This is a genomic window from Pseudomonas fjordensis, assembly GCF_976987115.1.
The window spans coordinates 4,032,259-4,089,929 of record NZ_OZ336860.1 but is presented as its reverse complement, the minus strand read 5'-3'; the positions used below and the strand labels follow the sequence as shown (position 1 = coordinate 4,089,929).

Below are 57,671 nucleotides of genomic sequence, written 5' to 3'. Positions count from 1 at the left end.
TGTGTTCCTCACTCATCAGGGCATACCTCCATTCTTTAGTGATGGAGTGCATTAACTTTATGCCTGTTTCGAGCGCTGCGCTTGTTGCCAATGCCGTTGTCTTGACCTCGGTCAGTAGGCCTGCGGCATTTCCCCGCGGGCCAGGCGCTGGTTGATGTCGCTGATGACCCGTGGCAGGTCGGTAATGGTGTCGATCAGATAATGCGGGCGCGACCCTTCGAACATCGCTTCGATGCGCTGGCGCTCGCTGGCCAGGGTGCTGCTGTCCAGGGCGCGGAACTGTTCGTAGGTCAGGCCCAGCGCGTTGCCCGAGCAGGTCAGGGCCACGGTCCACATGCCGGCACGTCGGCCTTCGAGAATGCCCGGCACGGTGTCGTCGACCTTCACGCAGGCCGCCACATCATCGATGCCCAGGGCGATCACGTTGGCCAGCGCCTGGGCCGGCCATGGTCGGCCGTTGGGCACTTCGTCAGTGGCCACGACGTGGTCGGCGACGTAGCCGTTGGTGGCAGCCAGGGCCACGACCTTGTCCATCACCTGCTTGGGATAGCCGGAGCAGGAACCGATCTTGATGCCTTGGCCGCGCAGGGCGGCGAGGGTGTCGAGGGCGCCAGGGATCAGGGCCGAATGCTCGGCGATCTTTTCGATCTGCAGCGGCATGAAGCGCTGGTAGATGGCGGTCACGTCGTCGTCGGTGGGCGTGCGGCCGAACGCTTGGCGGTAGCGTTCGGCAACCTGTGGCTGGTCGCAGAGGGTGCGGATATGGTCCCACTTGCCCATACCCATCGGGCCACGGGCCTCCTCGATAGACACCTGCACGTCGAACTCGGCGAAGGCCTCGACAAAGATCTGCGTGGGGGCAAAGGAGCCGAAATCGACCACGGTGCCAGCCCAGTCGAGGATAACGGCCTGGAGGGTATTGGGGTTTTGATAGTTCATGGTTCAGATCCTGTGGGGTAATAACATTCATCTATGTAGGAGCGAGCTTGCTCGCGAAAAACATCCAGGCACCGCGTTAACTCAGGACGCCCGCGTTATCGTTAACACTCTTCGCGAGCAAGCTCGCTCCTACACATTTCGTGCAGCACCTCGGCGATGGCCTTGACCGCTGCGCGCATGCCGGCCGCGTCGACATGGCCGATGCAGCCCACGCGGAAGGTTTCTACCTGGGTCAATTTTCCCGGGTACAGGATGAAACCCTTGGCCTTGACCCGTTCGTAGAACGTTTTGAACTGGTAGCGCGGGTCGCTTGGGGCGTGGAAGGTGGCGATGATCGGCGCCTGGATCGCCGCCGGGAGAAAGCTGCGCAGGCCCAGTTCGGCCATGCCGTCCAGCAATGCCTGGCAGTTATCCGCATAGCGCCGGTGACGGGCGGGCAGACCGCCTTCCTCGGCGTATTGCAACAGTGCTTCATGCAGGGCGGCGACCACGTGGGTGGGCGGAGTGAAGCGCCACTGGCCGGTCTTGACCATGTAGCTGTGCTGGTCGAACAGGTCCATCGCCAGGGAGTGGCAGTTGCCTTGGGCGGCGGCCAGCGCGGCTTTTTCGGCAAAGACAAAGCCCATCCCCGGTACGCCTTCCAGGCATTTGCCAGAGGCGGCGATCAGCGCGTCGAAGGGGACTTCGCGGGCATCAATCGGCAGTGCACCGAAGGAACTCATGGCGTCGATGATCAGGCGCTTGCCGTGGCGTTTGACCACCTCGGCAATCTGCGCCAACGGGTTGAGAATGCCGGTGCTGGTTTCGCAATGAATCAGCGCGACGTGGGTGATGGCGCTGTCGGCGTGTAACAGGCGATCCACATCGGCGGCAGTGGTGGGCTCGTCTTCGGCGGTTTCAAAGGTGCTGAATTCGCGGCCAAGCACCTCGCAGATTTTCGCCAGGCGCTTGCCGTAGGCGCCGTTGATCAACACCAGCACCTTGCCATTACGGGGGACCAAGGTGCCGATCGCCGCTTCGACGGCGAAGGTGCCGCTGCCTTGCAATGGCACGCAGTGGTGGCTTTCGGCGCCGTTGAGGATTGCCAGCAACTGCGTGCACACACTGGCGGTGAGCTGGTTGAAGCGGTCGTCCCATGAGCCCCAGTCCACCATCATCGCCTGGCGGGTACGGTTCGATGTGGTCAGGGGGCCGGGGGTCAACAGGATCGGCGCGGCAGGGGTCATGTCAAATCCTCGCAAGGTGTCGGGGGTCAAGCTACGGCGCCTAAATTGCAGTTTGGCTTGTTATCAATCAAATTGTTTGTTGTTATGCGAGCTATCAGTGAGGCCGATAGCTATGAACCTGTTTCAACTGCGTGCATTCGATGCCGTGGCCCGTGAGGGCAGTTTTACCCGTGCGGCGGCTCGGCTGTTTATCAGCCAGCCGGCGGTGACCGGGCATATCAAGGCGCTTGAGGAGCACTACCAGATCCCGCTGTTGCGTCGCACCGCACGCCGGGTGGAGCTGACCGAGGAGGGCGCGCGCCTGGCGGCTATCACCCGGGCGATCTTCGGTTTGGTCGACGAGGCGCAAACCATGCTGGAGGCCAACCGCCAGTTGCTCACCGGGCGCCTGGAAGTGGCGGCGGATGGGCCCCACTTGGTCATGCCGATGATCGCCAGCCTGCGCGCGCGCTACCCCGGCATTACCGTGAACCTGCGTTTGGGCAATGCCCAGGAAACCCTGGCGGCGCTGCTGTCCGAACATGCCGATGTGGCGGTGCTCACCGAGGTGGAGCCGCGCAATGGTCTGCACGTGCAACCCCTGGACGAGTCACGGATTTGCGCCTTGGTGCCGGCTGCGCATCCGTGGGCCAAGCAGCCCGACGGTATTGAGCTGGCGCAGTTGCATGAGGTGATCATGGTGCTGCGCGAGCCCAGTTCCATCACCCGACGCACCTTTGATGACGCCTGCCTGGCGGCGAATGTGCAACCCAAAGTGCTGTTGGAACTCGACAGTCGTGAAGCCGTGACCGAAGCGGTGGCGGCAGAGTTGGGCGTGGGCGTGGTGTCGTCGATGGAGGTCAGCCCGGACCCGCGTGTACAGGCAGTACCGATCCTCGGCGATGGCCTGCTGAACCGGCATATGCTCGGCTGCATGGAGCGCCGCCGCTCGTTGCGCTTGATTCAGGCGTTTTTCGAGTTGGCGTGAAGGCTTTCACGTACGATCTCCAGGAAGGTCGCGACCACGCGGCGTGAACTCTGTTCTTTCAGGCACACCAGGGTTTCTTTCATGCGTTGGGTGCAATCGCGGATGGGCATGGCGTACACCCGCGCGTCGGCGCCGAACTCTGCCGCCGACACCACGCCGACGCCAATCCCGACCACCACAGCTTCGCGGGCGGCCTCGCGGCCTTCGACCTGGATGGCCGGGCGAATGCGCAGGCCGGCCTGGCGCATTTCCTGCTCCAGGGTCTGGCGGGTGACCGAGCCGGTTTCCCGCAGTACCAGCGGGGTGTCATCCAGGTCGGCCAGGCAGATTGATTCGCGCCCGGCCCAGGCATGATCCCGTGCGACAAAAGCCAACAGTTGATCGTCGGGCAGCGGCACTGACAACAGGCGCGCATCATCGACATCGCGCCCCAACAGCGCCAGGTCGGCCTGATAGTTGTAAAGACGCGACAGCGACTCGTCGGTATTGCCGGTTTCGATTTTCACGCTGATCCCAGGGTAGCGTTGGCAGAAGCGTGCAATCTGCGGCAATACGTGCACGGGCGCATCCACCGCCAGGGTGAGAGTTCCGGTGAGCAGGGCCCGCGAATCCTGCAGCAATTCTTCGGCTTCGGCCTCGATCACAAACAGGCGTTGGGTAATGGCCAGCAGGCGTTCACCCAGATCGGTCAGGCGCACCGAACGCTTGTTGCGGTGAAACAGCAATACGCCGAAGCGCTCTTCAAGTTTGCGCACCTGGTCGGAAATCGCAGGTTGGGTCAGGAACAGGCGTTCGGCGGCCCCGGTAAAACTGCCGTGAATGGCCACCGCATGGAAGGCTTTGAGCTGGGCATGGGAAACCGACATGGCACATCCTCTTAAAAGCTGAACTTATATTTGAAATACGATAAATCGATTTTACCTATGAGTCAGCCATTGCTTTGATGCTCCTCAGTCGCCGTAGGTTGAGTCCTACAACCACGGCGATCATGGGCGCAGGCACACCGCACCCATCTGACCAATGCCGCGCTATTCAAGGCCCGGTATTGCAGTGCTCAACCATAAAAACAACAGGCGTTTTCTTTCGATTCTGCCGGCACACTCACACCTGAGGTCAGAACCACCATGAATATCCCTATGGGTAGCATCAAGCGTTGGCGCGTGCAGATTTTCGCGATTACCTGGCTGGCGTACGCCGCTTTCTATTTCACCCGCAAAGCCTTTTCGGTGGCAAAGCTGGGGATTGGCGACGACCCGAGTTTTACCCTCGACAAAATGACGATGGCCAACCTGGATGGCCTCTACCTCGCCGCGTATGCCGTGGGCCAGTTCACCTGGGGCATGCTTGCCGACCGCTTCGGGCCACGGGTGGTGGTGCTCGGTGGCTTGCTGATTTCTGCGGCTGCGGCGCTGGTGATGGGCACCTTTGCCACATTGCCGATCTTTGTCACCTGCATGTTGATACAGGGCTTGGCCCAGTCCACTGGCTGGTCGGGGTTGTGCAAGAACCTCGGCAGTTTCTTCCCGGCCCAGCAGCGGGGACGGGTGCTGGGGCTGTGGAGTTCGTGTTATGCGTTTGGCGGGTTGGTTGCGTCACCGTTTGCCGGTTGGTGGGCTTATACGCTGATCGGCAGCTGGCATGCGGCATTTATTTCCAGTGCCGCAGTGGTGGCAGTGGTGGCCGTGCTGTTCTTTATGTTCCAGCGCAATACTCCACAGGATGTGGGTTTGCCGGCAGTCGAACCCGAGCCGGTGTTGAGTGCCGAGCAGTTGGCCGCCGAGCAGCGCGTCAGCGTACTCGAACCCCTGCGCGCGATCCTGCGCAATCGCACGGTATTGACCCTGGGACTGGCGTACTTCCTGCTCAAGCCGGCGCGCTATGCGATTCTGTTGTGGGGCCCGGTGATCGTCTACGAGCAGATGCCGTCGGTGGGCAAGGTCGGGGCCGCCATCGTGCCCACCGCGTTTGAGCTGGCCGGTTTACTGGGGCCGGTGTTGATCGGCCTGGCCTCCGACAAGTTGTTCGGTGCTCGGCGCATGCCCGCCTGCGTGCTGAGCCTGTTGGCGCTGACGGTTGCCCTGGCGTTGTTCATGGGCGCGCTGCACACCGGCAGTGTGGTGCTGGTGATGACGTTGCTGTTTGTCATGGGCCTGACGCTGTATGGGCCGGACTCGATGATCAGTAGCACGGCGGCCATCGACTTTGGCACCGCCAAGGCCGGCGCTACCGCAGCGGGCTTTGTCAACGGCTGCGGTTCGGTGGGCGCGATCCTGGGTGGTTTGCTGCCAGGCTATTTCGATACCGTCACGGTATTTATCGTGTTTGCCGGCGCGGCGCTGTTTTCTTCGCTGGTGCTGATGCCCTACTGGAATGCCAGGCCCGCCGTACTGGCCCAGGCCGGGGATTTTGTGCCGGACCGCAATGCAGTGATTAAACCCTTGCGCACCTGAGGGTCTTGGCCGGTTTTTTGGTGGAACGAAGCGTTCTCGCGCTATAAACTCTGCCCCCAAAGCGCCGGCCAGTAGACGTTTGGGCGCGATGGAAATAAGAGAGTGAGTCATGGGCGCACAGTGGAAAGTCAAACATAAAGAAGCGGCAGCCAATGCCAAGGGCAAGATTTTCGGCAAGCTGGTGAAAGAAATCACCATTGCCGCCCGCAACGGCGCCGATACCGCGACCAACGCGCACCTGCGCCTGGTGGTGGAGCAGGCCAAAAAGGCCTCGATGCCCAAGGAAACCCTGGACCGCGCGATCAAGAAGGGCGCCGGTCTGCTCGGTGAAACCGTGCAATACCACCGCGTGACCTACGAAGGTTTCGCGCCGCACCAGGTACCTTTGATCGTCGAGTGCGTGACCGACAACATCAACCGCACCGTGGCGGAAATCCGCGTGGCGTTCCGCAAGGGCCAACTGGGCGCGTCCGGTTCGGTGGCCTGGGATTTCAACCATGTGGGCCTGATCGAAGCATCGCCGGACACCCCGGACGCCGATCCGGAAATGGCCGCCATCGAAGCAGGCGCCCAGGACTTTGAAGAGGGTGAAGAAGGCGCCACCTTGTTCATCACCGAAACCACCGACCTGGATGCCGTGCAGAAGGCCTTGCCGGAGCAGGGCTTCACCGTGTTGTCGGCCAAGCTGGGTTATATCTCCAAGAACCCGGTCAGTGGTTTGACCGATGAGCAGATGGCTGAAGTCGAGGCGTTCCTGGAAGGCCTGGACAACCATGATGATGTGCAGGATATGTTTGTCGGCCTGGCGGGCTGATTTCTATCTGAGTACAAGCGGTCAAATTGCCTTGTAGGAGCGAGCTTGCTCGCGAAAAACTCACCGGCGCTGCGTTTATTCAGGACGCACGCGTTATCGTTGACGTTTTTCGTGAGCAAGCTCGCTCCTACAATTAGATAGCCTGCAGCAAGGCTTCGATCTCTTCAAAGCTCGGTCGCGCCAGCACATCCGGCTGGCAGCAGCGTTGTTGCAGTGCCTGCAAGCTTTCGTCACGGGCCTCAGCCCGCTCCAACAATTCCCCCAGCAACACTCCGAACGCGCGCACTTCAATACGCTGCAGCGCACGGGTTTGCAGCGTGTCCGCCGTGGCATGGAAGGACGCCGCGCCAAAGTCCCCCAGCAAGCAATCACCCGCTGCGTTCCACAAAATATTGTGGCCATACAGGTCGCCATGGGTAATGCCGTGCCGATGCAAGTGCGCCGCCACCGAAGCGATGCCCCGTGCCATGCGCAGTGCCACGTCCAGGCTGAAACGGGTGGCGGGTGCGTAGACATCCCGCGTGCACGACGCCAGGCTCGGCAGGGCCGCGAGGTTGCGGTAACTCGGGTCGATCAGGTCCATCACCAGGGCGGCCTGGTTGTCGGGGTGGCCGATGACGCGTCCTTCAACCTTGATCAGGTTGGGGTGCAGCCCGGCGGCGATGCAGGCTTGCATTTCATGCAGCGGTGAACCGTCGCTGGTGATGGTGCCCTTGTACAGCTTGACCGCAACCGGCAACGCCCGGGGTTTCCACAGCGCCTTGCGAATGATCCCCGAGGCACCTTCGCCCAGGACTTCACCCATTTCCAGTTCCTGCCAGGCGATGTTCGGCGTCGCGTCATCACTGCTTACCTGCACGGCCATTTCCACCGGGTTGCCAGCGTAGGCCAGCCAGGTCAGGCTCGGCAGGGTCAGCAGCCACTGTGGCAGGTGGGTGAGGCGGTTGGAGGCGATGCGGATCAACTCCAGGTTTTGGCATTGGGCCAGGCTTGGCGGCAGGTCGGTCAACTGGTTACCGGCCAGCATCAACTTTTGCAGCAACGGGCGTTGGCCAAGCTCATCGGGCAACTGGCTGATGCAGTTATCGGTGAGGATCAGCCAGCGCAAATGCGGGGGCAGGGCGGCGGCGGGCACTTGGCTGATCTGGTTGGCCTTGAAGCCGATCATGCTGAGCTTGGCGCACTGGCCCAGGCATTGCGGCAGTTCGGTAAAGGCGTTGTCCGAACAGAACAGCACGCGCAGGTGCGTCAGGCGGTGCAGGTCGTCGGGCAGGCTGCTCAGGGCGTTGCCGGTGAGGTTGAGGATTTCCAGCGAGTCGGCCAGTTCGAAAATTTCCTGGGGGAACTGGGTCAGCCCGCAGGCCAGGTCCAGGCGCGTCGCGCCGGCCAATTGGCCAGCCTTGAGTTGGGCGAGGGTATTCATGCAGGGCGCGGTGCTCGGAAGAGGGCGTAAAAGGCGCTCATGATAGCGGCTCGGGCGCGGTTTGCGGGCACAGCGTGTGCAATTGGCGCAAGCGACTGGCGGTGCGGGCGAGGTCGATGGCCTGGCCTTCCAGGCATGTATCCAGGGGCTGGTGGCCGATCAGCGTCAGTTGCTTGTCCTGGTCGTAGAGCACGTCTACCAGGTTGATAAAGCGCTGCTGCACGGCGATGGGGCATTCGGCCAGCTGCGGCAGGCCGTCGATGATCCAGTGGTCGAAGTCCTGGCACAACAACAGGTAGTCCATGACCGCCGTGAGTTGTTCGCACAGGTCGTTGAAGGTGAACGCGATGGTTCGTGCCTGATGGCCTCGGCACTTTAACTGCCGAGTGCCGACCTTCAGGGTGTGCGCCGGGCAATCTGTGGCAGGCAGGCCCAGGCTTTCACGCTGGCCAGCCGTACCTGGCCAGACGTACTGGCCGCCTGTGAAGCGCTGTTGCGTGTGGGCCTGGGCCAGGCTGCGAAAGTCCTGGGGCGCACTGATTTCCAGCACGTCCATGCGCGCGGCGATCAGTTCTATCACCGGTTTGAAGCGCTCGTGGTACAGCGGGTTGGGCAGCAATCCTTCCGGCGGGTAGTTGGAAGTCACCAGCACCAGCACGCCGCGCAGGAACAGGGCCTTGAACAAACGGCTGATGAGCATCGCATCGCCGATATCGTGCACATGGAATTCGTCGAAACACAGCACTCGGCAGCCGACCAGCAGCTCGTCCAGCGTGACGCCCAGGGCATCGTCATGCCCGCGGTGCAGGAACATGCCCTGGTGCAGCCGGGCGAAGAAGGTGTGGAAATGCACGCGCTGCTTCTGGGCGATGGGCAGTGCCTGGAAAAATCCGTCCAGCAGCCAGCTTTTGCCGCGCCCCACCGGGCCGTGCAGGTACAGGCTGCGCGTGGGCTGGCCGTTGAGCAGGTGCTGGGCCTCGCGATTCAGGGCGGTAATCGCCCGGATTTGCCCATCACTGAGGGTATAGCCCTGTTGTTCGGCTTTTTTCTGAAAATACGTCGGAATAAGTGAGGCGTCCGAGGCGTCGGTTTTTTTACCCAGCAGGCGCTGGAGCAGGGCAAGCACGGCCAAGAATAAACACTCTGTATTACGGTGGTCGCTCACTGTAAGACGCTCGAAACCATTTGACCAATAGCGAAGGACCCCAAGCCTTGCAAACTGGCACTTTCGGGTTAACTGGCTAACCTCATACACAGTTGTTACCCCTGTATAAGGAATTGGGGCTGTGAAGGGACCGGCGGTATTGGCAGTCATGGGCACGATGCTCTGCAACACGGCTTTTGCTGCGCAACTCCAAGTAGAGGTGCGTATCGACGTGCAGCGGGGTTGCCAGTTGGTGGGCACCACCCGCAGTGCGGGCATCGAGCAACTTGGCGTATTGGATTTCGGCAGCGGCCCGCGTCTGGATGACCCGGCCGGCCCCCTGAGTGCGGCCCTGATCAGCCAGCGCCAGCCGCGCCTGGAATGTAACCCCGACACGCCTTATCAGGTGCGCGTTGACGGTGGCCTGCATGGCGGCGTCGGCGAAGTGCGTTATCTCGCCAATCCGGCACCCTCCAGCCGGCCCATTCCCTATCGAATCTATGCCGACGCCGCGCGGCTGATCCCCTTGCCGGTGGACGTGCCCGTCAGTGGCCGCGTGCCAGACACCGGCTCTGTGGACCTGCCGCTGTATGGGCGCATCGAACCGCTCAAGGACATCCCCGCCGTTGGCCGTTATTCCGACCTGCTCAAGGTCACGGTCACATGGTAAGCCGCTACCTGGCCGTGACGGCCCTGGGCGGCCTGCTGTTGCTGGCGGATGACGCGCAGGCGGCGGTGGTCAACGGCCAGGTCCACGCACGGTTGGTGATCACCGCCAGTTGCGAAGTGAGCAAGGGCGTGGAAACCGCGCCGGTCACGCCCGAAGGCGGCACCGCGCTGTTGGACTTTGGCAGCCAAGGGCCGACCTGGAACGAGACCTTGGACGCGGCGATTTCCGATGGCGACAAGGCGCCGCTGTCGGTGTCCTGCAACCCCTCGGTGGTCAGCAGTTTCACGGTGACCATCGACGGCGGCGCCAACGGCGACGGCACCACACGGCGCCTGAGCAATGGCCGCCAGACCATTCCCTATCGACTCTCGGCCGACCCCCAGGGGCGCAGTGCCTACAGCATCGGCCAGCAACGCAATTTCGTCGTGACCCAGGGCACCCAGGTACCGATCCCGGTATTCGGCTCCGTGGTGGCGAATACCAGGGCCCTACCGGCCGGCATCTACACAGACACCCTGACGGTGACTCTGGATTGGTAAACCATGAGGATGGATATCATGCATGTACTTGTATCGCGAATCGGCCTCTGTGCCCTGGGCCTGGGGCTGGCGTCCAGCCTGAACGCGGCGACCACGGTGACCGGGCAGATCAGTTCCAGCCTGACCTTGATCGCCAGTTGCCAGGTCAACGGCTCCGGCGCGGCCACCGGGCTGAATTTTGGTAGCTTGAATTTCGGCACCACCAACAGCCTGTTTACCAATGCCGACGCCCAGTTGCTCGGCGGCACCGGTACCGGCGGCGCGTTGTCGATCCTGTGTTCGGCTGGCACCGCGCCAACGATCAAGGTGCGTGCCGGCGCCCACGATGGTGCTTCCCCCGGTGGCACCCGAGCGTTGGCCGATGGCGTGGGTAACTTCGTGCCCTACGATTTTTACACCGACAGTGGGCGTTCAGCGCTGTTGGCGATTGACGGCGTGGTGACACTTGCCACCAGTACCGGCGTGGCACAGACCGTCAACCTTTACGGCCGGGCGGTGGGCAAAGCGGGGCTGCCAGCGGGCACCTACACCGACACGGTGGCCGTGGAACTGACGTTCTAACGATGTGGCCCAGGGTGTTGCTCGCCGTCGGCCTGGCGATGCCGTTGCCGCTGTCGGCGGTGGTCAACCAGAGCTTCCAGGTGAGCGCGACCATCACGCCAGGTTGCCTGATCGTGGGCGGCGGCTCCAACTACGGCACGTTGGCCTACGGCAGCTATTCGGCCTTGGCCACCAGCACGGTGACGGCGGCCCTCACTGGCGGTGTAACTCTGCAATGCACGCCGGGCGTGGCCTTGAGCATGAGCGTCGATGGCGGCCTGCACAGCAGCACCGGGCGCAACTTGCAGCTCAACAGTGGCAGCGCGCGAGTGGCATACCAGTTGTTTCGCGATGCGGCGTTCAGCCAGAGCCTGGGTATCAGCCAGAGCGTGAGTGTGACCTACAGCGATGCGAGCAACATCAGCCTACCCATTTACGGGCGGGTGGTTTTACCGGGCAATCAGCCTGGGGGGACGTACAGTGACACGCTGCAGGTGCAGCTGACGTGGTAGGGCTAACGGTTTTAAGGAGGGGTGTTATGGGGTGTGCTTTGCGACGGTTATGGACCGCGGGTTTCGCCTTGGGGGCGTTGTGTACGGCGGGGTTTGGGCAGGCGGCCAGTTCGGTGCTGATCTGGCCCATCGACCCGGTGCTGGAGGCCGACCAACAGGCCAGCGCGCTGTGGCTGGAGAACCGTGGCACCGAGACCGCCAACCTGCAGATCCGCGTGTTTGCCTGGAGTCAGAATGGCTTTGACGAGCAGTACCAGAACCAGCGCGATGTGATCGGCAGCCCGCCGGTGGCCAAAATCGAGCCGGGCCAGAAGCAACTGGTGCGCCTGACCCGCACCCGGGAAGTGCCGCCGGGGCAGGAGTTGGCCTATCGCATCATCATTGACGAAATCCCCTCGGCGCTGCAGGTGCCCACGCCGCCTGAGGGCAAGAACACAGCGGCGGCGATTCGCTTCCAGATGCGTTATTCGGTGCCGTTGTTTGCCTACGGCGCCGGCTTGTGGAGCAAGGACGACGCTACCCGCCAGCGCGACCCCAAGGGCGCGGGCAAGCCGCAGTTGAGCTGGCAAAAGGTCAACGTGGCAGGGCGCAACTACATCGAGGTGCGCAACCAGGGCGCCGTGCATGCGCGGCTTACCGATGCGTCATTCAAACAGGGCGGGCAGACCCGGCCGTTGGTGGACGGTTTGCTCGGCTATGTGCTGCCGGGCGCGAGCATGCGCTGGCCGGTGCCGGATGCCGTATCGGCCGACCAGCCGTTGCAGGTACGCGTCAACGGCGCGCCGCAACTGGAGAGCCTGGCGCCCAAGCGATAGCCGTTATGTAGCGCAACGGGCACACGCCCGGGTTTTGACAGGATGGAGATGTCCATTGAAGGACACAACGCCATGGTGAGTCGTGGTTGGGCTCGGGTTTTATGGCCGTCGGTGGCAGTAGCAAGCGGGCTGTGGGGCGTAGCGATGGCAGGCGACTTGCCGCCGCCGCCCGGCAGCATGGAGGCAGTTGCCGATGCACAGCTGTTTCTGGAACTGGTGGTCAACCAGATGGACACCGGCCGCGTCATTGCGGTCGAGCAGCGCGCCGGCCAGCTGTTTGTGCCGGCCAGTGCGTTGCAGGACGTGGGCATGAAACTGCCGGGTGAACCCGTCGGCAGCGTAGCCCTGGACCAAGTGCCGGGCCTGCACAGCGACTACGACAGCAACGGCCAGCGCCTGCTGCTGGATGTGCCGCCTTCCTGGCTGCAGGAACAGTTCATCGGCAACCGCAATACCTATCCGCGTACCCAGGCCATGAGCAGCTTCGGCGCCTTGCTCAACTATGACGTGTATTTCAATGACACCGACGACGGCGGCAGTTACCTCGCGGCGTGGAACGAAGTGCGGCTGTTCGACACCTGGGGCACCTTGTCCACCACCGGGCAACTGCGCCAGACACTCTCCGATGGAGTCAGCGGCGGCACCCTCAACAATGGTTATCGGCGTTACGACACCACCTGGCGCTTTTCCGATGATGAACGCCTGCTGACCTACGAGGCCGGCGACGTGATCAGCGGCGCGCTGCCCTGGAGTAGCTCGGTGCGCCTGGGCGGGGTGCAACTGTCGCGCGATTTTGCCGTGCGCCCCGACCTAGTCACGTACCCCTTGCCGCAGTTTGCCGGTGAGGCGGCGGTGCCGTCGTCGGTGGACCTGTTTATCAACGGCTACAAATCCGACACCGCGCAACTGCAACCCGGCCCCTACACCCTGACCAATATCCCGTTTATCAACGGCGCCGGCGAGGCCGTGGTGGTCACCACCGATGCCCTGGGCCGCCAGGTGTCGACCACGGTACCGTTCTACGTCACCAGCACCTTGCTGCAACAAGGCTTGACGGATTTTTCGCTGGCCGCCGGTACCTTGCGCCGTGACTACACCCTGCGGGATTTCGGCTACGGCCCAGGCGTGGCCAGTGGCACGTTCCGCTATGGATATTCCGATAACCTCACCCTGGAGAGCCACGCCGAAGCCTCCAGCGACCTGACCCTCGGCGGGCTCGGCGGTAACCTGCGCCTGGGCAACTTCGGCGTGCTCAATACCGCCCTCAGCCAGAGCCAGTTCGACAGCCGCACGGGCCAGCAACTGAGCCTCGGTTATCAGTACAACAGCACGCGCTACAGCTTTATGTACCAACGGGTGGAGCGCCGCGACGACTATGCCGACCTGACCCTGGTCGACACCCCTTACGCCAGCCTCAGCAAGCGCAGCGAGCAGGTGACCCTGAGCCTCAACCTTCAACGTTTCGGCAGCCTGGGCCTGGGCTATTTCGACGTGCAGGCCGCGGACGACTCGCGCACGCGCCTGCTCAACCTGAGCTGGAGCAAACCGCTGTGGCGCAACACCAGCTTTTATCTGTCAGCCAACCGCGAAATCGGCGACAGCAACTGGGCCATGCAGGCGCAACTGGTCATCCCGTTCGACCTCAACGGCAGCCTGGCCTTGAGCGCCGAGCGCAGCAAGGACGGCGCCAGTCGCCAGCGCATCAACTACAGCCGCGCGGTGCCCAGCGAAGGCGGGGTGGGCTACAACCTCGGCTATGCCCAGGGCGATGCCCCCAGCTATCGGCAGGCCGACCTGACCTGGCGCTTGCAGTCGGTGCAGTTGCAGGCCGGTGTGTACGGCAGCAGCGAGGCCATGACGCGTTGGGCGGACGCCAGCGGCTCGCTGGTATGGATGGGCGGCGAAACCTTTGCCGCCAACCGTATCAATGACGCGTTTGTGGTGGTGAGCACCCAGGGTTTCGCCGGGATTCCAGTGCGTTACGAAAACCAACTGGTGGGCCAGACTGACCGCAACGGCCATTTGCTGGTGCCGTGGAGCAGTGCCTACTACCGCGGTAAATATGAGATCGACCCGTTGAACCTGCCGGCGAATGTGCAGAGCCCCAATGTGGAACAGCGCGTGTCGGTACGCCGAGGCAGTGGTTACCTGCTGGAATTCCCGTTGCGCCGTGTGCTCGCCGCAAGCATCACCCTGGTGGACCGACAGCACCAGGAATTGCCGCTGGGCAGCCTGGTAGTGCACGAGCAAAGCAACACTCAGGCGGTGGTCGGCTGGGATGGCCTGGTGTATCTGGAAAACCTCAGCGCCCACAACACCTTGCAGGTCACTTTGGGAGAGGGCCGCACTTGCCAGGCAACCTTCGATATTGATGAGCAGCAACAGGACGTGCCCTTGATCGGGCCATTAGTGTGCCAATGAGGGATTGAACAGGGAGTGTTCAGGTGAGGGGCAGCGTAGGGTTGTATGGCGTGGGCTTGTTGTTTTGCGGGCAGGCCATGGCGGCGTGCTCGGTAGCGTCCACCGTGCCGGCCAGTTTTGGCTCGATCAGTTCGATGACGGTGCGTACCGCCGCGCAAACCAGCTCTACGACAAACTCGGGCTTGAGTTGCACCCCGGCATTGATTTCGTTGCTGGTACCCACTGACCACTTTTACGCCACGATCACCTCCACCCAAAGCGGCATGGTCGGGCCGACCGGTGATGTGATCGGCTACACGATTTACGGCAACAACAGCACCAGTTATCCCATCACCCGTGGTGCGCAGTTCGATTTCGGCGGCGCTGGCGGCATCGCCCAGAGCATTGGCCTGGTCACTGGGCCCGGCGCGAAAACCGTGCCGCTGTACCTGAGCAGCATCACCGGCAGCAACGTCGCTGCCGGGATGTACACCGAGACATTGAGCATCGCGTGGAACTGGAACTATTGCTCGGGAGTCGGCATTGGCGGCGCCTGCCTGGGACGTGACACTGGCAGCGGCACGGCGTCCCTGACCGTCAGCATGACCGTGACCAACGACTGCCAGATCACTGCCCCGAATATCAGCTTTGGCAGCGCGCCGGTGGTCAGTGGGTTTACTGCGGTGACCGGGCAGACCATCAACATCGCCTGCACCAAGGGCAGCGCCTATACCGTGGGCTTGAGCGATGGCCAGAACCCGGTGAGCGTCGGCGGCCGGCGGCGCATGATTTCCGGCAGCAACTACCTGGCCTATGACATTTTCCAAAGCGCCGGCACCACGCGTTGGGGCAGTGTCGGCGCGGCGCGGCGGGCCAGTTCCACGGCCGAGGTCAACCCTGGCAACGGCTTGGGCGTCGGTAGCCAGGTGTTCAACTACAACGCCAAGGTCTACACCGACCAGCCCACGCCACCGGCCGGCACCTATCTGGACAATGTGGTGCTGGATGTTGGTTTCTAGAACTGCGTCTGCAGCGCGGCGGCCTGATCCACCGGGCTGACCATCGCATAGTTGTAGCCCCCGCCCGACCAGTAGTCGGCCTGCAAGCCATCGGCACTGCGGCTGCCGCGAGGCAGGAAACCGTTGTTCGGGCCAGGCGGGCGGATATAGAAGCTGATGCGTCGACCTTGGGCGTCCTGGTACAGCACCATGGCTGCCGCGCCTTGGTCGGTGGTGAGCAGGCGCCCGCTGACCGGCTTGAAGCCGGCTTGGCTGAGGTCAGGCAGGCGATGGGCCTGGTTGAAATAGCGGTCGAGCCAGGCCTGCATGGTGCTGCGGTCCTGGGCCTTGTAGTCGGCGGGCATGATGCCGTCCTGGGCAAACAGGCGGTAGGCCTGCATGGCGTCGGTCATCGGCAACAGCGGCGGCTGGGTGGCTTCGCGGGCGTGCCAACCGCCAAACCCGCCGAGGCTCACCGCGATCAGCAGCACTGCCGCCGTGGCCAAGTGCCGACGGGACTGTTTCTTGATGCGCTGGCGAATCAGCGCCGGGTCCAATGCCGGGTTGTACGGCTGCTGGAGGGCGCCGCTCAACGACGCACGCAGCAACTGTGCATCCTGTTGCCAGGCCTGTACCTGGGCCGCCACTTCGGGGTGGCTGGCCAGCCAGGTTTCAAGCACACGACGGTCACTGTCCAGCAGTTGATGATCGACGTAGGCATGTAAATCGCGTTCGCTGGGGGGCAGGCTGATCATTTGAGTCTCCGCAGGGAAGGGCCGGCCATTTCGCCATCGCTGAGTTGACGCAACGCTTGGCGCGCGCGGGACAGGCGTGACATCACGGTACCGATGGGCACCTTGAGAATCTCGGCCACCTCCTTGTAGCTCAAGCCTTCGACAGACACCCACAGCAGCAGGGCGCGCTGTTCGGTGTTCAGTTGGTCGAAGGCTTGCAGGGTGGATTGGGCCAGCACCGTGCGTTCTACCGAAGGTTGCACGTCATCGCGGCCGGTGAAGAATTCGAGCATGCGCGCATAGCGGCGGTTGCGGCGGTGGGCGTCGAGGAATTGGCGGTAGAGGATTGAAAACAGCCACGCACGCAGGTCGCCCTCGATACGTTTATCGGCCCAGGCGACGATGGCGCGCTCCAGGGTCGATTGCACCAGGTCATCGGCGCTGCTGCTATTGCGCGTCAGGGACACGGCAAAACGCCGCAACCTGGGGATGAGTTCACGTAACTGTTCGTCGAGTTCATGCATGGGATGAGTCTACTCACTTGTGTTGAGGTAGACGTCGGTCTGTGTAGGTTATTCCATGAACTGTGCAAAGAAACTTCCCCAGGTATGAGTGGGAAGCTTCTGCATAGCTTGAGAGTCTGTAATCTCGTGCGGCGTCCTCTATCCACCCTTGTATCTGTCGGTATTCAGCCGGCAGGCCAACAGAGAGAGGGTGCTCATGACGTATTCACCGAGCGTTAAACAGTTTTTTTCCAACGCCTCGCTGGCTCATTTGCCTGCCGCGCAGCGAGTTCTATTTGAGCAATGGGGATGCGGCCCTTCAGCGCTGACCGCCTACGCCAACGTACACCACGCCATCGAAGCACAAGCGAAGTTGGCGCCCCACGCCACAGCGGCGGTGTGCGCGGGCCAACGAATCAGCTATGAACAGCTCAACCGACAAGCCAACCGTTTGGCTGTGCACCTGCTTGCAAAGGGTGTGAAGCCGGGTGACACGGTGGGGTTGTTCGTCGAACGTTCGATCCCCATGCTGGTCGGGCTTCTGGCGGTGTTGAAGGTGGGTGCCGCGTATGTGCCACAGGACGCCAGAATCGTGCCGACCCTGCAGTTGGGTATGGTGCTGGAGTCGTTGTCCAGTCCGGTCATTCTGACTGTGTCGAACTTGCTGGAGCACATTCCGGCAGACGCGGCCTCCCGCTGCTTGTGTCTGGACACGTTCATTGCGCAAACCCCTTGGGTGGCTGAGAACAATGATGGCGTGTCCGCCGAGGTCAATCCCGATGGCCTGTGTTTTGTGCTGTTTACTTCCGGAACCACTGGGCGTCCCAACGGCGTGTGTGTCAGCCACCGCAACGTGTGCAACATTCTGTTGACCCAACCTGGGCAGATGGGAATGGCGCCGGGTCGCACTGTTGGGCAGATTCTCAATATTGGTTTTGATATGGCTGCCTGGGAAATACTCGGTTGCCTGGCGCATGGCGCGACCTTGCTGATTCGCGGCAAAGATATCGCGCAGACAGCCGCCCAGTGCAACGTGTTGATCGCAACGCCATCGATACTGGCCACCCTGGACCCTTTGCAATGTCCCGACCTCAAGTACGTTGCGGTGGCCGGAGAGGCCTGTTCCCAAGCGCTTGCGGACCGTTGGGCCGAACACTGTACGTTCTACAACGGGTGCGGGCCCACCGAAACCACCATCGTTAACACCTTGCACCTGCACGTACCAGGCGCACCATTGACTATCGGCAGGCCAACACCGAACAACACCGTCTATGTGCTCGATTACCAGGGGCGTGCCTGCGCGATAGGCGAGATGGGTGAGATGTGGGCCGGTGGTACGGGGGTAACGGCGGGCTATCTGAACAACAAGGCATTGACGTTGGACCGGTACCGACCGGATCCCTTTCGCGGCGGCGATGCGGTGATGTTTCGTACGCGAGACCTTGGGCGCTGGGTAGCTGACGGCCGACTCGAACATTTAGGTCGTGTGGATGACCAGGTGAAGGTTCGCGGTTTTCGCGTAGAGCTGGACGCGGTGTCGGCCGCTTTGGAGGCCGGTGCGAACTGCATGCGCGCGGTCACGTTGAAGCTGGACAATCGTACGTTGGTGGCCTTTGTCTCCCCAGCCAGCGCTGACATAGAGGCTTGCCGGTTGGCCTGTCAACAGCGCCTGGCCTACTACTGCGTGCCGCAGTTCATCTACGCGGTGGAGGATTTTCCCCTGACCGCCAGGGGCAAGATCGACAAGGCACTGTTGCTGCAAGTGGCCCGAGAGTCGCAGGTGGCGGCGCAAGCGGTTTTGACCCAGGAGCCTGGTCATGATTGATGCGCTGACCCGTACCGTTGTGCCGCCCAAGCCAGCGCTTTGGCGACGCTGGGCTTCACTGCCGATGTTTTCTTATTACAACCGCCTGGCTTCAGGGGTTTTGATTGGCAACGCTGTGTTTGTGCTGTTGGCTCTGGACCTGCAAGCCATTGCGGTGCAGACGCTGTCGGACATGGTGCTGATTAACCTGTCGATCGCCATCCTGATTCGCCAGCAATACCTGATCAATGGCCTGTTTTGGCTGGCGACGCGGATACCGCGTACATGGCCGCTCGGTGTGCGGCGAAGCGCAGCCAAGGTGTACCACTTCGGCGGGCTGCACAGCGGCGCAGCCTTGGCGGCCACGGGATGGTTTGCGGGCTTGGTCGGTGTGCAGGTCACGCAGTATCTGCAGCAACCGGACAGTGTTTCGGCAGGCTCGCTCGGGGTCAGCGTTTTGCTGCTCAGCGTGTTGCTGTTCATGGTGGTTATGGCTCAACCACGTATTCGAAGCCGCTTTCACAACGGGTTTGAACGGGTTCATCGGTTTGCCGGTTGGAGCGCGTTGCTGTTGTTCTGGTGGCAAACGTTATCGACCACATCGAACCTGTTGCACAGCCTTTCGTTCTGGATGCTGGTGCTGCTGACCCTGAGCATCCTGCTGCCCTGGTTGCGGCTGCGCAAGGTTGCCGTTGAACACACGCGGCCTTCCACACATGCCGTGATTACGCGCTTGAGCCACACCTCGCCATTCGCCGGTTCATCCAGCGCAATCAGCCGCAGCCCGCTGTTGGAATGGCACTCCTTTGCCAATATTTGCGCGCCAGGCGAGGCGGGGTTTCGCCTGATCATTTCCCGCGCAGGCGATTGGACCGGGGAGTTTATCGAGGACTTGCCCCGCTATGTATGGGTCAAGGGCATTACCACCGCCGGTGTTGCCAATGTAGAAACCCTGTTCAGGTCTGTGGTGTACATCGCCACAGGCAGCGGGATTGGGCCTGTCATGCCGCATTTGCTCGCAGCGAAGGTACCTATTCAATTGATCTGGTCCACGCGTAGCCCGAGGAAGACCTACGGCGATGAACTGGTGGAGGAGATTCTGCGGGCCCAGCCACATGCAGTGATCTGGGACACCGATGAGCGCGGTAAGCCCGACCTGGTGCAGTTGGCCTATGGCGCGGTGCAAGCCTGCGGTGCCGAGGCGGTGATTTGTATTGCCAACCAGGCGTTGACTCAACGCGTGGTGCAAGAGTTGGAAGCGCGCGGAATACCCGCCCAGGGTGCCATCTGGGATTCCTGAGACAGCCTGAAGTGTGAGCGATATCAATCAAATCGTTGGAGATGCCTATGAATGTTTTAATGGAACGTCATGACCGCGTGGTCCTGATCAAGCTCAACCGCCCTGAAGCCAAGAATGCGCTGAGTTCGGCGATGATGAAGGAGTTGATCGGCCATTTGGCTGCAGTGGACCAAGACCTTGGGGTCGGGTGTGTGGTGATTACGGGAACCCGCGAGTTTTTTGCGGCAGGGGCCGATATCAAAGAAATGAGCGGCAAATCCTATCTGGACATGCTCAATGAAGACTACTTCGCCGGCTGGGAAGGTTTCACCCGTTTACGCACCCCCACGATTGCCGCAGTGACAGGCTATGCGTATGGCGGCGGCTGCGAACTGGCGATGATGTGCGACATGATATTCGCCGCTGATACCGCCACTTTTGCCCAACCAGAAATCAAGCTGGGGGTTATTCCGGGGATGGGGGCGACCCAACGTTTGACAGGGTTGATTGGCAAGGCCAAGACGATGGACCTGGTATTGACCGGGCGGCCAATGACCGCCCAGGAAGCCGAGCAGGCGGGGTTGGTGTCTCGCGTTTACCCGGCCGCGAACTTACTGGATGAAGTACTGGCAGTGGCGGCACAAATTGCCTCCTTTTCTCGAACGGCCACCCGCGCAGCACGACAGGCGGTGGAGCAATCCCTGGAGGTCGGCTTGCACGAAGGTGTGCGTCAGGAGCGTAGGTTGTTTCATGGCCTGTTCGCCACGCCTGATCAGCAAGAGGGCATGCAGGCGTTTCTTCGCAAACGACAGCCAATGTTTAACCAGCGCTAGAACGGAGTGGATCTACCAGCGCGTCTAGTACAAAAAAACTACAGTGAACGGGGAATAAGCCTACGTGAGATTCGTCTCATAACACTTTTCCCCTGCGGCCACTGGCCCTGGAGTTTTTTATGGTTGATCACTCTTTACCGCCGCGTCCGCCTCTTAGTACCGCCAGCCTGCTGGTCAGGCTGGCGTGTATTGGGGGCGTAGTGGCGGTGGTGGTAGGGGCATTTGCCTACGTCAATGGCACGCTCGACCCACAACGTCTGCGGCCAAAGACCTTGGTCAATGCCCTGGAAACCAATAACGGCGTGCATCCGGGCTTTCGCCGTAACCATGCCAAGGGCGTGTGCGTGGCGGGGTATTTCCAGAGCAGTACCGAGGCCCGTGCGTATTCCAGTGCCCAGGTGTTCAGCGAGGCCAAGACCCCGATCATTGGCCGCTTTGCCTTGCCCAGCGGCAACCCCTACGCGCCGGACAGCAGTGTGCCGATTCGCAGCTTTGCCGTGCAATTCAGCCAGGCCAACGGCCAGCAATGGCGTACAGGGATGAACAGCATGCCGGTGTTCCCGGTGGGCACGCCCGAGGCGTTCTACCAGTTGCTCAAGGCCGGCGCGCCAGACCCGGCCACGGGCAAGCCGAACCCCTCGAGCATGCCGGCGTTTTTTGCCGCGCACCCCGAGACCGCGCCGTTCCTGGCCTGGGTCAAGACCGCCAAACCATCGGCCAGTTACGCGACTGAAACCTATAACGGCATCAACGCGTTTTACCTGGTGGCTGCCGATGGTACGCGCCAGGCCGTGCGTTGGGAGGTGGTGCCCCAGAGCCAGGACGCGGCGGGTGATACCGCACCTGCGGGCAGTGACTTCTTGGAGCAGGATTTGGTACGACGCCTGGCTGCCGGGCCGTTGCGTTGGCAGTTGAACATGACCCTGGCCAACCCAGACGACCCATTGGATGACGCGAGCAAGCCCTGGAACGGCGCACACAAGGTGCTCAACGCTGGCACCCTTGTGCTGCAAAGCAGCCAGCCCCAGGCAGACGGCGATTGCCGCGATATCAACTTTGACCCGCTGATTCTGCCCAGTGGTATCCAAGCCTCCAACGACCCCTTGCTGGCCGCACGTTCGGCCGCGTATGCCAGTTCGTACCTGCGCCGGGCCGGTGAAGTCAGCCCGTTGCACAGCCCCCCTCAGGAGTCGAAGCCATGAATGCTCAACCACGGTTTTTTGCGCCCCTGGCGCGCGTGCTGCACTGGCTGATGGCGTTGATGATCATCGCCATGCTGTTTATCGGTGCGGGCTTGGCGGCGTCAGTGTCGGAGCGTCATGAGTGGCTGATCCACCTGCACAAGCCGCTGGGCATTGCGATTCTGGCGCTGGTGATCGTGCGCCTGGCGGTACGTTTTTCGACGCGCCAGCCGCCGTTGCCAGCGGATTTGCCGGTGTGGCAAAGGCTGGCAGCCAAGGCTTCCCATGTGCTGTTGTACGCCTTGATGCTGGTGTTGCCGCTGCTGGGTTGGGCGATGATTTCAGCGGCCGGTGACCCTGTGATGCTCAGCAGTAACCTGCAACTGCCCGCGCTGGTGGGGGCGAATGCGCCGTTGTTTGCGTTGTTGCGCAAGGCTCACGGTTATTTGGCCTATCTGCTGTTTCTCACTGTGCTGGTGCATCTGGCGGCCGCGTTGTTCCACGGTCTGATCCGGCGAGACGGTGTCTTGCAAAGCATGACCGGCAGCAAGGATTGACCGCTTCTGGTGGCGAGCAAGCTCGCTCGCCACCAGCGCTCGTCTCAGGCGCTAGCGCAAACGCCCGACGATATCAGCGACGCTGCTCAACACGTCCTTGCCCAACTGTTTGGAACGATCGCCTGACCAGCCAGTTCGCAGGTTGGGTGCGTCGTCGTTGTCCTTGAAGGGCATTTCCAGGGTCAGTGACAGGCAGTCGTACTTTTGCCCCACCGCGTTGCAGGCCAGGGTCATGTTGGCTTGGCCGGGCAGGTCGCGGGTGTAGCCGTGGGTGGTCTGGAAGTCTCGGGTCAGGTGGCTCAAATGGCTGCGGAAGTGTTTTTCCAGGGCTTCGATGCGCGGCGTGTAGCCGGGGTTGCCTTCGCAGCCGGCGGTGAATACGTAGGGGATTTCTTCATCGCCGTGGATGTCGAGGAACATATCCACGCCGTATTTTTCCATCTGTTGCTGGACGAACAGGACTTCGGGGCTGAGTTCCTGGCTGGCGCTTTGCCAGGCGCGGTTGAGGTCCTGGCCCATGGCGTTGGTGCGCAGGTGGCCATGGAAGGCGCCGTCCGGGTTCATGTTCGGAACCAGATACAGATCAGCGACGGCCAGCAGCTTTTTCAGTTCGTCGTCGCCGTCCTTTTGCAGGCGCTCAATCACGCCCTCCATAAACCATTCGGCCATGTGTTCGCCGGGGTGCTGCTGGGCGATGATCCACACCTTGCGCCGGCCTTCGATCCCTTTGCCACGGCGCAGCAGTTGGATATCGCGGCCTTCAGCGCTCTTGCCGGTGGCCAGCAGGGTGACCCCGGCGTACTTCAGGGCTTGCTCGATCAACCAGTCATGGCGTTCACGGCTGTAGGGTTCGAAGTAGGCAAACCAGACGTACTTTTGCCGGGTCTGGAGGGTGATGTGCAGGATCTCGCCATCAAAGCGCGTCGGTACCCGGAACCAGTTGATATGGTCGTAGGACGCCACGGCGTTGTAACCGCTCCAGGCATTTTTGTAAGACGAGCGCCCGGCGTTGCTCAAGCGAAAGGTGTGGGTGTGCCCCACGTGCATGCCTTCGGCCTTGAAGTGGAACCATTGGTAGTGATCGCTGCGGGTGTCGGGTTTGATTGCCAGCAACAACTGAAAAGCGTCGCTGGCATCCAGGACCTGGATGTTGCCGCTGTCGAAGTCGGTGCTGATCTTGATGGAGGTCAAGGCCACGGTCATAGTCTGGTTGCCTGAATATGAGTGATGTGGCGGCTATCTTACACAGGGGTTCGGTAAAACCTGGATGCAAAAATTGTTGCAGGGGGAGGGGGCGTCATCCGTGACGCTGCGCAAGCTTAGGGTCTATGAGATTGATTCTCAAGCGCTAATTCGCAGAGATAGAGGCTAGAGCACTCACGCGACTTTCTTTGAGCGATAGTCTTTTGCTACCATGCGCGCCATCAAGCAACACACAGTCTTCATTAGCCTGAAGCCACGCCAGGGAAACTGGCAAAAAAAAGACCCGGCCAAAGAGCCGGGTCAAAAACCGTGATTAGCCTGATGAGGAGATATTCCAAGAGTCCGACCTAAGGTCTCTTGGTCTATCGACTGATCTCGCGATCAGCTGAGCCCAATAATAATCATTATCATTTGCAAGTCAAATGTTTTTATCCCTGGGATAGAAATATTTTTCTTTCGTGCCTGCTACGCGTTTGCCGCCGCCCCTGGCGCCTGCAACGACCGCTCCACCATCGCCTTCGCCATATCGATCAAATACACCACCGAAAACGCCAGGTCACGCTGGTTGCCCTGATGGCTGCACGCCGATTCGTAGGCGGTAGCCGCTGCACTGCGCAACAGGTCCGAGGCGTGTATCAGGGCTTCCTCCTGGCTCACTTCGGGTTTGATCGCGAACATGGCCCCGTCCGAGGCCGGCGTCGACCGATTTTCTTTCAAGTAATAGTCCAATGCGCGCTGTGCAGCGCTACTGGTGCACATGTCGTTTACTTCAGTCAGTTCGGATGTTTCGGGCGTTGGGTGCGTGCGGGTCGTCATAAGCGGCAGTACTCCGGTGGGTGTCGAAATCCTTGGGCTTGATGATAGTACGTATCGTATTCCTGTCGTTTTATGGATTACTACAAACTGTTTATTGCCCGAAAAAATGGGCACCGTATTGTGATGCGCCATGGATAACTGGATAGCGTTGGTCAAAGCCAACATGAAAGACCGCAAGGTCACACAGGATGAACTGGCGCAGCGCCTGGGCATGTCCCAGGGCGGCATCGGCCATTGGCTCAATAAACGCCGTGTGCCGAGCCTGGCGGACATGAACCGCGTACTGGCCGAACTGGGGTTGGGGTATTTGGAGGTGGCGCTGGAGATTCGTGAACGGGCCACGCAAGCGCCTGAACTGCAAGCGCTCTACAACCCGTATTTCCGCTACCCGGTCAGCGACTGGAAGCAGGCCTGCGAGCTGCGTGAAGAGCGGGCACCTTATAGAACCGAGCGCTACGAATTGACCGATTACCACGCGCGAGGCGAGGCATTCTGGTTGCCGGTGACGGGAGACGCCATGACCGCGCCCACGGGCATGAGCATTGCGGCTGGCATGATGATCCTGGTTGACCCGGCCATACCGCCCGAGCCCGGCAAACTGGTGGTGGCCCAATGGGCCGGGAACCCCCAGGCCACCTTTCGCCAATTGCAGGAAGAGAGCGGCCAGCACTACCTGGTGCCGCTCAATCCCACTTACCCCAAGGTGTTGCTTACCGAGGGCTGCCGCCTCCTGGGTGTGGTGGTGCAAGCCACGGCGAAGTTCTAGTCGGCCGTTTCAAGCTCCACCAACGCGCTGCCTTCGGCCACCATTTCACCTTCCTGGCAGAACAGCGCCTTGACCACCCCGGCGTGGGGCGCACGGATGCTGTGTTCCATCTTCATGGCTTCGAGCACCACCAGCTGAGTACCAGCCTCAACGGTTTGACCCACTTCTACGAGCACCCGCACGATGCTGCCGTTCATGGGGGCAGTGAGGCCGCCCTGATGAGATTGATTAGCCTCGACCGCCGCAATCGGGTCGAACAGGCTGACGGCATGCATCTCACCGTCCCAACGCAGGTACAGGCTGCCTTCATTGCGCACCGCCAGATGGGCGCGGCGCACGCCCTGGTGTTCAGTCAGCAACTGTTCGCCGCATAACTGCGCTGAGTGGCCGGCCAGTGTCACCAGCCGATCCTGTCCATTGCAGCTCAGGTGCAGCGACACCTCGGCAGGCAAGCCCGCACGAAAGCCCTGATTGTTTGCCCAAGGCCCATCACCCACCGGCAAGCTCTGCATAAACGCCGCGCCCGCCGCCTGCCAGAACTCATCGCTCAAGGCCCCTGGCGTCGGCAACAGCTCATCCTGATAGCGCGGGATAAACCCGGTGTCCAACTCGGCCGCGGCAAACGCAGGGTGCCCGATGATGCGCCGCAAAAAGCCCAGGTTGGTCTTGAGCCCGCCGACCGCAAACTCATCCAGCATGCTCAATAAGCGCAGGCGCGCCTGTTCGCGGTCTTCACCCCAGGCAATCAATTTGCCGAGCATCGGGTCGTAGAAGGGCGACACGCTGTCGCCTTGCTCGACGCCGCTGTCCACGCGGCGCCCAGCACCAGGGCAGCACTCGCGGTACAGCGCCAGGTGCCCGGTGGCCGGCAGAAAGTCATTGGCCGGGTCTTCGGCATACAGCCGCACTTCAATCGCATGACCGTTCAACGCGACCTGCTCTTGCGTGATCGGCAGCGCCTCGCCCTGGGCCACCCGGATCTGCCAGGCCACCAGGTCGAGGCCGGTAATTGCTTCGGTCACCGGGTGCTCGACTTGCAGCCGCGTGTTCATCTCCATGAAGAAAAACTCGCCACGGGCATCCAGCAAAAACTCCACGGTACCTGCGCCGACATACCCGATGGCCTGGGCGGCGCGCACGGCTGCTTCGCCCATGGCCTTGCGCTGCTCCACACTCAAGCCGGGCGCCGGGGCTTCTTCCACGACCTTTTGATGGCGCCGCTGGATCGAGCAGTCGCGTTCATTGAGGTACAGGCAATGGCCATGCTGGTCGGCAAACACCTGGATCTCCACATGCCGCGGCTTGAGCAGGTATTTCTCCACCAGCATCTGCCCGTTGCCGAACGATGACAACGCCTCACGCTGGGCGGAAGCCAGGGCTTCGGCCAATTGGCTGACATCCTCGACCACCTTCATGCCCTTGCCACCGCCGCCCGCCGTGGCCTTGAGCAGCACCGGGTAGCCGATACGTTCACAGGCGGCGCGGAAGGTCTCCAGGTCTTGGGCCTCGCCGTGATAACCCGGCACAAGGGGTACGCCAGCCGTTTCCATCAGCGCCTTGGCCGCGGATTTGCTGCCCATGGCGTCGATGGCCGAGGCGGGCGGGCCGAGGAAGATCAGGCCTGCCGCCTCGATGGCCCGGGCAAAGCCGGCGTTTTCTGAAAGGAAGCCGTAGCCAGGGTGAATCGCCTGGGCGCCGCTGGCGTGTGCGGCGGCAATCAGTTTGTCGATTTGCAGGTAACTGTCGGTGGCTTTGCTGCCGCCCAGGTCGACGCGGATATCGGCTTCACGGCTATGGCGGGCATCGCGGTCGATGGCGCTGTGCACAGCCACGGTGGTCAACCCCATGGCCTTGGCGGTGCGCATGACCCGGCAGGCGATCTCGCCACGGTTGGCCACCAGAATGGTGGTGAGTGTGCTCATGAACGCGGCTCCTGGTCTTGCCAACTTGGCGCACGCTTTTGCAGAAACGCGCGCAAACCTTCCTGGCCCTCGGCGCTCACCCGAATGCGCGCAATGGCGTTTTCGCAATAGCGGCGCAGCGCGGGGGTGAGGGCACCGTTGCCCACTTCACGCAATAAATCCTTACTGGCACGCATGGCCGCCGGGCTGTTTTGCAGCAGGTTGGCGACCCACTGGTCCACCTGTTGATCCAGGCTCTCGGCGGGATAACTTTCCGCCAGCAAGCCGATCTCCCGTGCGCGCTGGCCGCCGAACCGCTCGGCCGTCAGTGCATAGCGACGGGCAGCGCGTTCGCCGATGGCCTGCACCACGAACGGGCTGATCACCGCCGGTGCCAGGCCGATACGCACTTCCGACAGGCAGAACTGCGCATCGTCGGCGCCAATGGCCATGTCACAGCAACTGATCAGGCCCAGCGCGCCACCGTAGGCCGCGCCTTGCACCACCGCCAGCGTGGGGATTTTCAGCTTGGACAGGTTGTACATCAACTCCGCCAGTTCGCGGGCGTCGTCCAGGTTGGTGTGGTAGTCCAGCTCGGCCGACTGCTGCATCCAGGCCAAGTCGGCGCCGGCGCTGAAGTGCTTGCCACGCCCGCGCAGCACCAGGAAACGCAGGGACGGGTCGCCTTGTACGCGGTCAAGGGCCAGGATCAGCTCGCGGATCATCTGGGCGTTGAACGCGTTGTTCTTGGCTTCACGGCTGAGCCACAGCGTGGCAAAGCCACGGCGGTCGGTGATCAGTTCGAGGGTGTTGAAGTCGCTCATGCAAGGAGCTCCATGATAATGAGAGGCCTCCTGTAGGAGCGAGCTTGCTCGCGAAGATCGTCAACGATAACGCGGGGCTTCAGAATGACCGCGTTGCCCTGAGGTTCTTCGCGAGCAAGCTCGCTCCTACAGGTTACATACGGAACACGCCGAAGCGGCTCGGCTCGATGGGGGCGTTCAGTGCGGCAGACAAGGCCAGGGCCAGCACGTCGCGGGTCTGCAGCGGGTCGATCACGCCGTCATCCCACAAGCGCGCACTGGAGTAGTACGGGTGGCCTTGGGTTTCATACTGGTCGAGGATCGGCTGCTTGATCGCGGCTTCCTCCTCGGCACTGAAACCGTTGCCGGCGCGCTCAGCCTGTTCGCGCTTGACCTGCACCAGTACCCCGGCGGCCTGTTCGGCCCCCATCACGCCAATGCGTGCGTTGGGCCACATCCACAAAAAGCGCGGGTCGTAGGCGCGGCCACACATCCCATAGTTACCCGCGCCAAAGCTGCCGCCGATGATCACGGTGAATTTCGGCACCTTGGCGCACGCCACGGCGGTCACCAGCTTGGCGCCATGCTTGGCAATGCCGCCGGCTTCGTACTTCTGGCCGACCATGAAACCGGTGATGTTTTGCAGGAACAGCAGGGGAATCCCGCGTTGGCAGGCCAGTTCGATAAAGTGCGCGCCTTTTTGCGCGGCTTCGGCGAAGAGGATGCCGTTGTTGGCCAGGATCGCAATCGGGTAGCCATGCAAATGCGCAAAGCCACACACCAAGGTGGTACCGAACAAGGCCTTGAATTCATCGAACACCGAGCCGTCCACCAGCCGTGCGATGACTTCGCGCACATCAAAGGGCTGTTTGGCATCCGCCGGGATCACACCGTATAGCTCTTCGCTGCTGTACAACGGCGCCACCGGCGGGCGTTGCAGCAGCTCACCTTGCTTGCGCCAATTGAGGTTGGCCACGCTGCGCCGCGCCAGGGCCAGGGCGTGTTCATCGCTGTCGGCATAGTGGTCGGCCACGCCGGAGACCTTGCAATGCACATCGGCACCGCCCAGGTCTTCGGCGCTCACCACTTCACCGGTGGCGGCCTTCACCAGCGGCGGACCGGCGAGGAAGATGGTGGCTTGCTGGCGCACCATGATCGCTTCGTCGGCCATGGCCGGCACGTAGGCGCCGCCGGCGGTGCACGAACCCATCACCACGGCGATTTGTGGAATGCCCTGGGCGCTCATGTTGGCCTGGTTGAAGAAGATCCGCCCGAAGTGCTCGCGGTCAGGGAACACCTCGTCCTGGCGCGGCAGGTTGGCGCCGCCGGAGTCCACCAGGTAGATACACGGCAGACGGTTCTGCTCGGCGATGGTCTGGGCGCGCAGGTGTTTTTTAACGGTCAGCGGGTAATAGGAGCCGCCTTTGACCGTGGCATCGTTGGCCACGATCATGCATTCGACGCCTTCCACCCGGCCGATGCCGGCAATCACTCCGGCCGCCGGGACGTCTTCGCCATACACCTGGTGGGCGGCCAGTTGGCTCAGCTCCAGAAACGGCGAGCCCGGGTCGAGCAGACGGTTGATGCGCTCGCGGGGCAACAGCTTGCCGCGCGAGGTGTGGCGCTCCTGGGCCTTGGCGCCGCCACCTTGGTGGACGTGGGCGAGCAGGCTGTGCAGGGCGTCGACCTGTTCAAGCATCGCCGCGCGGTTCGCGGCGAACTCCGCCGAGCGCGGGTTGAGCTGGGTGTGCAGGGTGGCCATGGGCGCGCTCCTTCAGCGGGTTTCGTTGAACAGTTCGCGACCGATCAACATCCGCCGAATCTCACTGGTGCCCGCACCAATTTCGTAGAGCTTGGCGTCACGCAGCAGGCGCCCGGCGGGGAATTCGTTGATATAGCCATTGCCGCCCAGAATCTGGATCGCATCCAGGGCCATTTGCGTGGCGCGCTCGGCGCTGTAAAGGATCACGCCCGCAGCGTCCTTGCGCGTGGTCTCGCCACGCTCGCACGCCTGTGCCACCGCGTAGAGGTAGGCACGGCTGGCGTTGAGTTGGGTGTACATGTCGGCGACCTTGCCCTGGATCAGCTGGAACTCGCCGATGCTTTGGCCGAACTGCTTGCGGTCGTGGATGTAGGGCACGATCAAGTCCATGCATGCCTGCATGATCCCGGTAGGGCCACCGGAGAGCACCACGCGTTCGTAATCCAGGCCGCTCATCAACACTTTCACGCCGCCATTGAGCACGCCGAGGATGTTTTCTTCGGGTACCTCGACATCGTCGAAAAACAGCTCGCAGGTGTTGGAGCCGCGCATGCCCAGCTTGTCGAATTTGTTGCTGCGGCTGAAGCCTTTCCAGTCGCGTTCGACGATGAAGGCGGTGATGCCGTGGGGGCCTTTTTCCAGGTCGGTCTTGGCGTAGATCACGTAGGTATTGGCGTCCGGGCCGTTGGTGATCCAGGTCTTGCTGCCATTGAGCACGTAATGGTCGCCGCGCTTGTCGGCGCGCAGTTTCATCGAGACCACGTCGGAGCCGGCATTCGGCTCGCTCATGGCCAGGGCGCCGATGTGCTCGCCGCTGATCAGCTTGGGCAGGTACTTGAGTTTTTGTGCGTGGTTGCCGTTGCGGTTGATCTGGTTGACGCACAGGTTGGAGTGCGCCCCGTACGACAACGCCACCGAAGCCGAGCCACGGCTGATTTCTTCCATGCTCACCACATGGGCCAGGTAACCCAGGCCGGCACCGCCGTACTCCTCGGGCACGGTGATGCCCAGCAGGCCCATGTCGCCGAACTTGCGCCACAGGTCGGCGGGGAACAGGTTGTCGATGTCGATCTGGGCCGCGCGCGGTGCGATCTCCTTGGCCACGAAGGACTGCACCTGGTCGCGCAGCATGTCGATGGTCTCGCCGAGGGCGAAGTTCAGGGACGGGTAACTCATGGACAGGCACCTTAATGTGAGCTTTGTTGTTGTGTGGGCGGGGCGCGGGAGGAGGGCGCTCACCTTTACGTTAACGTAAGCTTGCGTTATGACGCTGTCAATCGTAGTTTACGTATACGTCAACCTACAAAAAAGATAACAGGGGTCGTTATGGATCAACCGCACCCGAGCTACAGCCGTGGCTCCCAGGATAAAACCTTGCTGGCCATGACCATTGGCCAGGCATTCGATCACACCGTCGCGCAGCATCCACAGGGCGAAGCCTTGGTGGTGCGCCACCAGCAGCGGCGCTACACCTGGCGGCAACTGGCCGAGACGGTTGAGCTACACGCCCGCGCGTTCCTCGCCCTGGGCATGCAAACCGGCGACCGCCTGGGTATCTGGGCGCCTAACTGTGCCGAGTGGTTGATCTGCCAGGTGGCGAGCGCCAAGCTCGGGGTGATCCTGGTCAATATCAACCCGGCGTATCGCAGCAGCGAGTTGGATTACGTGCTCAAGCAGTCCGGCTGCCAATGGCTGGTATGCGCCGGTTCGTTCAAGACCTCCGATTACCACGCCATGCTCCAGGCGCTGAAGCCAGAGCTGCGCGGCCTCATCAGCTTCGACCCCAGCCCGCCGCCGGGATTTATGCCCTGGTCGCAGTTGGCGGCCCTTGGTGCAGGCGTGTCGCCCGAGCAACTGCACAGCCGCCAGGCCAGCCTGCATTTCGATCAACCTGTGAATATCCAGTACACCTCCGGCACCACCGGTTTCCCCAAGGGCGCCACCCTCAGTCACCACAACATCCTCAATAACGGTTACATGGTCGGTGAAAGCCTGGGCCTGACCGCAGGGGACCGCCTGGTGATCCCGGTGCCGCTGTATCACTGCTTCGGCATGGTCATGGGCAACCTCGGTTGCATCACCCATGGCACTACCATGATCTACCCCAATGACGGTTTCGATCCGCTGCTGACGCTGAGCGCCGTCGCCGAAGAAAAAGCCACCGGCTTATACGGCGTGCCGACCATGTTCATCGCGCTGCTCGATCACCCTCGCCGGGCCGAGTTCGACCTGTCCAGCCTGCGCACCGGCATCATGGCTGGGGCGACGTGCCCGATCGAGGTGATGCGTCGGGTCATTCATGAGCTGCACATGGGTGAAGTGCAGATCGCCTACGGCATGACCGAAACCAGCCCGGTGTCGCTGCAGACCGGCGCGGATGACGATATAGAACGGCGTGTCACCACCGTGGGCCGCACCCAACCGCAACTGGAAACCAAGATTGTCGACGAGGTTGGTAACACCGTGGCGCGCGGCATGATCGGTGAGCTGTGCACCCGGGGTTACAGTGTGATGCTCGGTTACTGGAACAACCCTGAGGGCACCCGTGAAGCCATCGACGACGCCGGCTGGATGCATACTGGTGATCTGGCGACCATGGATGATCAGGGTTATGTGTGCATTGCCGGGCGTAACAAAGACATGATCATTCGCGGGGGCGAGAACGTTTACCCGCGTGAGCTGGAGGAGTTTTTCTTTACTCATCCGGCGGTGGCGGACGTGCAGATCATCGGTGTTCCAGATGAGCGTTACGGCGAAGAGATCGTTGCCTGGATCAAGTTCCATCCCGGGCAGGTGGCCAACGAGCTGGAGCTATTGAGCTGGTGCAAGGACCGTATCGCCCATTTCAAGACGCCCAGGCATTTCAAATTCGTGGATGAGTTTCCGATGACGGTAACGGGCAAGATCCAGAAATTTCGCATGCGGGAGATCAGCATAAAGGAATTGGCGTCTACTCGCGGCTGAGGGAGGGTTTAATCGCGGTGTGGGGTATGTGGATACCGCTGTTTGATGGAGCAATGATCGGATATTGATTGTTTGTTCTGTCAAATGGAATTCGGTAAATGAGCGATCTTGATCAACGCGATAGCAGTCAGTCGGGGGCGGCGCAGAGTGTGCACGCGAATGTCATACTGGATCGGGTGCCATCGTGGTATGACGGCGCTACTGCCAAGCACAAAAAGGCGTTCGCTGAAACACAGTTAGTCGTGCCGCAGTGGTATACAAATTTATCGCCGCAGAGAAAGTTGGTCGTGACGACGGCCTATACGCGTAGTTTTAGAGCACTGAACAAGCTGGATGCGAAGTTCAGTAAAATGCAAGGTGCTGTGACGTTCTGCGAGCCTCTTCTAGTGGCGGCAATGAAAGAGGAGTTTGGTGAGGATTATGATGTCAGGCGGCTGTTTTTTGCGCGCAAGGTATTTGTGCCTGCCGATCGCTCAAAAGTTTTTGGTCTGGAGGCCACTGGATATTGCCGCTATGAAGGCGTCAGTTTAATCGAGGCCGCGTTAAATAACTTCGCGACCGAAGAGACGCTTGAAGTGGCTGACAAGGATGCCAGTATCATCACACGGTATGATTTTCACGAGCGGACTCTTGCATTTAATGAGGCCGAGGTCGTCGCTCGTAAAACGTCGATAAAACCCTCCTTGTTTGCAAGTCTGTGCAGAACATTGGATTTAGGCGCGCAATACTTGAGGCATGTTGAGTCGTTTGTCAGCCCCGCCGATACACCCAACTTAGCTGCGGGTACCTCGGCAAGAGCCCTTCGTCACCTGATGATTGGCGCGACCATCCAGCAGTTGACGTTCGCCGCTGAAGTGGCGCTTGAGCGCCGGCACATCAAGAAAGAGGCCTACCAACTGATACAACAGTTGGTGTGGCATCAGAAGGAATTGCTGTGGCTGGGAAAAACAGTCAGTTGTTCATGTTTGAACGTGTTGGGGCAGCCGTTGGCGAAAATTATTGTTATCGGTCATTTGAATATTTACCCCGTGCACGGTCAGTTTGTGTACAAGCGCGAGCCCTGTTTAGTATTCATTCCGGGAGATCCTGTTTGCATGCTAAAGGAGTACGACGGCTTAAATGACTTCAAAGTCGATTTGGTGGAGCGATTATGCCAAGCGGATTACCGGCTCTTTTTCAGTCAGTTCGTTCCGCACGCGAGCCAGTCACAATTTTTTACCAAACTCAAGCGGCACCTTGACCCGACTGAACAATTTTCTGAACTTGAAAATTTTGATGCCAAAAAAAAAGACATAAAAACATTCACCACTGGCTACGGGCTGCGTCTTTCGTTGTTGTGGCAAGACTATGCTCGGCAAAACGTCGATCTCATGCTCGATAACGCCCAGGCGATCGCCGTTTCCACCGATGCGGCAGAGGTACGTGCGCGTAACGCGTGGCTGCTTAAGTTAGGCAGCACAGCTTTGAATGTCTTGAACGTGGCAGTCCTGGTCTTTCCTGAACTGGCGCCCGTCATGTTGCTGGTTGGCGCGGTGCAAATGCTGCATGAGGTCGGCTCAGGTATAGAGGCGTGGGAAGAGGGGGATAAAAAAGCCGCATGGGCCCACGTTTCAGCCATCGTCTTCAATGCGGCAACCACGTATGTGGGCGCCAAGTTGTTACCGCTTGTCAAGACAGCATTTGTCGAGAGCCTGGCCCACGTGCGTTGCCCTGACGGCAATATCCGTCTGTATTCTCCTGACCTCAAACCCTACCAGCGACAGGTCACACTGCCCGATGGGTTCTCGGCCAATGAGCATGACTTATATGAACATGAAGCCGGCTTATACCTGCGGGAAAACCATACGTATTACCGGGTGGAGAGGGTAGGGACCAGCAATGACTATAAAATCCTGCACCCTGACAACGCGGCAGCTTACACCCCAAAGGTAAGCCGTACGAGCGCTGGCGCTTGGGCCCATGAGCATGAAAACCCGCTGACATTGACCGACTCGCAGTTGATGCAGCGGCTTGGCCCGACAGCAGAGCGTTTTGCAAATGAACCACTCAAGCTTGAACGCATTGTGCAAATGTCTGAAACCAATATGGACGCTCTGCGCAAAATGCATGCAGATCAGTCACCACTGCCTGCCCTCCTGGCCGATACCTTGAAGCGATTGGAAATGGACAGTGCAGTGGCGCAGGAACCCAACACGGTCAGCGCCTCACAGAGGGCGGCGCATCTGTCTGAGCTTTTCGCTCAACGCTATGCCGCTGCCCAGAGCGCCGGCAGCGAGGCCGCAAGGTTGATCAAGCGTGTGTTTCCCTCGCTTCCCCAGGCCGTTATTGAAGAACTGTTGAACGCTGCCAACTCCGCAGAAATGAAGAGTCTCACCGAACACAATCGCGTGCCGTTGCGCCTGGCGGAAGAGGCTCGCCATTATCAACAGCACGTGCGTTTGGCGCGGGCTTACGAAGGGCTGTACCGCAAGACCCTGGGTAATGACGATACACAACGCATGGTGCTGCACAGCCTGAGTAAGCTGCCTGGTTGGCCCAGCGACCTGCGCATCGATATCGTCGAGCGGCTGCCCGTAGGGGAGCGTCTGCTGGATTCATTGGGACCTGCGCATGCGGCCGTCAAGCGTCGCTTTATCAAGTTTGGCTCCCAAAATCTTTATGAAGTCCAAGACGATAAGTTTGCGATATTGAGTTCGCAGGCGGATATCTATGGCGCTGTCCAGTCAGCGGTTTCGCCCGAAGATTGGAGGGCGATGAAATTGACCGCTCATGATCGTGGCGCGAGCCTGAAACAGGCGCTGGAGCACATGTCGCTGATGCCGCGCGATGAACTGCGCAGGCTGTTAGGGATGCAGCCTGTCAAACCACGCTACAAACCGCCAATGCGTCTTGCCGATGGGCGCATGGGTTACCCGTTGAGTCCGGTAGTTGGCGCGGGGCGTCGGCCTTATGCGTGTGAAAGGGCTGCGATAGATCTTTATCCGTCGCAGTCCATTGAGGAGGTGGAGCAAATGTTGGGGTTGCAAGGCGTCGGCGATATTGCGTTCCTGGCAAAAATGGAAGCACTCAATCGCGAGTTTACGCAACTCAAGACCGACCTGGACGCTTGGCGCGACGCAGGAGAGCAGCAACAACGCAGGGCCCGAGGCCGGGTCGCCAATACACTCAAAGACGCATGGCAGCGTAGGTCATCGCAACAAGTCCAGACTCCCGAGCAGGAGGGAATGAAATACATCTTGTGCTTGGCCGATGAGCAAGTCGGTGAGTTACCCCCGATTACGGCGAACATGGATCATGTGGACTGTCTTGATTTATCGAGAATGTATCTTTCGGATGCATCCTTGCCCTTTTTGAATGGGTTTGGCGGTTTGCGCTGGTTGGATATCAGCTACAGCCACTTCACGCGTTTGCCGGAGTTCGCCAATGGTGGCGCGGGTCTGACCACGCTCAATTTGAGCGGCAATGACATACGGCTGACGGCGCAAAGCCAGGCACGCCTCCAGGGCATGCGGAGTTTGACCACACTGAATCTCTCCCACAACCGTCATTTGGGATGGGCCGCCGACCTGAGCAACATGCATGATTTGAACCGGCTCAATCTGGCGAATACCGGAACGACAACGTTCCCCAGAGGCGTCGAACATCTGAATAACTTGGCCTGGATCGATCTGCATACAAACGCGATGACTGAATTGCCTCAGTACGCCCTCGATCATCCAGGTCGGATCAGTGTGCATGATAATCCTATATCGCAAGAGCGCTTTACCGATGACCACGTCACCCTCGTCGAGGGGCGCAGGTTATGGCTGCACGATTCTCCCGCAGACATGCAAACCAGTCGCGGCGATATGTGGGACCAGCTCAGCTCCAGTCCTCAGGCAGAGGCGTTTTTCGCCGTGGTGGCGGACACGACACGTTGTGCAGAGTACATATCCGGGGCCACTCGACCGCAGTTGGCCGAGCGCGTCTGGGACATGATTAAAGCGGTCTATGAGAATCAAAAGACTCGTGACGTATTGTTTAAGTCCGCTGATGGCCGCGCTACCTGTGGTGACGGAAGCGTACTTGAGTTCATGAAGCTGGAAACTGATCTGTTAGTGGAACAATCGCGTGAGAGGGTTGGGGAGCATGAGGTAGAAGCGACCTTTATCAGCACTGGCGAGCGGCTTTTTCGCCTGAGGTTGGTGGATGTCATCGCTCAGCTTGATGTCGAGGCGCGAGGGCCCGACTTTACGGAGGAGACCGAAGTTGTTCTTGCGTATCGCACCGGCTTGGCACAGCGGCTGAATTTGCCGATCAAAACCTTCGAAATGCTCTATCGCCAAACCGCGGGTGTGAGCTCAGAGACGCTTGATGCTGCTTATCTGAAAGTGCTTGAGGACGAAAAAAACATGAGCGAAAAGAGTCGTTTTTTTGTAGACATGGCATTTTGGAGGAAGCAGCTTCGCACCCAATACACCCAGGAACTCAACGCCCTGACGGCCACCGATTTTGAGTTGATAACTGAAACGCGAGAAGCGTTGGAAGAGGTGACTGAACTGCAAAAAAGCCAGGGTCGCCCTGTAGATCAAGATGCAAAGCGGGTGTGGCAGCGGGACTACGACGAAGCGATTGACAGCGTTGCTAAGCTGCTGGGTAAGAACCGGGATGAGATTCTGACCGACGGTTCCATGACCGATGCTTTTTATAATCAGCAAATGAGACAACTGGGGGCGCAGCGACAAGCCAAAGAGACAGCGGCGATGCTGGCCCTGACGGTCACAGTGCTTAACAATTTCTCAGCGAAGAAGGTGGCATCCGCGTAAGTCAAAAAGTGCGAGCAGCACAAAGGGGACCCGAAGGTCCCCTTTAATTTGTCGTTGCGTGCTCTTTTCTTATTATTGAGGGGCGGCCTGTTGTTGTTTTTGGTAGCCGTGGCCCGTACCGCTTTTTTTGGCGACCCCCATCCGGGGTCAAGAGCAAACGTATTTTTTTGAACGCTGACCTGCTTCTTCGTAAACGATCCAACCAGTGGGTAGCTACCTTAAGTAGTTTTATTTTTCTCTATCCGGTTGCGGGTTGCGGCATGCCGTACCCTGGGAAGCATATCTTCTCCAAAAAAATCTGTTAGCTGCGTCTCTGCCGTGTTGTTTTTGTTATGTCAGAGTCGTTTCGTCTTATTTTTATTAGGTTTGGCGCTTTTTATTTTTGTTATGCCATAGAGATAGCAGAAGGCGTGCCAACTTTTTAAAAGCCTTTTAAATCAATGGTTTGGTTTTTTGGTCGGCATTTTCGTTCAGTCGGTGCGGCCGATTTTGTTCCCGCGTTACCCGTTATGCCGGGGGGCGGTAACACATTGTCACAGCTGTGCTACTCACCCGGCGTTACGCACCTTAGCCACGCGGGACCCGGTTGGCCGTCCCAGCACCTGGCTGATCTGCTGGCCGGCGCCAATCAAGCGTTCCAGGTCGATACCCGTGTTGATACCCAGGCCGTTGAGCAGGTAAAGCACGTCCTCGGTGGCGACGTTACCGCTGGCGCCTTTGGCGTAAGGGCAGCCGCCCAGGCCGGCGATAGAGCTGTCGAACACCGTGATGCCCTCCAGCAGGCTGGCATAGATGTTGGCGATGGCCTGGCCGTAGGTGTCGTGGAAATGCCCGGCCAGCTTGTCCCGTGGCACATGCGCGCCGACCACTTCGAACAGGCGCCGGGTAGCGCCCGCCGTGCCGGTACCGATGGTGTCGCCCAGGGACACTTCATAGCAGCCCATGGCATACAACTCGCGGGCGACCGCCGCTACTTGCTCCGGGGCGATCTCGCCTTCATAGGGGCAACCCAGCACACAGGACACGTAACCGCGTACGCTCACGCCGTGCTGCTTGGCCGAGGCCATGATCGGTGCGAAGCGCTCCAGGCTTTCGCTGATGGAGCAATTGATATTGCGCTGGGAAAACGCCTCGGAGGCCGCCGCAAACACCGCAACTTCCTTGACCCCGGCCGCCAGCGCATCCTCGAAGCCGCGCAGGTTCGGCGCCAGTGCGCCATAGGTCACACCGGGCTTGCGCTGGATCTGTGCAAAGACCTCGGCGGAGCCGGCCATTTGCGGCACCCACTTGGGTGAGACAAAACTGCCGACTTCGATGTAGCTCAAACCGGCGGCGCTCAAGGCGTCTACCAGTTGGACCTTATCCGCCACGCTGATGGGCTGGGCTTCGTTCTGCAAACCGTCGCGCGGGCCGACTTCAACCAGGCGTACGTGGGAGGGGAGAGACATGGCAGTTACCTTCTGATCAATGGCCGGCTTGGCTGATGGTCTGCGCCAGGGCCTGGGTGCAACGCTCTTCAGCGGTGTCCAGTTCCAGCTTCATCTGTTCGATATCCAGCAGTTGCTGTTCCAACTGTTCACGGCGTTCGGCGATCTTGGCCAGCATGCTGTTGAGTTGGATCTGGTTACCACCGGTGGGGTCGTAGAGTTCGATCAACTCGCGGCATTCGGCCAGGGAGAAGCCGATGCGCTTGCCACGCAGGATCAGCTTGAGGCTGACCTTGTCGCGCCCCGAGTAAATGCGCTCCTGGCCCCGACGCTCCGGGGCCAGCAGGCCTTGTTCTTCATAGAACCGAATGGCGCGGGTAGTGATGTCGAGCTCGCGGGCGAGGTCGGAGATGCTGTAGGTGGTGCTCATGGCAATGCTCAAGAAAGTCTTGGCGCTAAGCTAATTGTAGGTTGACGTAAACGTCAAGGGCCGCTGCGCAGCCATCGGCAGCAAGCCTTCTCCCACAGACATAGGTATCTACACAACTTTTGGGCTGTAGCAGCACACGGTAACCACGATGCGAAGCGAGCCGCTCTTGATCTTGATCTGCTTTTGATCTCAGGCGCCCCGTAAAACCACGCTGGCCGTAATTCGACAGGGATTTGGGGGGTAAACCGGCAGGGATGCCGGTTTAGCCGCCCCGCGCCATGGATGGCGCGTGGCGGCGGCCCCCCAAATCACTGGCGGATTACGGGCACACCGAGCCTAGGCGAGGTGCCGAGTGGTGGGGCAAGAGCGTTTTGCTTACTTTTGCGCTGTTCAAAAGTGAGCCGCCGTCAGGGCGGAACCCTAGGTGGCCGTTACCGCAGCAATGGATATGTACACGGTCCAACGGTGTTGACTGTCAGGCCGTCTTCGCAGGCAAGCCAGCTCCCACATTTGGACTGCGGCGCGTCAGGTAGATAGGCGTCGGCTGGCAGGCCGTCATCGCAGGCAAGCCAGCTCCCACATTTGGATCACGGTGCGTCAGTTAGATCAGCGTCGGCTATCAGGCCGTCACGGGAGCAAGCTCCCTCGCCACAGGTTCGGCGTCACACCGAAGTTGTGTAGATACCTATGCGCTCACAGGGGTAGCCCTTCAACTTCAAGCCTGTTGTTTATCCAACTTCTTTTCCTGGGCCGTCACCTGCTGGCACAACTCGATCATCTGTTCACGCATCCAGCGGTTCGCCGGGTCCTGGTCGGTGCTTTCGTGCCAGTACAAATGGGTTTCCACCGGCGGTACATTGTTGACCGGCAGATGGAACCAGTGCAGTTCATGGCGGCGGGCGAAACGCTCGGGCACGGTCATCACCATGTCAGTCTGTTGCAGCACCTGGGAGGCCATCAGGTAATGCTGGGAACGCAGGGCGATCTTGCGCTGGATGCCCATCTTGCCCAGGGCCAGGTCCACATAACCCAAACCGTTGCGACGGCTGGAGATATGAATGTGGGTCAGTGACAGGTAATCATCCAGCGTGAATTTGTCCTTGCCCGCCATCGGGTGGCCCTTGCGCATGGCACACACGTAGCGGTCTTCCATCAGCTTGACGTGGCGCACCTGCGGGTCGGTGTTGAGCGGCGCATCCACGGCAAAATCCAGGCGCCCGGCCGCGAGTTCCTTGGTGGTTTCGCGGCGTTTGGACAGGAAGCTCTCGATCACCACCGTCGGCGCCAGCCGACGCAGGCGCTGGAACAGCAGCGGCAGGATCACGGCTTCGGTCAGGTCGGTCATGCTGATGCGGTAGGTCTTGGCCGCCTGCTGTGGGTTGAAGATGCGGCTTTCCTGCACCGACACGCGCAGCAACGACAACGCATTGCGCACCGGGCCGATGATGTTCTGTGCCATGGGCGTGGGCACCATGCCTTGGGCGGTGCGCACGAACAGCGGGTCGTTGAAGGTTTCGCGCAACCGTGCCAGGGCGTTGGACACCGCCGGCTGGGTGATACCGACGATCTGCCCGGCGCGGGTCAGGTTGGCTTCGGTGTAGATCGCATCAAAGACGATGAAGAGGTTGAGATCGACCTTGCTCAGATTCATTTCGTTGCGCTCTTATTGTGGGGTGCCCATGCGCCGATCATATATCGGTGATGAATGTTAATACACGCCGAGAATAGGCTAGGTAAATTATCAGCGCTGTTCTAGCATCGAATGCATGACCTAAACAACCTCTCAGAGAAGGGAGCTGCTCATGGATTTCGCCTATTCGCCCAAGGTTCAGGAACTGCGTGAACGCGTCACTGCGTTCATGGACGCTTATGTCTATCCGGCCGAACCGGTGTTCGAACGCCAGGTCAGCGAAGGTGATCGCTGGCAGCCCACGGCAATCATGGAAGAACTTAAAGCCAAGGCGAAGGCCGAGGGCTTGTGGAACCTGTTCCTGCCGGAATCCGAACTGGGCGCCGGCCTGAGCAACCTTGAATACGCACCCTTAGCGGAAATCATGGGCCGCTCGTTGCTGGGCCCGGAGCCGTTCAACTGCTCCGCCCCGGACACCGGCAATATGGAAGTGCTGGTGCGCTACGCCAACGAAGAGCAGAAGCAGCGCTGGCTCGAACCCCTACTGCGCGGCGAGATCCGCTCGGCCTTTGCCATGACCGAACCGGATGTGGCGTCCTCGGACGCCACCAACATGGCGGCCCGCGCCGAACGCCAGGGCGACGAGTGGGTGATCAACGGCAAGAAATGGTGGACGTCCGGTGCTTGCGACCCGCGCTGCAAGATCCTGATCTTCATGGGCCTGAGCAACCCCGATGCTCCGCGCCATCAGCAGCACTCAATGATCCTGGTGCCGGTCGATACCCCAGGCGTGAAAATCCTGCGGCCGCTGCCGGTATTCGGCTACGACGATGCGCCTCACGGCCATGCCGAAGTGCTGTTCGATAATGTGCGTGTGCCGTATGAAAACGTGTTGTTGGGCGAAGGCCGTGGCTTCGAGATCGCCCAGGGCCGCCTTGGCCCAGGCCGTATCCACCACTGCATGCGTTCGATCGGCATGGCCGAGCGCGCACTGGAATTGATGTGCAAACGCTCGGTCAGCCGTACCGCGTTCGGCAAGCCCTTGGCACGGTTGGGCGGCAATATCGACAAGATCGCCGACTCACGCATGGAAATTGACATGGCTCGCCTGTTGACCTTGAAGGCGGCGTACATGATGGACACCGTGGGCAACAAAGTGGCGAAAAGCGAAATCGCCCAGATCAAGGTGGTGGCGCCGAATGTGGCCTTGAAGGTCATCGACCGCGCGATCCAGATGCACGGCGGTGCCGGGGTCTCCAACGACTTCCCGCTGGCCTATATGTACGCCATGCAACGTACCTTGCGCCTGGCCGACGGCCCGGACGAAGTGCACCGCGCGGCGATTGGCAAGTTTGAGATTGGCAAATATGTGCCGCGGGAATTGATGCGCGGTGGGCAGTAACACTGATGATCGTTCCCACGCTCTGCGTGGGAACGCCTCCCGTGACGCTCTGCGTCACCCTTTCAAGAACGGACGCGGAGCGTCCAGAGCGGCATTCCCACGCGGAGCGTGGGAACGATCTTCAGTACACCCAAACCTCCACCCGCCGATTCTTGATCCGCCCCTCATCCGCCGTATTGGCCGCCACCGGCATCTGCGCGCCAAACCCGCGAATATCCTTGAGCACCACACCGCTCTTGACCAGCTCCCGGCGCACTGCCATCGCCCGCAATTTCGACAACAAGGCTGCACGTTGTGGGTCATTCTTGGTGTCGCCAAACCCCACCAGCGTCACCTGTTTATCCAGCTTGCCGTGGCTTCTGATATAGGCCACCACCCGCTGCACATCCTGGCGCGCCTTGTTGTCGAGGCTGGCGCTGCCCTCGTCGAAGCGAAAATTCACTGTCAGTCGCTGAGCGTCACGGGCGATGGCCTGGTAGTCGTCGGGCATCGACGGGCGCGGCGCCACGCCAATCGCTTGCACCTGCTGGGCGATAAAGCCATTGGCGGCCACCATCGCCTGGCCCTGGCTGCCTTGGGTAAAGTCCACCAACGCCTTGGCCCACGGGTTGGGGGAAGAGGGCGGCAAGTAGAAGAACAGCCGGCGTGACAGCGGGTAATCTTCGGTGGCGATCAGGCTGGTCAGCGGCAACATGGGTTGCGAGTCGCCATCGGCAATCGCCATCGCCTTGGCCTGGCGCACAGAGGGCAGGCCGATAAAACCAATGCCTTGCGGGTCCTTGCTCACCGCATCGGACAGCTGTTCGCTGGATTCAAAGCGCTTGGCCGACGGCGCGAGGGGTTGGCCGCGGCGGCTCAGCACCAGTTCCCGGAAGGTGTCGAAGGTGCCGGATTGATCATCCCGGGCATATAAATGAATGGCCCCGCCTGTACCGCCCAGGGCCTCCCAGGTGCTGACTTCGCCGTTGAAGATCTGCGCCAATTGTTCGGTGTTCAGGGTACTGAGCGGGTTACGCGGGTTGACGATAATTGCCAGGCCATCGATGGCGATCACATGCTCGGCGCCTGGGCTTTTCAAGTCACCTAAGGGGGCGAGGTCCACCAGCTCGTTGTCTTTGATCGGGCGGGACGCTGCGGCGAGGTCGGCGCGGTTGTTTTTCAGCGCCGTAAAGCCGGTGCTGGAACCGTGGGCCGCGACCTCGATGGTGACCGTCTGGCCTTGGCGTGTCTTGCCGACCACGCGCTGTTCATTAGCCCCCGCACCCGCTTCAGCGTGTACGTCCTGCAAGCCCTGATGCTCCATCAAACCCTTGACCAGCGCCGGGCCGAGTGCTGCGCCGATGGTGTTGGAGCCCTGGATGCGCAGGGCCGGGCCTTGGTCGGGAATGGGCAGAGGGGCCGCCACGGCGGGGAGGGCGATTGCAAAACACAGGAACAGAACGCGCAGCATCATGCCGGCACCTTCTCAAGCCAAAGGGAGTGCCGCAAGATTAAGTCAGTTGGATTGCAGCCATATGACCGACACAACACGGTTCAAGCTGTGGGAGCTGGCTTGCCTGCGATAGCGGCCTGGCAGCCGACACCTATCTACCTGACACCCCCGCGATCCAATTGTGGGAGCGGGCTTGCTCGCGAAGGCGGCCTGGCAGGTAACACAGTTGGATGGTGTACATATCCATTGCTGCGGTAACGGCTGCTTAGGGTTCCGCCCTGACGGCGGCTCACTTTTGAACAGCGCAAAAGTAAGCAAAACGCTCTTGCCCCACCACTCGGCACCTCGCTTGGGCTCGGTGTGCCCGAACACAGGCTTGAATCCGTGGGCCGCCGCCACGCGCCATCCATGGCGCGGGGCGGCTAACCCGGCGTCCTGCCGGGTTACCCACGAATTCAAGCCTGCGTTCGGCCAGCGTGGTTTAACGGGGCGCCTGAGATCAAGATCAAAAGCAGATCAAGATCAAGAGCGGCTCGCTTCGCATCGTGGTTACCGTTGAGCGCTACAGAGCTGTGTAGATACCTATGGCAATCGCAGGCAAGCCAGCTCCCACATTGGAGCGTAGTGTCAGCTCAGCTCCAGCCAGATCGGCGCATGGTCCGACGGTTTCTCCAACCCGCGCAAATCGTAATCCACCCCCGCATCCTTGACCCGTGGCACCAAACCAGTGGAGGCCATGATCACGTCGATGCGCAGCCCGCGCTTGGGCTCGTCCTCAAAGCCACGGCTGCGGTAATCGAACCAGCTGAAGCGGTCGGTCACGTCCGGGTTGAGGTGGCGGAAGCTGTCCACCAGGCCCCAGCTCTTCAGGCGCTCCATCCACTCGCGTTCTTCCGGCAGGAAGCTGCACTTGCCGGTTTTCAGCCAGCGCTTGGCGTTGTCGGCGCCGATGCCGATGTCGCAGTCTTGTGGGGAAATGTTCACGTCGCCCATCACCACCAGCGCCTGGTCGTTGCTGAACTGGGTTTCCAGCAGGTGCTGCAAGTCTGCGTAGAAGCGCTGCTTGGCCGGGAACTTGGTCGGGTGGTCGCGGCTTTCGCCCTGGGGGAAGTAGCCGTTCATGATGGTCACCGGCTGGCCGTTTTCATCGGCGAAGGTGCCCCAGATAAACCGGCGCTGGGCGTCTTCTTCATCGCTGGCAAAGCCTTTGTGCACGCTCAACGCTTCTTTGCGCGAGAGCAGGGCCACGCCGTAGTGGCCTTTCTGCCCGTGGTAGTACACGTGGTAACCCAGGGCCTGCACTTCGGCCAATGGGAACTGATCATCGTGGACCTTGGTTTCCTGCAGGCCGATCACGTCCGGTTGATGCTTTTCAATCAGCGCCGCCAACTGATGAGGGCGAGCACGCAGCCCGTTGATATTGAAGGAGACGATTTTCATGGTCGGCAGTCCAGTCTGGCAAAAGGGCGATGCTAGCCGACAAGTCGGACGGGGGCCAGCGTGGCGGTAGGGTGAATGCGCTGCTAATGTGGGAACGACTGGTGCTGTGTAGGTTCGTACCCATAAGAACGCCATCTTTTTCAGTGGCGCCCAGGGAGATTGACTGTATGCCTGAGACGTCGACTGCCGAAATCCGCCTGCTCAATAGCGGCTACTCCCGTGAAGCGCGATCCCTGCTGTACCAGGCGTATCGCCATGAGCCAACCTTCGCCTACATCTTCGAAGCCGAGCGGTCGGGCTATGAGCAGCGAGTACGTGCCACTGTGCGCGAACTGGTCAAGCAGCACTTCTTTCAGAAACTCCCGGCCATCGGCCTGTTCGTCAATGACCGGCTGATCGGCATCGCCTTGATCGCACCCCCCCAGCGGCGCCTGGGCATCACCGAAAGCTGGGCCTGGCAAATCCGTATGTGGCTGAGCACCGGCGTGCGCGGTACGCGGCGTTACTTGGAATACCATCATGCCGTCATGGCGTGCCTGCCCACCGAATCTGTGCATGTGTTGCCGCTGCTGGGCATTCACCCGCAGTTTCAGGGCAAGCACCATGGTGAGCAGTTGCTGGAAGCGGTACACAATTGGTGTGCCGACGACCCGCATTCATCCGGCGTGGTGCTCGACACTGGCAATTCCCGCTATCTGGATTTCTACAAGCGCCAGGGCTATGAGGAAATCGGCGAAGTCGCCGTAGGGCCGGTGCGCGAGCATGTGTTTTTCCATCCCAATCCCCAGGCGTTACATCCTGCAACGGCTTAGAACAGAATTATTCAGACTAATCCGGGTTCAAAGTTCCTCCCTCGCTCGTGTAGCATCCGCGCCTATGAAGTTTCCAGGAAGATTTACCAGCGGCTTGATTCTGCTGTTCACAAGCTGCGGCGCCTTGGCGCAAAGCGAACTGGACGTGCGGATCAAACCCTCAAACGACGCGCTGAAAGCCAACATCGAAGGCTATATCGGCGGGGTGGGCGATCGTGATGAAGAAGCCTTGCTGCGGTTCAGCCGTGGCGCCGAGGAGCAGGCGCGTAAAGCCGCGCAGGCCCTGGGCTACTATCAGCCACAGATCGCCAGCGATGTGAAGGGCGGCAAGAACCCGCGCCTGACCCTCACCATCGACCCCGGCGAACCGGTGCATTTGCGCAACGTGACCCTGCGAGTCGATGGCCCGGCTGCGAGCCTCAAGGCCTTTCGCGTGCCCGCCAGCGACGACCTCAAGCCCGGCGCCGTGCTCAACCACGGCCATTACGAAGACGCCAAGCGCCTGATCCAGAACCAGGCCTCGCGCTACGGCTTTTTCAGTGGGCGCTTCACCAGCCAGAAACTTGCCGTGGACCCTCAAGCGGGCGTGGCCGACATCGAACTTATTTATGACAGCGGCCCGCGCTACAGCATGGGCAAGGTCAGCTTCACCGGCGACACGCCCTTTGATGAAGAGCTGTTGCAGCGCATGGTGCCGTTCAAACCCGGCACGCCCTATGACTCTGAACTGGTCGCCGAACTCAATCAGAACCTGCAAGCCAGCGGTTTCTTTGAAGGCGTGCGCGTGGATGCCAGCCCCACCGCCGCCACCGATGACGTGATCCCGGTGGCGGTGCAACTGGACACCCGCAAGCCGCGCACCATGGGCCTGGGCCTGGGTTACTCCACCGACGTCGGCCCACGGGGCAAAGCCAACTGGACGCGCCATTGGGTTAACCCCCAGGGCCACAGTTATGGCTGGGAAGCCGAACTGTCGGCGCCGCGGCAGAACGTCGGGCTGTGGTACGACATCCCGCTCGACCCGCCGCTCACCGACAAACTGCGCTTTGCCGGTGGCTACCAGAATGAAGAGATCGCCAACACCGACACCCTGAGCAAGCTGCTCACCATCGGCCCCGAATGGCACAGCAAGCTGCCCAGTGGCTGGACGCGGGTGATCTCCCTCAAGTACCAGCGCGAAGAATATCGCCTAGGCAATGACTCGGGCCTGAGTAACCTGCTGATGCCAGGCGTGAGTTATTCCTACCTGCGCAGTGACAACCGCATCGACCCGCACCATGGTTACCGGCTGATGTTCGACACCAAGGTCGCCAAGGAGGGCGCGGGGTCCGACACCAACCTGCTTTACGGCACAGCGACGGTCAAGGGCTTGACCACCTTGTGGGACAACCACCGCTTCCTGGGCCGTGCGCAGTTTGGTGGCAGTGCCACCAACGGCTACAAATCCGTGCCGCCTTCCTTGCGTTTCTTTGCCGGTGGCGACCAGAGCGTGCGCGGCTACGAGTACCAGACGCTGTCGCCCGAGAACGATCGCGGCGACCGCATCGGTGGCCGCTACATGGTGGCCTTGAGCGCCGAGTATCAATATTCCATCACCGATAAATGGCGTATCGCGACCTTTGTCGATCAGGGCAACTCCTTTAACAACCTGGACTTGCCCAGCCTGAAAACCGGTGTTGGCGTCGGCGTGCGCTGGGTGTCGCCGGTGGGGCCGATTCGCCTCGACCTGGCCCATGCCCTCGAAGATCCGGGCGGCGTTCGCTTGCACTTTTCCATGGGGCCTGAGCTGTGATGCGTGGTTTGAAAATAGCGGGGCTGGCGCTGGTCGCCATCCTCGCCTTGCTGTTAGTGGCGCTGTGGTCGGTGCTCGGCACCCAGGCGGGCAGTCGCTGGGCCCTGGGCCAGGTGCCAGGGTTGAGCGTGGAAAATTTCCAGGGGCGTCTGGGCGGGCAATGGAGCGCCGATCATTTGCTGTGGCAGCAGGACGGCAGCCGGGTCGAGCTGAATGCGCCGATATTTGACTGGTCGCCCGGCTGCCTGCTGCGCATGACCCTGTGCATCAACCGACTGGATGTGGAACAGGTCAGCCTGGAGTTCGCCCCCAGTGATGAAGAGAGCGACAGCGGGCCGATTCAACTGCCCGACCTGAAGCTGCCGGTTGCCCTGCAGTTGGGCGATGTGCGCATTGGCAGCCTGCTGTTCAATGGCAGTGAAGAACTCAAGGGCCTGCAATTGGCCGCGCACTGGACCGCCGCCGGCTTGCAGATCGACTCGGTGCACCTGCAGCGCGACGATCTGGTGCTGGACCTCGCAGGCCTGCTGCAACCTACCGGCGATTGGCCGCTGAATGCCACCGGCAACCTGAGCTTGCCCTACGCCCCAGGCGGCGCCCCCTGGACGGTCGCGCTCAAGCTCGACGGCGACCTGCTCAAAACCCTCAAGCTCGACGCCGACAGCAGTGGCTACCTGCCGGCCAAGCTCACTGGCGAGCTGCAACCCCTGGTGGAACACCTGCCGGCGCAGTTGCACATCACCTCCGAATCTTTCAAACCCAGCGCGGACCTGCCCGATACCTTGCAACTCAACCAACTGGACCTGAGTGCCAAAGGCGACCTCAACAGTGGCTACCAGTTGCTGGGCAAGGCCGTGCTCCCGGCCGAAAAAGGCCCGGTGGATTTACTGCTCAAGGGCAAGGTTGACGCCAAGGGCGCACAGATTGCCGGCCTGGACCTGACGGCTGGCGACAAGCAAAGCCTCAAGCTCAGTGCCAACCTGGACTGGCAGCAAGGCTTCAGTGCTGACGCCAAGATCGACTGGCTGGACTTCCCCTGGCATCGCCTCTATCCGGTCATCGACGAACCACAAGTGGCCTTGCACACCTTCAACGGTGAAGTCTCCTATCAGGACGGCAACTACCTGGGCAATCTCAAGGCCGACCTCGACGGCCCGGCAGGCAAGTTCAATGTGGTCACGCCGTTCAGTGGCGACCTTAAGCAAGTCTTCCTGCCTGAGCTGAAGCTGAGCGCCGGCCAGGGCAAGGCCGAAGGCCACCTGAACCTGCAATTTGCCGACGGCATTGCCTGGGACACCGCGCTGGATCTGTCGGCGCTGAACCCGGCCTACTGGGTCGCCGAGTTGCCCGGCACCCTGGCCGGACCGCTGCGCAGCAAAGGCGAGTTCAAAAATGAACAGCTCAAGCTCAACGCCGACCTGGACCTCAAGGGCCGCCTGCGTGGCCAAACCGCCGTGCTCGCGGCCAAGGCCGAAGGCGCCGGCGAACAATGGACCCTCGCCAACCTGGACATCCGCCTGGGCGATAACCGCATCAACGGCAGCGGCAGCCTGCAACAGCGCCTGGCCGGGCAGATAGACATCAAGCTGGCACGCTTGGCCCAGCTCTGGCCGCAACTGCGCGGGCAAGTCAACGGGCGTGTCGAGGTGGCCGGCACCTTGAAAGCCCCTCAAGGCAAGCTCGACCTCAAGGGCCAGCAACTGGCCTTTGCCGACAACCGCCTGCAAAGCCTCAACCTGGACGCCAACCTCGATAGCGCCCAACGCGCCAAGCTCGACCTCAAGGCCAACGGCATTCAAAGCGGCGAGACGCAAGTCGGCAACCTCACCGCCAGCGCCCAGGGCGATATCAAGAACCAGAAGGTCCAACTGACCCTGACCGGCCCGCTGGTCAAACTGGCCCTGGCCCTGGACGGCAACCTCGACAAAGACAACTGGCGCGGGCGCCTGGCCAGCGGCGACGTGCAAGCCGGTGGCCAGGACTGGCGGCTGCAAGCCCCGGCGAAGATCGAACGCCTGGCCGATGGCAAGCTGACCTTCGGCGCGCACTGCTGGGTCTCCGGCGGCGCCAGCCTGTGTGGCGAAGACCAGCGCCTGATGCCCGAGCCGAAGCTGCGTTACCACCTCAAGCAATTCCCCCTCGACAGCCTCGCGGCGTTTTTGCCCAAAGACTTCGCCTGGCAGGGCAAGCTCAACGCCGATGTGCAACTCGACCTGCCCCAGAGCGGCCCAAAGGGTGTGGTCGCGGTGGACGCCAGTGGCGGCACCTTGCGCGTGCGTGACAAGGGCCAGTGGTTGGATTTCCCCTACGACACCCTGAAGCTGGAAACCACCCTCAACCCCAAGCGCATCGACACCCAGCTGAGTTTCCGCGGCGGCAAGCTCGGCGAGTTGTTGTTGCAGGCGCAGATCAACCCGCTGCCGAACAACAAACCGATCACTGGCACCTTCAGCCTCGCCGGCCTGGACCTTTCCGTCGCGCGGCCCTTTGTGCCCATGGTGGAAAAACTCACCGGCAAGCTCAACGGCAGCGGCCGCATCTCCGGCGGCTTGCTTGCGCCTTTGGTCAACGGCAACCTGAACCTGGTGGGCGGCGAAGTCTCCGGGCCCGAACTGCCCATCAGCCTCGAGGGCCTGAACCTGCAGGCGCAGATCGCCGGCGAAAGCGTGCAGCTCAACGGCGCCTGGCACAGCGGCAAGGCCGGGCAGGGCAGCCTTACGGGCCAGATCGACTGGGGCCGCGCCCTAGTGGTCGACCTCAGCCTCAAAGGCTCGCAACTGCCGGTCACCGTGGAACCCTACGCCAAGCTGGAAGTGGCCCCCGACCTGAAAATCAGCCTCAAGGACGACAAACTGGCGATTGCCGGCAAAGTCCACATTCCCCGTGGCGACATCACCGTGCGCGAACTGCCGCCTTCGACGGTCAAGGTCTCCGACGACACCGTGATCATCGGCAGCCAGACCGAAGAGGGCAAACCGCCGATGGCCATGGCGATGGATATCGACGTGGAAGTAGGCGAAGACCAGCTCAACTTCGCCGGCTTCGGCCTCACCGCCAAGGTCCAGGGCCATGTGCACATCGGCGACAACATGGACACCCGCGGCGAGCTGTGGCTCAACGACGGCCGCTACCGCGCCTACGGCCAGCGCCTCAACGTGCGTCGCGCACGGCTGCTGTTTGCCGGGCCGCTGGACCAGCCCTTCCTGGACATCGAAGCCGTGCGCGTGGTGGTCGAACCGTCCCGCACCGTGACCGCCGGTATACGCCTGAGCGGCAGCGCCGAACAGCCCACCACGCAGATCTTCTCCGAGCCGACCATGGCCCAGGAAGATGCGCTGTCGTACTTGGTGCTGGGCCGTTCGCGCACCAACACCGGCGAAGACAACAACATGCTCGCCGAAGCCGCCCTGGGCCTGGGCTTGATGGGCAGCGCCGGGGTGACCACGGATATCGCCAATAAGCTGGGGATTCAGGACTTTGATCTGGATACCCAAGGCACTGGCAACAGTACGGCGGTGGTGGCCAGCGGCAAGATTAACGAGAAGCTCAGCCTGCGTTATGGGGTAGGGGTGTTCGAGCCGGCTAACACTATTGCGTTGCGTTATTTGCTGAGCAAGAAGGTGTACCTGGAGGTGGCGACGGGTGTGGCCAGTTCATTGGATATCTTCTACAAACGCGACTTCTAAGCCTTGCCCGGTCAAAAAATGTAGGAGCGAGCTTGCTCGCGAAGAACGTCAACGATAACGCGTGCATCCTGAATGCACGCGGCGCCCGTGCGTTTTTCGCGAGCAAGCTCGCTCCTACAAGGCCGGCGAACTAAGGACGGCAAGTCAGCTCAACCCGCTCATAGTTCAGCGCCTTATCACGTTGTGGCAACGCATAAGGCGCCTCGCACCGTTGCCCCTGCCAACTGATCACCAGGGTGCCCGTGTCGGCCTCAACCAACGCCAGGGCCTTGCCGCCAGGATCGGCAATTGCGATCTGCTTGCCCGCGCTGTCTTCCAGCGCCGCGCCAAACGGAATCGGCTGGTGCTGGGCATCGAACAAGGCAAACTGCACACGTCGGCCAGTCTTACTGGCATAGCGCGCCAGTACTACCGCACCACGTCGCGGCACCACTTGCTGAGTGGCATTGTCGATCTCGATATCAGTGCCCAGGTCACGGGTGTCCAGGCTGATCCAGTTGACGCGATAGGGTTGTGCGTTGGGCACCACAGCAAAGCCGTTGCTGCCTGTCTTTGCACCGGAAAAGCTGCCGATCTTCGCTCCCTTGACCCCTTCAACCTGCGCCAGCGCAAAGGTCTCACCCACGGTTTGCCCCAGATTGATCCCGCCCGCATGCCCCACCACGGAACCGGCCAGGTTAAGGTTCTGCGAGTTATACCCGCGCCCCTGGTTGTAACCGGCACTGATATCCATCATCGAGGTGCGGGTGCTGAGGTTGGCCGAGCCGGTACTGCCGCCGGTGCTGCTGTTGCCGCCTTGCACCGAGTAATAAGTGTCGCTGTCTTCGGACAGGTAGCCGTTGATGCCCACTTGGGTGGTGTTACTGGCCTTCTGCGTGCTGGCGGAGACAAACGCCCGCGGTGCACGGGGTTTTGAGCCCAGGGGGAAGGACAGCGACAGGTTGACCAGCGTGTCGTTGTTCGCCGGCCCGTAGTTGCCGACATCCTTGGTGTAGGTTGCGCCCAGGTTGTAACTCACCTCGCCCCAATAGTTGCTGTAGCCCGCCGACAGGCTTTGCGAACCCCCACGGCCCCAGTAGCGCTGGTCACTGGCATTCACGTAAATGGTGCCATATTGCTGGTTGCGGCCAAGGCTCTGGTTGATGGTGAGATCGGTACGGGTTTTCGAGTTGCCGGTGCGCTTCTGGCCTTCATGGCTCAGTTCCTCGACGTGATCGCTGAGGGTGCGGTAACCCTCGGTGGAATAGCGATAAGCGGCGAGGGTGAAGCTGGTGTCGGTGCCGGTAAACGTCTTGGCATACAAGGCCCGCACGCTGTTGCCCGTGACCGCCTGGCCAAAGGTGCGACTGACCGAATGGGTCACGTCCAGGGACACCGCACCGATGGAGGTATTGCGGCCGGCACCGATGGACATCGCCTGGAAATTCTCCGTGGCCTGGGCACCGATGATCCCGGACAGGTTGCTGCTGATGCCGTAGGCCAGGGTGCTGCTGACAAACTGCGGCGACTTCTGGTCATCATTGTTGCTGTTGTACTGCCCGGCCGACACGCTGTATTTGAGTTGGCCCTGGCGCACCATGATCGGCAAGCTGGAAAACGCCTGCACCGTGACCCGGCGTCGGCCATCGGCTTCGATGATCGTCACTTCCAGGTCGCCGTTGGAGCCGCTGGGGTAAATGTCGCTGATCTCGAACGGGCCCGGCGGTACGTTAGCCGTGTACAGGACGTAGTTGTTCTGGCGAATTTCCACGGTCGCGCTGGACTGGGCAACTCCCCGAATGATCGGCGCATAGCCGCGCTCGCTGTCGGCACGCATGCCGTCGTCCGAGGCCAGTTTCAAGCCGCGATAGCGCACGCTGTCGAACAGGTCGGCGTCGGAGAAAATATCCCCGGCGCTGAACTGGCCCTTCAACGCCGTGAGGTCATGCTGCAGGTAGCTGCGGTTGCTTTTGAACGTACTGGGGCGACCGGTGCTGCTGTTGAAGTTCGATTCGTTACGCAGCCGCCAGCCGCCCAGGTTGATGCCATTGCGCAGGCCAATGTTGTTGGAGAGCGTGGTTTCACCTTGGTTGCTGTTGCGGCTGCTGCTCAGTTGGTAGTTGATGAACGCGGCGGGCACACCATCGTCCCATAAGGCCGGGTCTACATAGCCGCGCCGGCCACGTTCCATCGCGCTTTGGGGCACGCTGACCAGCAAGCGCAGGCGCGGTACGTCATAGCGCACGCTGGCCTGGTCGATCAGGGCGGGCAGGTCGATGCAGGCGTTGGGGTCATCGCCGGCCAGTTTGCCGGCCGCTTGCAGCCTGGCGATATCGACTCCCAATTGCTGCACCATCTCAAGGGTCAGGCAGGCCTCGGCTTTGCCCGTGGCCGGGTTGTGGCGAAAGTCGATATCGCGACGGCCCACCAGGGTGTCGTTGCCGTACAGGTCGACCCGGTAGTTGCCGGGCAGCACAGTGCTGCTGGCGAGCAGTGCTTGTACGTCGACGGCAGAGGCTGCGCCCTGCAGAAACGAGGTATTGAATTGTTCTTCGCCGTCGGCCAGGCAGGCGTTGCTGAAGATCAGGGCCACCGACAGCGGTGCCAATCCTTGGTACTTGAATACAAACATGCAGGAACCCTATATCACCTCCGATACGAACTAACGGAGCGAAGATAAATACAGTGAAAGTGCGACCGCCGAACAAGCGGGCGTATTAAGGGGTGTCTTTAATTGCGCTGGCCTGCACATCGGCCGAGTTGGAAAGTTGCGCGCTATAACGGTCTTGCGCGCCGTAATCGTTAATGCTGCGAAATAACAAGTTGGGGGTCTGCCCCGGCGTGAAGTGTTTCAGGGCGAACTCTTTTTGCTCGCCGGGCGCAATCATCAATGAATCAAATGGTTGCTCGCGCAGTGCACCCGAGGTCAGGGTGATTTGGGCAATGGACACGTGATACAAACCAGGGTTGTTCACCACCAGCAGGCTTTTGCCGCCACGCTCAACCAGACGCCATTTCAATGTGGCGGGTGCCAGGTAAGCCTCGGCCTTGAGCCCGGCAGGGCGGAAGAACACCTTGATGCGCTGGCGTACCGCGAGCTGCAAGGTGTTCTGGGTCTTCGAAGCCTTGGGAATCTCCTGCACGTTGAGCCACATCACCGACTCGCGGTCGGTGGGCATGCCCGTGCCCTCATAGATCACCCGCAACAGTTGCTGTTCGTCGTTGCTCACCCGCACCAAGGGCGGGGTGACGGCAAAGGGTACCGAGGTGGCCTCGCTGCTGTCGGCGTCGATCCAGGACTGGATCAGCACGTCTTCACCGCTGTTACGCACGGTGATGCCGGCTTCCTTATGCTTGCCGTCGAACACCAGGCGCGTGCTGCTCAACGAGATACCGGCCGTGGCCTGGCTGGCCACCAGCAGGCCCAGCAGGCCCATGCAGAAGGACAATGACTGACGATAAAACATGATGACTACCGCGCAAATGAATGAAGGTGCAGGACCGATTGGCCCTGCACGGACCCGTAATGCTCGTGCGGGTTATTCGTATTGCAGGGTGAACGGCAGGGTCGCGTCGCCACGACCGGCTACAGCCAGTTTCGGATCGGTACCGGTGGTGACATAGGCGGCCGAGAATTTCAGCGAGGCGTTGCTGTCCTGCAGGTTGCTTTCGATTTTCGCGGTGGCGGGTGAACTCAGGTCGATCAAGGCGCCATTGCTGTCCAGCAAGGCAATACCGATATTCTTGGCGGCGCCCAGGCCATCGATGACTTTCAACACGCCAGTGCCAGTCACAAGGCCGCTGCCTTTGCCAGAAGTCGGTTGGAAGAGCATGGCCACCTTGGTACCGGCGTTGCAGTTGACCTTCATCTCGAAGTTCTCGGCGCTCAGCGTGCCGCTACCTTTTGGCGCGGTGGAGGTGCCCATGTCCTTGATCGACACTTCACCCATGTTCACCGAAATGGTCTTGTTGGTGCCGGCGCCTTCAACGGAGCAGGCATCGTTGTTGATGGTGCCGGTGAAGTTGATGGTGCCGCTGCCGGCCTTGGTCGGAACAGGGTCGGCTGCCAGGACATTGCCTGCTGCGGCGAAAATCGACAGGGCCAGAAGTGCTCGAGAGAACGTTTTCATGTTGCTTATCCATAATTGGGGTTGAAGCAACACAATAAAGCGTCAGCACTTAGTGGAGAATCAGACGATCCTTAGAAAATAGAAAGTACAATTGTGCCCGAAGTGTTTTTAGTTGAACAAGTTGCGCTCTATGCAATAAGTCAACAGGTCTTGATCACTGCTTACTTCAAGCTTTCGCATCGCCGACACCTTTTGGGTACTGATAGTCTTTGCACTTCTGTTCAACCCGCGCGCAATCTCGTTGACACTTTGTCCCGAAACAAACAACCGCAAAATTTCATGCTCCTTGGGAGACAACCGCGTGAAGCGTTCATCCAGACCCGCACCGTCATCCACGACTGAGATCGGCTGTGGCCAGTTATGGCGAACCGGGTTGCCACGGGCAATAGCTTGGAGCGCGGCCTGGATTTCGTCATGCAGCTGGTTCTTCTGAATCACGGCCAACACCCCGAGCTCTTGCAGGCGCGTCAGGATCAATGGGTTGGAAATCATCGTCAGCACCACCACCCGTATGCTGGGAAAGTGTCGAGTCAGGTACTCCACCAACTTGAGGCCATCACCATAGGGCGAATCGCCGGGCATGTTGAAGTCGGTGACCACCAGGTCCACCGGACCGGACGCCAGCAAGTTGACCAGTTCATTGGAACACACGGCCTCGCCCACCACGCGAAAGCGTGGGTCACGCTCGATCAGTTCGCGCACCCCGACCAGTACGATGGGGTGATCATCGGCAATGACAACGTTGAGGGTATCCATGGGTTGATATTCCAAAGTGAAATTATTCAAGGGTATCGAGCAAAGCGTTCAATCGTGCGAGGTTCTGTTGCACGTCCAGCGCGAGGGCGGGCGTGATGGCCATTCCGGTCAGGCGACATTCCAGTTCGACAAACGCGCTGGCCATCGCCTGAAGCTGTACCGAGCCCACGGCCCCGGCCATGCTGTGCAGTTGCTGCGCCACGGCATTGGCATCACCGCTTCCTAAGGCCGCCAAGGTGGTCTGCACATCCTGGCGCAGGGTGGTGACAAACAGCGCGCGCATTTTTGGTGACAGCGTGGGGTGTTCGACCACTGGCGGCAGGACGATCTGGCAATGTTTCTCCAGTTCGGCGCGCAAGGTCGCCAGGTTCAGCGGCTTGACCAGCCACGCCTGCATGCCGACAGCGGCGCAGCGTTCGCCTTCCTCGCGAAGGGCGTTGGCGGTGATGCCGATGATCGGCAGCGTTTTATCCTGCTGGCGCAGCGCTTCGGCCAACTGGTAGCCGTTCATGAGTGGCATATTCACATCGGTCAACACCAAGTCGTAACGCCCGGGCAGCCACTGCGCCAGGGCTTGTTCGCCATTCGCCGCCACCACCACCGAGCAACCCAGCGCTTCGAGTTGTTCCTTGATCACCGCCGAGTTGATCACATTGTCTTCGGCCACCAATACGCGCAGGTTCAACTGACGGGGTTTTGCCGGGCGCGTGGGTGGGCTGTGCGCGTCGGCATCGTGGTGTGCCAGGACAATTGCGTTGGCAATCGCGCGCACATCGTGGGCATCGACGGCCCAGGCCGAACCTGACAATTGTGGCGGGTTGGGCCCGCCGGGTGTCGCGATGACGTGAGGCCCGAGCCAGGCGGGGGGATTGGCGAGTGGCGCAAGGTCAACCAGCAGCGCCGAGGGCGGCGGCACGTCAGCGGTGACAGCGCGGCTGTCCAGGCCAAACCGCGCCAGCCAGTCGATCAGGTGTTGCGCCAGTTCAGCTACCGGCGCACGTACATACACCGCCGGGGTGCCGGGTGCGAAGGTGGGGCAATCGGCCAGGCTGCCGAGCACAGTTTTCAGGGCCAGGTGCAGGGTAAAGCTGCTGCCCAATCCGGGCTCGCTGACCACCCTCAACTGGCCTTGCATCAGCTCGCACAACCATTTGCAGATGGCCAGGCCCAATCCCGCACCTGCTTGGCTGGTGGCATCGTTGACCTGGTAGAAAGGGTCGAACAAGCGCTGTTGCTGGGCCTGGGAAATTCCCACGCCGGTGTCGCTGACTTGCCACTGCACCTGCGCGTTTTCCAACACCCGCACCCGTAGCACCACTCGACCGTTATCGGTGAACTTGATTGCATTGCTCAACAGGTTATTGAGGATCTGGCGAATGCGCAGCGGGTCGCCGCGCAGCCTGTCCG

Annotated in this window: 45 protein-coding genes (1 of these 45 running past the window's edge); 22 read left to right on the top strand and 23 right to left on the bottom strand. The window is 60.9% G+C overall.

Features of this window, described 5'->3' with window-relative positions:
- Positions 1-111 precede the first annotated feature (111 nt).
- Both phnX and ACWHXD_RS18350 read right to left on the bottom strand, forming a co-directional pair.
- Positions 112-939, bottom strand: a complete 828-nt coding sequence (phnX, locus tag ACWHXD_RS18355; protein ID WP_032896534.1) for a phosphonoacetaldehyde hydrolase — start codon at positions 937-939, stop codon at positions 112-114.
- A gap of 101 nt (positions 940-1,040) precedes the next feature.
- Positions 1,041-2,165, bottom strand: coding sequence for a 2-aminoethylphosphonate--pyruvate transaminase (locus tag ACWHXD_RS18350; RefSeq protein ID WP_138763099.1), 1,125 nt, complete (start codon positions 2,163-2,165; stop codon positions 1,041-1,043).
- Positions 2,166-2,277: 112 nt separating this feature from the next.
- Between ACWHXD_RS18350 and ACWHXD_RS18345 the strand changes: the two genes are divergently transcribed.
- Positions 2,278-3,132, top strand: a complete 855-nt coding sequence (locus ACWHXD_RS18345; protein ID WP_032896538.1) for a LysR substrate-binding domain-containing protein — start codon at positions 2,278-2,280, stop codon at positions 3,130-3,132.
- Here the strand turns inward: ACWHXD_RS18345 and ACWHXD_RS18340 are convergent.
- Positions 3,108-3,998: a LysR substrate-binding domain-containing protein gene (locus tag ACWHXD_RS18340; RefSeq protein WP_032896540.1), complete on the bottom strand. Its 891-nt coding sequence runs from the start codon at positions 3,996-3,998 to the stop codon at positions 3,108-3,110. The genes ACWHXD_RS18345 and ACWHXD_RS18340 overlap by 25 nt on opposite strands.
- 258 nt (positions 3,999-4,256) lie before the next feature.
- On the opposite strand from ACWHXD_RS18340, the gene ACWHXD_RS18335 reads away from it, so the two are divergent.
- Together ACWHXD_RS18335 and ACWHXD_RS18330 are read left to right on the top strand one after the other, a co-directional pair.
- Positions 4,257-5,582, top strand: a complete 1,326-nt coding sequence (locus ACWHXD_RS18335; protein WP_032896542.1) for an MFS transporter — start codon at positions 4,257-4,259, stop codon at positions 5,580-5,582.
- Between the two features lie 109 nt (positions 5,583-5,691).
- On the top strand, positions 5,692-6,396 hold the full coding sequence (locus ACWHXD_RS18330) for a YebC/PmpR family DNA-binding transcriptional regulator (RefSeq protein ID WP_003192227.1): 705 nt from the start codon (positions 5,692-5,694) through the stop codon (positions 6,394-6,396).
- A gap of 133 nt (positions 6,397-6,529) precedes the next feature.
- Here ACWHXD_RS18330 and ACWHXD_RS18325 read toward each other — a convergent pair whose 3' ends face one another.
- Positions 6,530-7,819 (bottom strand): protein kinase, encoded by a 1,290-nt coding sequence (locus tag ACWHXD_RS18325; protein ID WP_138763100.1) that lies wholly within the window; start codon positions 7,817-7,819, stop codon positions 6,530-6,532.
- A gap of 37 nt (positions 7,820-7,856) precedes the next feature.
- Positions 7,857-8,951, bottom strand: coding sequence for a cell division protein ZapE (gene zapE, locus ACWHXD_RS18320; protein ID WP_138763101.1), 1,095 nt, complete (start codon positions 8,949-8,951; stop codon positions 7,857-7,859).
- A 181-nt stretch (positions 8,952-9,132) separates the two neighbouring features.
- Between zapE and ACWHXD_RS18315 the strand changes: the two genes are divergently transcribed.
- The 7 genes from ACWHXD_RS18315 to ACWHXD_RS18285 all read left to right on the top strand — a co-directional run bounded on the left by ACWHXD_RS18315 (position 9,133) and on the right by ACWHXD_RS18285 (position 15,458).
- On the top strand, positions 9,133-9,633 hold the full coding sequence (locus ACWHXD_RS18315; RefSeq protein ID WP_423814705.1) for a Csu type fimbrial protein: 501 nt from the start codon (positions 9,133-9,135) through the stop codon (positions 9,631-9,633).
- The gene (locus ACWHXD_RS18310; RefSeq protein ID WP_044274670.1) at positions 9,627-10,172 is read left to right on the top strand and encodes a spore coat protein U domain-containing protein; all 546 of its coding nucleotides are present in this window, start codon (positions 9,627-9,629) and stop codon (positions 10,170-10,172) included. The genes ACWHXD_RS18315 and ACWHXD_RS18310 overlap by 7 nt, the downstream gene beginning before the upstream one ends.
- Positions 10,173-10,190: 18 nt before the next feature.
- A complete protein-coding gene (locus tag ACWHXD_RS18305; protein WP_003192220.1) occupies positions 10,191-10,733 on the top strand; it encodes a Csu type fimbrial protein in 543 nt (180 codons plus the stop codon).
- A 2-nt stretch (positions 10,734-10,735) separates the two neighbouring features.
- On the top strand, positions 10,736-11,224 hold the full coding sequence (locus ACWHXD_RS18300) for a Csu type fimbrial protein (protein WP_032896551.1): 489 nt from the start codon (positions 10,736-10,738) through the stop codon (positions 11,222-11,224).
- Between the two features lie 26 nt (positions 11,225-11,250).
- A complete protein-coding gene (locus ACWHXD_RS18295) occupies positions 11,251-12,039 on the top strand; it encodes a fimbrial biogenesis chaperone (RefSeq protein WP_032896553.1) in 789 nt (262 codons plus the stop codon).
- A 72-nt stretch (positions 12,040-12,111) separates the two neighbouring features.
- On the top strand, positions 12,112-14,460 hold the full coding sequence (locus ACWHXD_RS18290) for a fimbria/pilus outer membrane usher protein (RefSeq protein ID WP_138763111.1): 2,349 nt from the start codon (positions 12,112-12,114) through the stop codon (positions 14,458-14,460).
- 77 nt (positions 14,461-14,537) lie between these two features.
- Positions 14,538-15,458 (top strand): Csu type fimbrial protein, encoded by a 921-nt coding sequence (locus ACWHXD_RS18285; protein WP_138763112.1) that lies wholly within the window; start codon positions 14,538-14,540, stop codon positions 15,456-15,458.
- Here ACWHXD_RS18285 and ACWHXD_RS18280 read toward each other — a convergent pair.
- Complete coding sequence (locus ACWHXD_RS18280; RefSeq protein WP_098950951.1) at positions 15,455-16,192, bottom strand: anti-sigma factor family protein; 738 nt, start codon at positions 16,190-16,192, stop codon at positions 15,455-15,457. The two genes, ACWHXD_RS18285 and ACWHXD_RS18280, sit on opposite strands and share 4 nt — an antisense overlap.
- Positions 16,189-16,695 carry a sigma-70 family RNA polymerase sigma factor gene (locus ACWHXD_RS18275; protein ID WP_032896560.1) on the bottom strand — a complete coding sequence of 169 codons (507 nt, stop codon included), beginning with the start codon at positions 16,693-16,695 and terminating at the stop codon, positions 16,189-16,191. The genes ACWHXD_RS18280 and ACWHXD_RS18275 overlap by 4 nt, the downstream gene beginning before the upstream one ends.
- A gap of 196 nt (positions 16,696-16,891) precedes the next feature.
- On the opposite strand from ACWHXD_RS18275, the gene ACWHXD_RS18270 reads away from it, so the two are divergent.
- The 5 genes from ACWHXD_RS18270 to ACWHXD_RS18250 all read left to right on the top strand — a co-directional run bounded on the left by ACWHXD_RS18270 (position 16,892) and on the right by ACWHXD_RS18250 (position 22,328).
- The gene (locus ACWHXD_RS18270; RefSeq protein WP_032896562.1) at positions 16,892-18,499 is read left to right on the top strand and encodes an amino acid adenylation domain-containing protein; all 1,608 of its coding nucleotides are present in this window, start codon (positions 16,892-16,894) and stop codon (positions 18,497-18,499) included.
- Positions 18,492-19,778 (top strand): FNR domain-containing protein, encoded by a 1,287-nt coding sequence (locus ACWHXD_RS18265; protein ID WP_044274665.1) that lies wholly within the window; start codon positions 18,492-18,494, stop codon positions 19,776-19,778. Before ACWHXD_RS18270 ends, ACWHXD_RS18265 begins: the two co-directional genes overlap by 8 nt.
- A gap of 47 nt (positions 19,779-19,825) precedes the next feature.
- Entirely contained in the window at positions 19,826-20,590 is a 765-nt protein-coding gene (locus tag ACWHXD_RS18260) for an enoyl-CoA hydratase-related protein (RefSeq protein WP_138763102.1), read from the top strand.
- Between the two features lie 119 nt (positions 20,591-20,709).
- Entirely contained in the window at positions 20,710-21,792 is a 1,083-nt protein-coding gene (locus ACWHXD_RS18255; protein ID WP_499084388.1) for a catalase family peroxidase, read from the top strand.
- Positions 21,789-22,328 (top strand): cytochrome b, encoded by a 540-nt coding sequence (locus ACWHXD_RS18250; RefSeq protein WP_032896571.1) that lies wholly within the window; start codon positions 21,789-21,791, stop codon positions 22,326-22,328. The genes ACWHXD_RS18255 and ACWHXD_RS18250 overlap by 4 nt, the downstream gene beginning before the upstream one ends.
- A 51-nt stretch (positions 22,329-22,379) precedes the next feature.
- On the opposite strand, the gene ACWHXD_RS18245 is transcribed toward ACWHXD_RS18250, so the two are convergent.
- Together ACWHXD_RS18245 and ACWHXD_RS18240 are read right to left on the bottom strand one after the other, a co-directional pair.
- A complete protein-coding gene (locus tag ACWHXD_RS18245) occupies positions 22,380-23,531 on the bottom strand; it encodes a M14 family metallopeptidase (RefSeq protein WP_138763104.1) in 1,152 nt (383 codons plus the stop codon).
- Positions 23,532-23,996: 465 nt separating this feature from the next.
- Positions 23,997-24,290, bottom strand: coding sequence for a DUF6124 family protein (locus ACWHXD_RS18240; protein ID WP_098950955.1), 294 nt, complete (start codon positions 24,288-24,290; stop codon positions 23,997-23,999).
- Between the two features lie 187 nt (positions 24,291-24,477).
- Between ACWHXD_RS18240 and ACWHXD_RS18235 the strand changes: the two genes are divergently transcribed.
- The gene (locus ACWHXD_RS18235) at positions 24,478-25,113 is read left to right on the top strand and encodes a LexA family protein (protein WP_138763105.1); all 636 of its coding nucleotides are present in this window, start codon (positions 24,478-24,480) and stop codon (positions 25,111-25,113) included.
- On the opposite strand, the gene ACWHXD_RS18230 is transcribed toward ACWHXD_RS18235, so the two are convergent.
- From ACWHXD_RS18230 to ACWHXD_RS18215, 4 genes are all read right to left on the bottom strand, one after another.
- Positions 25,110-27,035: an acetyl/propionyl/methylcrotonyl-CoA carboxylase subunit alpha gene (locus tag ACWHXD_RS18230; protein WP_138763106.1), complete on the bottom strand. Its 1,926-nt coding sequence runs from the start codon at positions 27,033-27,035 to the stop codon at positions 25,110-25,112. The genes ACWHXD_RS18235 and ACWHXD_RS18230 overlap by 4 nt on opposite strands.
- On the bottom strand, positions 27,032-27,838 hold the full coding sequence (locus tag ACWHXD_RS18225; protein WP_032896576.1) for a gamma-carboxygeranoyl-CoA hydratase: 807 nt from the start codon (positions 27,836-27,838) through the stop codon (positions 27,032-27,034). The genes ACWHXD_RS18230 and ACWHXD_RS18225 overlap by 4 nt, the downstream gene beginning before the upstream one ends.
- 133 nt (positions 27,839-27,971) lie before the next feature.
- On the bottom strand, positions 27,972-29,579 hold the full coding sequence (locus tag ACWHXD_RS18220; RefSeq protein ID WP_138763107.1) for a carboxyl transferase domain-containing protein: 1,608 nt from the start codon (positions 29,577-29,579) through the stop codon (positions 27,972-27,974).
- 12 nt (positions 29,580-29,591) lie between these two features.
- A complete protein-coding gene (locus ACWHXD_RS18215) occupies positions 29,592-30,755 on the bottom strand; it encodes an isovaleryl-CoA dehydrogenase (RefSeq protein ID WP_032896578.1) in 1,164 nt (387 codons plus the stop codon).
- 150 nt (positions 30,756-30,905) lie between these two features.
- On the opposite strand from ACWHXD_RS18215, the gene ACWHXD_RS18210 reads away from it, so the two are divergent.
- Both ACWHXD_RS18210 and ACWHXD_RS18205 read left to right on the top strand, forming a co-directional pair.
- Positions 30,906-32,543 (top strand): AMP-binding protein, encoded by a 1,638-nt coding sequence (locus ACWHXD_RS18210; protein ID WP_138763108.1) that lies wholly within the window; start codon positions 30,906-30,908, stop codon positions 32,541-32,543.
- Positions 32,544-32,641: 98 nt separating this feature from the next.
- Entirely contained in the window at positions 32,642-37,348 is a 4,707-nt protein-coding gene (locus tag ACWHXD_RS18205; RefSeq protein ID WP_499084386.1) for an NEL-type E3 ubiquitin ligase domain-containing protein, read from the top strand.
- Positions 37,349-37,896: 548 nt separating this feature from the next.
- On the opposite strand, the gene ACWHXD_RS18200 is transcribed toward ACWHXD_RS18205, so the two are convergent.
- The 3 genes from ACWHXD_RS18200 to ACWHXD_RS18190 form a co-directional block, all read right to left on the bottom strand.
- A complete protein-coding gene (locus ACWHXD_RS18200; protein ID WP_138761688.1) occupies positions 37,897-38,796 on the bottom strand; it encodes a hydroxymethylglutaryl-CoA lyase in 900 nt (299 codons plus the stop codon).
- A 16-nt stretch (positions 38,797-38,812) separates the two neighbouring features.
- Positions 38,813-39,205, bottom strand: a complete 393-nt coding sequence (locus ACWHXD_RS18195) for a MerR family transcriptional regulator (RefSeq protein ID WP_032896584.1) — start codon at positions 39,203-39,205, stop codon at positions 38,813-38,815.
- Positions 39,206-39,920: 715 nt separating this feature from the next.
- Entirely contained in the window at positions 39,921-40,856 is a 936-nt protein-coding gene (locus tag ACWHXD_RS18190; RefSeq protein WP_032896586.1) for a LysR family transcriptional regulator, read from the bottom strand.
- 151 nt (positions 40,857-41,007) lie between these two features.
- Here ACWHXD_RS18190 and ACWHXD_RS18185 point away from each other — a divergent pair, with 151 nt between their 5' ends.
- Positions 41,008-42,237 (top strand): acyl-CoA dehydrogenase, encoded by a 1,230-nt coding sequence (locus tag ACWHXD_RS18185; RefSeq protein ID WP_032896588.1) that lies wholly within the window; start codon positions 41,008-41,010, stop codon positions 42,235-42,237.
- 121 nt (positions 42,238-42,358) lie between these two features.
- Here the strand turns inward: ACWHXD_RS18185 and ACWHXD_RS18180 are convergent, their stop codons facing one another.
- The gene (locus ACWHXD_RS18180; RefSeq protein WP_138761686.1) at positions 42,359-43,690 is read right to left on the bottom strand and encodes a substrate-binding domain-containing protein; all 1,332 of its coding nucleotides are present in this window, start codon (positions 43,688-43,690) and stop codon (positions 42,359-42,361) included.
- 606 nt (positions 43,691-44,296) lie between these two features.
- A complete protein-coding gene (xthA, locus tag ACWHXD_RS18175) occupies positions 44,297-45,109 on the bottom strand; it encodes an exodeoxyribonuclease III (RefSeq protein ID WP_032896590.1) in 813 nt (270 codons plus the stop codon).
- A 167-nt stretch (positions 45,110-45,276) separates the two neighbouring features.
- Here xthA and ACWHXD_RS18170 point away from each other — a divergent pair, with 167 nt between their 5' ends.
- The 3 genes from ACWHXD_RS18170 (at position 45,277) to ACWHXD_RS18160 (ending at position 51,399) form a co-directional block, all read left to right on the top strand.
- Complete coding sequence (locus ACWHXD_RS18170) at positions 45,277-45,921, top strand: GNAT family N-acetyltransferase (protein WP_032896591.1); 645 nt, start codon at positions 45,277-45,279, stop codon at positions 45,919-45,921.
- Between the two features lie 64 nt (positions 45,922-45,985).
- The gene (locus ACWHXD_RS18165) at positions 45,986-47,713 is read left to right on the top strand and encodes an autotransporter assembly complex protein TamA (protein WP_138761685.1); all 1,728 of its coding nucleotides are present in this window, start codon (positions 45,986-45,988) and stop codon (positions 47,711-47,713) included.
- The gene (locus ACWHXD_RS18160; RefSeq protein ID WP_499084382.1) at positions 47,713-51,399 is read left to right on the top strand and encodes a translocation/assembly module TamB domain-containing protein; all 3,687 of its coding nucleotides are present in this window, start codon (positions 47,713-47,715) and stop codon (positions 51,397-51,399) included. The genes ACWHXD_RS18165 and ACWHXD_RS18160 overlap by 1 nt, the downstream gene beginning before the upstream one ends.
- Positions 51,400-51,529: 130 nt before the next feature.
- On the opposite strand, the gene ACWHXD_RS18155 is transcribed toward ACWHXD_RS18160, so the two are convergent.
- The 5 genes from ACWHXD_RS18155 to ACWHXD_RS18135 all read right to left on the bottom strand — a co-directional run.
- Positions 51,530-54,010 (bottom strand): fimbria/pilus outer membrane usher protein, encoded by a 2,481-nt coding sequence (locus ACWHXD_RS18155; protein ID WP_138761683.1) that lies wholly within the window; start codon positions 54,008-54,010, stop codon positions 51,530-51,532.
- An 85-nt stretch (positions 54,011-54,095) separates the two neighbouring features.
- The gene (locus tag ACWHXD_RS18150) at positions 54,096-54,845 is read right to left on the bottom strand and encodes a fimbrial biogenesis chaperone (protein WP_138761682.1); all 750 of its coding nucleotides are present in this window, start codon (positions 54,843-54,845) and stop codon (positions 54,096-54,098) included.
- Between the two features lie 72 nt (positions 54,846-54,917).
- On the bottom strand, positions 54,918-55,508 hold the full coding sequence (locus ACWHXD_RS18145) for a fimbrial protein (RefSeq protein ID WP_032896599.1): 591 nt from the start codon (positions 55,506-55,508) through the stop codon (positions 54,918-54,920).
- Positions 55,509-55,616: 108 nt separating this feature from the next.
- Complete coding sequence (locus ACWHXD_RS18140; RefSeq protein ID WP_032896601.1) at positions 55,617-56,264, bottom strand: response regulator; 648 nt, start codon at positions 56,262-56,264, stop codon at positions 55,617-55,619.
- A gap of 22 nt (positions 56,265-56,286) precedes the next feature.
- Positions 56,287-57,671, bottom strand: the final stretch of a protein-coding gene (locus ACWHXD_RS18135) for a hybrid sensor histidine kinase/response regulator (protein ID WP_138761681.1). Its footprint extends 1,765 nt past the window's final position; 1,385 of the gene's 3,150 nt are visible here — the last part of the coding sequence; its start codon lies off the right edge, out of view — the gene reads right to left on this strand; it ends in the stop codon at positions 56,287-56,289.

What these genes read in the sequence shown, in the direction of transcription:
- phnX (WP_032896534.1), bottom strand. Translation starts at nt 939, where the DNA reads ATGAACTATCAAAACCCCAATACCCTCCAGGCCGTTATCCTCGACTGG.
- ACWHXD_RS18350 (WP_138763099.1), bottom strand. Translation starts at nt 2,165, where the DNA reads ATGACCCCTGCCGCGCCGATCCTGTTGACCCCCGGCCCCCTGACCACA.
- ACWHXD_RS18345 (WP_032896538.1), top strand. Translation starts at nt 2,278, where the DNA reads ATGAACCTGTTTCAACTGCGTGCATTCGATGCCGTGGCCCGTGAGGGC.
- ACWHXD_RS18340 (WP_032896540.1), bottom strand. Translation starts at nt 3,998, where the DNA reads ATGTCGGTTTCCCATGCCCAGCTCAAAGCCTTCCATGCGGTGGCCATT.
- ACWHXD_RS18335 (WP_032896542.1), top strand. Translation starts at nt 4,257, where the DNA reads ATGAATATCCCTATGGGTAGCATCAAGCGTTGGCGCGTGCAGATTTTC.
- ACWHXD_RS18330 (WP_003192227.1), top strand. Translation starts at nt 5,692, where the DNA reads ATGGGCGCACAGTGGAAAGTCAAACATAAAGAAGCGGCAGCCAATGCC.
- ACWHXD_RS18325 (WP_138763100.1), bottom strand. Translation starts at nt 7,819, where the DNA reads ATGAATACCCTCGCCCAACTCAAGGCTGGCCAATTGGCCGGCGCGACG.
- ACWHXD_RS18315 (WP_423814705.1), top strand. Translation starts at nt 9,133, where the DNA reads ATGGGCACGATGCTCTGCAACACGGCTTTTGCTGCGCAACTCCAAGTA.
- ACWHXD_RS18310 (WP_044274670.1), top strand. Translation starts at nt 9,627, where the DNA reads ATGGTAAGCCGCTACCTGGCCGTGACGGCCCTGGGCGGCCTGCTGTTG.
- ACWHXD_RS18305 (WP_003192220.1), top strand. Translation starts at nt 10,191, where the DNA reads ATGCATGTACTTGTATCGCGAATCGGCCTCTGTGCCCTGGGCCTGGGG.
- ACWHXD_RS18300 (WP_032896551.1), top strand. Translation starts at nt 10,736, where the DNA reads ATGTGGCCCAGGGTGTTGCTCGCCGTCGGCCTGGCGATGCCGTTGCCG.
- ACWHXD_RS18295 (WP_032896553.1), top strand. Translation starts at nt 11,251, where the DNA reads ATGGGGTGTGCTTTGCGACGGTTATGGACCGCGGGTTTCGCCTTGGGG.
- ACWHXD_RS18290 (WP_138763111.1), top strand. Translation starts at nt 12,112, where the DNA reads ATGGTGAGTCGTGGTTGGGCTCGGGTTTTATGGCCGTCGGTGGCAGTA.
- ACWHXD_RS18285 (WP_138763112.1), top strand. Translation starts at nt 14,538, where the DNA reads ATGGCGGCGTGCTCGGTAGCGTCCACCGTGCCGGCCAGTTTTGGCTCG.
- ACWHXD_RS18280 (WP_098950951.1), bottom strand. Translation starts at nt 16,192, where the DNA reads ATGATCAGCCTGCCCCCCAGCGAACGCGATTTACATGCCTACGTCGAT.
- ACWHXD_RS18275 (WP_032896560.1), bottom strand. Translation starts at nt 16,695, where the DNA reads ATGCATGAACTCGACGAACAGTTACGTGAACTCATCCCCAGGTTGCGG.
- ACWHXD_RS18270 (WP_032896562.1), top strand. Translation starts at nt 16,892, where the DNA reads ATGACGTATTCACCGAGCGTTAAACAGTTTTTTTCCAACGCCTCGCTG.
- ACWHXD_RS18265 (WP_044274665.1), top strand. Translation starts at nt 18,492, where the DNA reads ATGATTGATGCGCTGACCCGTACCGTTGTGCCGCCCAAGCCAGCGCTT.
- ACWHXD_RS18260 (WP_138763102.1), top strand. Translation starts at nt 19,826, where the DNA reads ATGAATGTTTTAATGGAACGTCATGACCGCGTGGTCCTGATCAAGCTC.
- ACWHXD_RS18255 (WP_499084388.1), top strand. Translation starts at nt 20,710, where the DNA reads ATGGTTGATCACTCTTTACCGCCGCGTCCGCCTCTTAGTACCGCCAGC.
- ACWHXD_RS18250 (WP_032896571.1), top strand. Translation starts at nt 21,789, where the DNA reads ATGAATGCTCAACCACGGTTTTTTGCGCCCCTGGCGCGCGTGCTGCAC.
- ACWHXD_RS18245 (WP_138763104.1), bottom strand. Translation starts at nt 23,531, where the DNA reads ATGACCGTGGCCTTGACCTCCATCAAGATCAGCACCGACTTCGACAGC.
- ACWHXD_RS18240 (WP_098950955.1), bottom strand. Translation starts at nt 24,290, where the DNA reads ATGTGCACCAGTAGCGCTGCACAGCGCGCATTGGACTATTACTTGAAA.
- ACWHXD_RS18235 (WP_138763105.1), top strand. Translation starts at nt 24,478, where the DNA reads ATGGATAACTGGATAGCGTTGGTCAAAGCCAACATGAAAGACCGCAAG.
- ACWHXD_RS18230 (WP_138763106.1), bottom strand. Translation starts at nt 27,035, where the DNA reads ATGAGCACACTCACCACCATTCTGGTGGCCAACCGTGGCGAGATCGCC.
- ACWHXD_RS18225 (WP_032896576.1), bottom strand. Translation starts at nt 27,838, where the DNA reads ATGAGCGACTTCAACACCCTCGAACTGATCACCGACCGCCGTGGCTTT.
- ACWHXD_RS18220 (WP_138763107.1), bottom strand. Translation starts at nt 29,579, where the DNA reads ATGGCCACCCTGCACACCCAGCTCAACCCGCGCTCGGCGGAGTTCGCC.
- ACWHXD_RS18215 (WP_032896578.1), bottom strand. Translation starts at nt 30,755, where the DNA reads ATGAGTTACCCGTCCCTGAACTTCGCCCTCGGCGAGACCATCGACATG.
- ACWHXD_RS18210 (WP_138763108.1), top strand. Translation starts at nt 30,906, where the DNA reads ATGGATCAACCGCACCCGAGCTACAGCCGTGGCTCCCAGGATAAAACC.
- ACWHXD_RS18205 (WP_499084386.1), top strand. Translation starts at nt 32,642, where the DNA reads ATGAGCGATCTTGATCAACGCGATAGCAGTCAGTCGGGGGCGGCGCAG.
- ACWHXD_RS18200 (WP_138761688.1), bottom strand. Translation starts at nt 38,796, where the DNA reads ATGTCTCTCCCCTCCCACGTACGCCTGGTTGAAGTCGGCCCGCGCGAC.
- ACWHXD_RS18195 (WP_032896584.1), bottom strand. Translation starts at nt 39,205, where the DNA reads ATGAGCACCACCTACAGCATCTCCGACCTCGCCCGCGAGCTCGACATC.
- ACWHXD_RS18190 (WP_032896586.1), bottom strand. Translation starts at nt 40,856, where the DNA reads ATGAATCTGAGCAAGGTCGATCTCAACCTCTTCATCGTCTTTGATGCG.
- ACWHXD_RS18185 (WP_032896588.1), top strand. Translation starts at nt 41,008, where the DNA reads ATGGATTTCGCCTATTCGCCCAAGGTTCAGGAACTGCGTGAACGCGTC.
- ACWHXD_RS18180 (WP_138761686.1), bottom strand. Translation starts at nt 43,690, where the DNA reads ATGATGCTGCGCGTTCTGTTCCTGTGTTTTGCAATCGCCCTCCCCGCC.
- xthA (WP_032896590.1), bottom strand. Translation starts at nt 45,109, where the DNA reads ATGAAAATCGTCTCCTTCAATATCAACGGGCTGCGTGCTCGCCCTCAT.
- ACWHXD_RS18170 (WP_032896591.1), top strand. Translation starts at nt 45,277, where the DNA reads ATGCCTGAGACGTCGACTGCCGAAATCCGCCTGCTCAATAGCGGCTAC.
- ACWHXD_RS18165 (WP_138761685.1), top strand. Translation starts at nt 45,986, where the DNA reads ATGAAGTTTCCAGGAAGATTTACCAGCGGCTTGATTCTGCTGTTCACA.
- ACWHXD_RS18160 (WP_499084382.1), top strand. Translation starts at nt 47,713, where the DNA reads ATGCGTGGTTTGAAAATAGCGGGGCTGGCGCTGGTCGCCATCCTCGCC.
- ACWHXD_RS18155 (WP_138761683.1), bottom strand. Translation starts at nt 54,010, where the DNA reads ATGTTTGTATTCAAGTACCAAGGATTGGCACCGCTGTCGGTGGCCCTG.
- ACWHXD_RS18150 (WP_138761682.1), bottom strand. Translation starts at nt 54,845, where the DNA reads ATGTTTTATCGTCAGTCATTGTCCTTCTGCATGGGCCTGCTGGGCCTG.
- ACWHXD_RS18145 (WP_032896599.1), bottom strand. Translation starts at nt 55,508, where the DNA reads ATGAAAACGTTCTCTCGAGCACTTCTGGCCCTGTCGATTTTCGCCGCA.
- ACWHXD_RS18140 (WP_032896601.1), bottom strand. Translation starts at nt 56,264, where the DNA reads ATGGATACCCTCAACGTTGTCATTGCCGATGATCACCCCATCGTACTG.